The following is a 57,671-nucleotide window of genomic DNA, read 5'->3' as shown; positions in this document are numbered from 1 at the left end:
GCAGTTAGCTCTTTTTTCTTTCTCTCTATCGATGCCTTTGCATTGTTTTAGAATCAGAGTGTTACTATACTTGGAACTTGACTCTTTTCTTTTTTGTGGTATAATTAACCGGTAAAGTTTCAACCGGTTAAGAAAGGAAGCGAAGGATGGGGCATTTAGCAGAAAAAATTAATCATTTTTTGAATGAGGTCATATTGACAGCTGAGAATCAACATGAAATCTTGGTCGGCTCTTGTACGAGCGATGTGCGGCTAACGAACACGCAGGAACATATTTTAATGCTCTTGTCTCAGAAGTCTTTTACGAATTCTGATCTAGCTAAAAGACTGAATGTTAGCCAGGCTGCTGTAACTAAAGCTGTTAAGGCTTTGGTGGAGCAAAAGATGTTGGAAACATTCAAGGATAAGAAGGATGCTCGTGTGACTTTTTATCGATTGACTGATTTGGCACGACCGATTGCGGAAGAGCATCAACATCATCATGTTCATACTTTGGAGACTTACCAGAGATTGGCAGAGCAATTTTCTTCTGATGAGCAAGAAGTGATTGTGAGATTTTTGGATGGTTTGATTGGAGAAATTGGGAAATGAGATATATCACAGTGGAAAATCTGTCCTTTTACTATGACAAGGAACCTGTGTTGGAGCATATTCATTACTTTTTGGATAGTGGCGAGTTTGTAACCTTGACAGGGGAGAATGGGGCTGCTAAGACGACACTTGTCAAGGCTAGTCTGGGGATTCTGCAGCCTAAGCATGGCGAGGTCAAGATTTCCAAGACCAATGAGAGAGGCAAGAAATTGAGAATTGCTTATCTTCCTCAGCAGATTGCTAGTTTTAATGCAGGTTTTCCTAGTACGGTGTATGAGTTTGTTAAATCTGGCCGCTATCCGCGCAAGGGTTGGTTTCGTCGTTTGAATGAACACGATGAGGAACATATCAAGGCCAGTTTGGAGTCAGTTGGAATGTGGGAACATCGGGACAAGAGGATTGGTTCTCTCTCTGGTGGTCAAAAGCAGCGGGCTGTGATTGCTCGGATGTTTGCTTCGGATCCGGATATTTTTGTCCTAGATGAGCCGACAACAGGGATGGATTCAGGCAGTAAGGATGAATTTTACAAGCTCATGCACCATAGTGCTCATCAGCACGGGAAAGCGGTCTTGATGATTACGCACGATCCAGAGGAAGTTCGCAAATATGCTGACCGCAACATTCATTTAGTTCGGAATCAGGACTCACCTTGGCGCTGCTTCAATGTGCATGAAAGTGATAGCGGACAGGAGGTGAGTCATGCTTAATCTATTTTCCTATGATTTTATGCAGCGAGCCTTTTTAGCAGTTATTGCCATGAGCCTCTTCTCACCTATTTTAGGTACTTTCCTTATTTTACGTCGGCAGAGCCTCATGAGTGACACGCTCAGTCACGTTTCTCTGGCAGGCGTGGCCTTTGGTTTGGTTCTAGGTTTGTCACCGACCTTCACAACGGTAGTGGTGGTTATTATTGCAGCAGTATTTTTGGAGTACCTGCGGACTATCTATAAGAATTTCATGGAAATCGGTACAGCTATTCTCATGTCAACGGGATTAGCGGTTTCCTTGATTGTTATGAGTAAGGGGAAGAGTTCTAGCTCGATGAGTCTGGACCAGTATCTATTTGGCTCTATTGTGACTATCAGTAGGGAGCAGGTGGTTTCTCTTTTTGTCATTGCTGCTGTGGTGCTTGTCTTGACTTTCCTCTTCATTCGGCCTATGTACATCTTGACCTTTGATGAGGATACGGCCTTTGTGGATGGGCTGCCTGTGCGGACCATGTCTATTCTTTTCAATATCGTGACGGGTGTTGCGATTGCCCTCATGATTCCAGCTGCGGGAGCCTTGCTGGTCTCGACCATTATGGTCCTGCCGGCCAGTATTGCCCTGCGGATTGGGAAAAATTTCAAGTCGGTTATTTTGCTGGCAAATGTCATCGGCTTCTTTGGTATGATTGCCGGACTTTATATTTCTTACTATGCAGAAACGCCAGCAAGCGCCAGCATTACGATTATCTTCGTCAGCTTGTTCTTGCTGGTCAATCTGGTCAAAAAATTTATAAAATAGGAGCAGAAAATGAAAAAAATTAGTTTACTATTAGCAGGTTTACTGAGTATTTTCTTAGTAGCTTGTTCCAATCAAAAAAATGCAGATGGCAAACTCAATATTGTCACGACTTTTTATCCTGTTTATGAGTTTACCAAGCAGGTCGCTGGAGATGAGGCCAATGTTGAACTTCTAATCGGGGCTGGTACAGAGCCACATGATTATGAGCCTTCAGCTAAGGCAGTTGCGACGATTCAGGATGCAGATGCCTTTGTCTATGAAAATGAAAACATGGAGACTTGGGTTCCTGATTTGCTAAAAAACTTGAAAAATAAGGAAGAAAAAGTTATCAAGGCGACTGGAAATATGCTTCTATTGCCTGGTGGTGAAGAGGAAGAAGACCACGACCATGGTGAAGAGGGGCATCATCATGAATATGACCCCCATGTTTGGCTGTCTCCGAAGCGGGCTATTAAAATGGTGGAGCATATCCGAGATAGTCTGAGCAAGGCCTATCCTGACAAAAAAGCTGCTTTTGAGAAAAATGCAGCGGCTTATATCAAGAAGTTAGAAGCCTTGGACAAAGAATTTGAAGATGGTTTGGCAAATGCCAAGCAAAAGAGCTTCGTCACTCAGCACGCTGCCTTTAACTATCTGGCTTTGGACTATGGTTTGAAGCAGGTGCCAATTTCTGGACTTTCACCAGACAGTGAACCATCCGCTTCACGCTTGGCTGAATTGACCGAGTACATCAAGAAGAATAAAATCAAGTATATCTACTTTGAAGAAAATGCTTCTCAGGCTCTGGCTTCCACTTTGGCTAAGGAAACAGGAGTAGAGCTTGATGTATTGAATCCGCTGGAAAGCTTGACCGAAGAGCAGACCAAGGACGGAGCAGACTATATTTCTATCATGCAGTCCAATCTAAAGGCTCTCAAGAAAACGACTGACCAAGAGGGAGCGGAGATTGCAGCCGAGAAAGAAGAAGACGATAAGACAGTGCAAAACGGCTACTTTGAAGACAGTGCCGTCAAGGATCGGACCTTGTCTGATTATGCTGGCGAGTGGCAGTCTGTTTACCCTTATCTGAAGGACGGTACCCTGGATCAAGTCTTTGATTACAAGGCTAAGCTGACTGGAAAAATGACAGCTGCTGAATACAAGGACTACTATGACAAGGGCTATAAGACGGATGTTTCCAATATCAATATCACAGACAAGACCATGGAATTTGTGGTAGATGGAAAATCCAAGAAATATACGTATAAATACGTTGGTAAGCATACTCTGACTTACTCTAAGGGAAATCGTGGAGTACGCTTTATGTTTGAAGCGACAGATGCGGATGCTGGCCAGTACAAGTATGTTCAGTTTAGCGACCACAACATTGCACCGACCAAGGCAGCTCACTTCCATATCTTCTATGGCGGCGAAAGCCAGGAAGCACTCTTTGATAAGCTAGAAAACTGGCCAACCTACTATCCAAGTAAGTTGACCGGTCAAGAAATCGCCCAAGAGATGTTGGCACACTAATAGAATAAAGCAAGAAGACGGGATTATCCCGCCTTCTTTTTTGTATATCAGGAAATAACGATAAAAATACTTGACAAATTACGATTACAATTGTAAACTAATAAAGAATCGAATTACAAATGTAAATGTTAAGGAAGTGTTAAACAATGGAACAGCAAAATATGAGCCAAGCAGAATGGCAAGTGATGCGTGTGCTATGGGCGTATCCACACAGTCGCAGTACAGAGATTATAGCGCGGTTGGAAGCTGATTTTTCCTGGAAACCGGCAACCATCAAGACCCTTTTGAATCGTCTGAAGACCAAAGAATTTATCGCTATGGAAAAAATCGAGGGCAAGTTTTACTATGATGCTCGTATTTTAGAATCAGATCATCTGGAAAGTACATGGCAGGCTTTTTTTGACAATATCTGTAATACTAAACACGGAGATCTTTTGATTTCGATGATTGAGAGAAGTCAGTTCAGTCAAGGGGACTTGGAGCGGCTCAGCCAAGTCATTGATAAGAAGAGAGCTTCGGCTCCTTTGGAAATCAAATGCCACTGCCCACAAGGCCAATGTCGTTGCGGTCACGGAAAGGGGCGCATTGATGAGTGAGAAGAAAGAATACAAGCTCTCAGGAATGACCTGCGCTGCCTGTGCTATGACGGTAGAGATGGCGGTCAAGGACTTGGAAACGGTCGAGGATGTCAGTGTCAATCTGGCGACAGAACGTCTCAGTTTGCTGCCTAAGGCAGGATTTGACAGTCAGCAAGTGCTGGATGTTGTAGCCGAGGCTGGTTATCAGGCAGAAGAGAAAGGCAAAGACCGACCGTCTGATGTAAGCGAAGAAGCTATAGCTAGAGCGCAAATATTACGAAGAAAGAAACAAGAGTTACTGATTCTTTTGATTACGGCTCTGCCTTTACTTTATATCTCTATGGGAAGTATGGTCGGTCTTCCTCTGCCTAGCTTCTTGGACCATATGGCGCACCCTTTGGTCTTCGTTCTGTCACAACTGCTTTTAACTCTGCCTGCTGTGTGGATTGGGCGCGGCTTTTATCAGAGAGGATTTCGCAATCTTATCAAGCGACATCCCAATATGGATAGTTTGATTGCAGTGGGGACCAGCGCAGCATTTTTCTACAGCCTTTACTCGGTCAGTCAGGTTTTTCTAGGTCATCATCCCTTTGTCCATCAGCTCTATTTTGAGTCTGTTGCAGTGATTATTGTCTTGGTTCTTCTGGGTAAATATCTGGAAAGTTCAGCCAAGGGGAGAACGTCTCAGGCGATTCAGTCTCTACTTGAGCTAGTGCCTAGTCAGGCGACAGTGATTCGCTATGGAGAGCCTGTGACCATTGATACAGAGGATATCCGAGTTGGAGACATTATCCGTATCAAGCCAGGAGAGCGTATGCCTGTAGACGGCCTTGTGACGGAGGGGCAGACCTTTGTGGATGAGTCCATGATGACTGGAGAAAGTGTCCCAATTGAAAAGAAGGTCGGCGATACTATTACCAGTGCCACAATCAATCAAAATGGTAGTATTGACTACCAAGCAACCAGGGTGGGTTCAGATACGACCTTAGCTCAGATTGTCAGATTGGTGGAGGAAGCACAGGGTTCTAAGGCTCCGATAGCGGCTTTGGCCGATAAGATTTCGCTCTATTTTGTCCCAATCGTGCTGAGCTTGGCTACTTTGTCCGCGCTTGGCTGGTATTTTCTAGCAGATGAGAGTCTTAGCTTTTCCCTATCAATCTTTATCGCAGTTCTGGTCATTGCCTGCCCTTGTGCGCTGGGATTAGCCACTCCAACAGCTATTATGGTTGGGACTGGTAAAGGGGCTGAAAATGGCATTCTGATTAAGTCTGGACAAGCTTTGGAAGCGGCTTATCAGCTGGATACTATTGTTCTTGATAAGACTGGGACGATTACGGTTGGTAAGCCTAGTCTGACGGATCTGTTGCCATTGAGTGATTTTAATCGGTCTGACTTGTTGCGGCTAATAGCCAGTGCTGAGCAGCATTCTGAACATCCTTTGGCTCAGGCTATCTTAGAAGCAGCTGAAGAGGAGGGACTTGACTTGCTGCCTGTCAGTCATTTTGAGGCCATAGTTGGACGAGGATTGGCTGCTCAGGTTGAAGGTAAGCATCTTCTGGTCGGTAATGAGTCTCTGATGAAAGAAAAGCACATTGACAGCAGTGCCTTTCAAGGCCAGTTGTTGGAGCTATCCCAAGAAGGGAAGACAGCCATGTTTGTCGCAATAGATGGACAGTTGGCTGGTATTTTAGCGGTAGCAGATGAGATGAAATCCAGTAGCCTTTCGGCGGTGAGTGAACTCCAGTCTATGGGGCTGGAAGTTATCATGCTGACAGGAGATCGTGAAGAAACAGCGACAGCTATTGCCCAGAAAGCTGGAATCCAAAAAGTTATCGCAGGTGTATTGCCAGATGGTAAGGCTACTGCTATCAAGGACTTGCAGGAAGCTGGGAAAAAACTGGCTATGGTAGGAGACGGTATCAATGATGCTCCAGCTCTGGTCCAGGCAGATGTTGGAATTGCCATCGGATCAGGCGCTGATGTAGCTATTGAGTCAGCAGATGTAGTGCTCATGCATAGTGATTTGCAGGATGTAGTCAAGGCTATCAAGCTCAGCCAGGCGACCATCCGCAATATCAAGGAAAATCTTTTCTGGGCCTTTGCCTACAATACATTAGGTATCCCGATTGCTATGGGACTATTGCATCTTTTCGGCGGTCCCTTGCTCAATCCGATGTTGGCTGGTCTGGCCATGAGCTTAAGCTCAGTGTCAGTTGTGGCCAATGCTCTGCGCCTAGGACGCTTTAAACTTTAAAATGAAGGAATATACGGAGGAATAAATCTATGAAACAAACTGTCCAATTAGAAAACTTATCTTGTCAAAACTGTGTTAAACACGTTACCCAGCACTTCCTATCTATGGAGGGAGTGTCAGATGTGACAGTAGATCTGGACAAGCAGACAGCAGAGATTATTGCGGATAGATCCTTGAGTGCAGAGGATTATCAGGCGGCTTTGAGCAAAACCATCTATAAGGTCTTAGCGGTGCAGGATAGCTGAGCCAACTTGTAAAATAGGCTGAAAAAGTCTATAATATTAGTAATCATTTATTGGATAAGGAGAAAGCCATGAAGCAGAAAATAGTCTATCCTTTATTATGTTGCTTAGCTCTATCGACTTTGGCAGCCTGCTCTAGCAAGGAAGTTAATTCTACTCAAACAAGTTCGAGTACTACTCAGGAATCTTCTCAAGTAGCTTCTAGCCAGAGTGTTGCAGAATCGTCTTCTTCTGCCACAAGCAGTCAAAGCTCAGCAGAAGTTAGTCTAGAAAAGACGCAAGAGGAGAAAAAATCAATGGATATTTCGGCCTTGGCCAATGGAGACTACTCCAGTGTAAAAGGAACCTGGCAGAATGCTGCTGGTCACCAGCTGGTGTTCAATGATAAAGGGTTAGTTTCTGATAGCTATGAGCTGTATGGAGCATCGTTAACGGATTATGGAACAGCTTCTGGCGGTGTATACGGCGGTGAAACTGGTGGTTTCTTGCTAGAATTCATTCCAAAAGGTATCAAGCTTGTGAATAAAGAAAATTTCCAAGATAGCTCAGATGCCAGCCAAGATCGTCTATGGACGGGAGTTGGGATGAATAGCTTTGATGAACAAGGTCAATTTTATTATCGTGTTACTAACTAGTCGTGTCGGATAGAAATTTTCTATCCTATTTTTTGTTTTAAAAGAGTAGTTAGTTAAAATATGATAAAAAATTGTGCAAACGTTTGAATAAATGCTTGAAATAATAATTAAAAAAGGATATAATATTTTTATGAAAGCGCTTTGAAATTTTTAGGGGTTTCAAAGGCAACTATTTTCACATAAAGTAAAGGGGAACTTATGGTTGAATTAAATCTGAAAAATATTTATAAGAAGTATCCAAACAGTGAGCACTATTCTGTTGAAGACTTTAATTTGGACATTAAGGACAAGGAATTTATCGTTTTCGTTGGTCCGTCAGGATGTGGGAAATCCACAACGCTGCGTATGATTGCGGGTCTTGAGGATATTACAGAAGGAACAGCATCCATTGATGGTAAAGTGGTCAATGACGTGGCGCCAAAAGACCGCGATATTGCTATGGTCTTCCAGAACTATGCCCTCTATCCACACATGACAGTCTACGATAACATGGCTTTCGGGCTCAAACTTCGCAAGTACAGCAAGGAAGATATCGACAAGCGGGTGCAAGAAGCAGCTGAAATCCTTGGTTTGAAAGAATTCTTGGATCGCAAGCCAGCGGACTTGTCAGGTGGTCAACGTCAGCGTGTCGCCATGGGTCGCGCTATCGTGCGTGATGCAAAGGTTTTCCTAATGGACGAGCCTTTGTCAAACTTGGATGCGAAGCTGCGGGTGTCCATGCGTGCTGAGATTGCCAAAATCCATCGCCGTATCGGAGCAACAACCATTTATGTTACCCACGACCAGACAGAAGCGATGACGCTGGCTGACCGCATTGTTATCATGTCAGCAACCAAGAATCCTGCTGGAACTGGAACCATTGGTCGAGTAGAACAAATCGGTAGCCCACAAGAAGTCTACAGAAATCCAGTCAACAAGTTTGTGGCGGGCTTCATTGGTAGCCCAGCCATGAACTTTATCACTGTGACACTTGAGGGGAATGAAATTGTTGCCGATGGCTTGCGTTTGACAGTGCCAGAAGGAACACTGAAGGTTCTGCGTGAGAAGGGTTATGACGGCAAGAAGTTGATCTTTGGTATTCGTCCAGAAGACATTAATACAGAACCTGCTTTCTTAGAGACCTTCCCAGACTCTGTGGTCCATGCGACTATTTCTGTCTCTGAGCTTTTGGGTTCTGAGTCTCACCTTTACTGTCAAGTTGGTGACAGCGAGTTTATCGCGCGGGTAGATGCTCGTGACTATTCAGAAACAGGTGCTGGAATTGACCTTGGTTTTGACCTGAACAAGGCGCATTTCTTTGATTTCGAAACAGAGAAAACAGTTTATTAAAATATGAGTTATAAAAAAGATAGTCAGCAAGCCAAACGGAATGCATTTGGTCTGCGGACTATCTTTTCTTTATTTTGCTTTTCCGACAAGAATGGTAGCTGCAATGGTTACTTGGGTGAGGTCAGTCCAGTCGATCTGGTCTTGCTCAACGTGAAAGAGGAGTGGTGTCATTGCTAAAAGAGCTGTTCGGCTTTCGGCAGTCAAGGACTGGCTGGACTCGACAGTAATCTCGGAGATTATATCGAAGTGCTCTTGGAAATGCTGGATGACTTCTTGGTTAGAGTAATCCTTGTTGCTGAGCTGTCTAGCGGCTTTTTGGCGAATTTCTTGAAGATGGCGCTCGGTGGGGATGACCTTGATGAGGAGGGCATTGTCAGACATGACTCGCCGAAATTCCTGATAATTGGCTGGAGAAAAGATGTCTAAAATGATGTCCATGCTGGCATCTTGTAGCGGTAGCTTGGCCAAATCACCGACGAACCAATTGACTGCGAAACTGCTGTCGCTCTTGGCCGCCAACTGAATGGAATCTTTTGAAATATCGAAAGCATAGAAGGTTTTTTGGGGATGGGTTTCTTGGAGTTTACGAGAGTAGAAGCCCTCACCGCATCCAATATCTAAGACTGTTTTAGCAGATTCTGAGCTTGCAAGCAAGTTTGAGACAGCCTCTAAGATAGCTTGGTAGAATCCTGCTTCTAAGATCAACTGCCGATTTTGAAAACTGGCCTTATCGTAGTCTTTGGGCTGCTTGATTTGAGGTGCTAGATTTACATAGCCAAACTTAGCCAAGTCATAAGAATGCCGATGTTGGCATTTAAGGCTGCTATCCATCAGCTGCAGCTCTTCCTTGCAGATGGGACAGGCAAAAGCGGTCGCTGTGGCAAAACGCTGGAGTTTGGGTTTGAGGTTTGTATTCATAGTTTAAGTGTATCAAAAGAGACAAGTGAAAGCAACTTTAGGAGTAAGTAGATGGGAGATTCAGTAGAAATAAAACTAATTCTCCAATTTATAAAATGAAATTGCTTTTATATCTAAATTTCTATATAATAATGATAAGGAGGAAATAAGTATGTTAAAAGAAGTATTAACCGTTGCAAAAGTTGCGAAAAAATCTTCACTATTTTTGGGTGGTGTCGCATTTGGTACCCTTGGCTTGAAAATCTTAGCAAGTAAGGAAGCTAAAAAAGGTTATTCTAAAGCTTTGGCTAAGGCTTACAAGTTGAAAGACGGGCTAGATGCATCTGTTTCTGTTGTGAAACAACATGGAGACGATGTCTTGCAAGATGCCAAATATTTGTACGAGCAAGAGAAAAAAGAAGAGCAATTAGATAGCCTTATAGGGGAATAATATGTCTTTTAAAGTGCTACATAGAGGATACCAACATATCCGACTATCATCTTCTTTTTCACTCACCTTGGATATTCAAGACTATCTTCGTTCCTTGGCGAGAGATGAAAAGGGGATTGAGTCCATCCAGTTTTACATGGATCAACAGCACTTTACTCTACGTATAAAAGAAGGCTTCTCTGTATTAGACAATGCAGAAGCCTTTTTAAAAAGAATTGATAAAGGGAAAGTTTCTGAGTTGATGACTCTTCCCATTCGTAGAGAAGAGAGTGCTTATTCTATTGTTTCAGGTGCAGCGATTAAGCGTATACTTTTTCGTAGTTTTGTGCCGTATCCTATTCGCTATATATGGACTTGTTATCAGGCTTTTGGCTATATTAGAGAAGCTTATCAAACACTAGCGCGCAAGGAACTAACGATGGAGGTCCTGGACTGTTCGGCGATTTTATTGTCCTTGTTTATGAACCAATCTAAGACGGCTAGCAATATCATGTTTATGCTTGATTTGGGGAATCATTTAGATCAGTGGTCCTTGAAAAAAACTGCAACAGATTTAGAACAAAGCCTTCTTGCAAAAGAGAGCGATGTATTTCTAGTACAGGGGGATACGGTTGTTAGTATCAAGAGTTCCGATGTTCAAATAGGAGATGTCTTGGTCCTATCTCAAGGAAATGAAATTCTGTTTGATGGACAAGTAGTTTCAGGTTTAGGTATGGTCAACGAAAGCTCCTTGACAGGAGAGAGTTTTCCAGTTGAAAAAAGAGAGTCTGATTTGGTTTGTGCAAATACAGTATTAGAAACTGGAGAGTTACGCATTCGTGTAACCGATAATCAGATGAACAGCCGTATTTTACAGCTAATTGAGTTGATGAAGAAATCTGAAGAAAACAAGAAAACGAAACAACGCTATTTCATCAAGATGGCGGATAAGGTCGTCAAATATAATTTCTTGGGTGCTGGTCTGACTTACCTATTAACAGGTTCTTTTTCTAAGGCTATTTCTTTCTTATTGGTCGATTTCTCCTGCGCTTTGAAAATCTCTACTCCTGTAGCTTATTTAACGGCTATCAAGGAGGGTTTGAATCGTGAAATGGTGATTAAGGATGGGGATGTTCTGGAGAAATATCTGGAAGTCGATACCTTCTTATTTGATAAGACGGGGACAATCACAACTAGCTATCCTATAGTTGAAAAGGTGTTACCTTTTGGAGACTATAGTGAGGAAGATATTCTCAGAATCAGTGCCTGTCTTGAGGAGCACATCTATCATCCTATCGCTAATGCCATTGTCAAGCAAGCTGAGATAGAGGGAATTGAACATGAGGAAATGCATGGGAAACTCCAATATATTGCAAGCAAGGGAATTAAGTCCCATATTGATGGTGAATCGGTTGTCATCGGAAATTTTGTCCTGATGCAAGACGAGCAAATCAATATTAGTCCTGAACAAAATGCCCTGATCGAAGAATATAAGAATCACTACAATCTACTGTTCTTGGGCTATCGCAATGATCTTATTGGGATGTTCTGTATCCATACTCCTTTGAGAAAAGAAGCAAAAGTTGCCTTAGAAAAGCTCAAAGCTCAAGGAAAGAAACTGATTTTAGCAACAGGTGATACCTTGGTTAGAACGGAAGAACTTGTAAAAGATTTGCCGTTTGATCAAGTTTATACAGATTTGAAACCTGATGGAAAATTTGAATTGGTGCAGGAGTTACAGCAATCTGGTCATGCTGTCTTAATGGTCGGAGACGGCCTGAATGACTCGGCAGCTCTAACCCTTGCGGATATTGGTGTTGTGATGAATGAAAGTGCAGATATTTCTAAGCAAATGAGCGATATATTATTATTAGATAATCGCTTGGATTTTTTTGAAGAATTAGACTCTCTTTCATCGTCTTTGCAAAAACTGATTCAGAAGAATATCCAAGAAACTATCGTCGTAAACAGTAGTTTGATTGGCTTTGGTTTATTTAACTGGCTTAGTCCTTCCAATCTTTCTATCTTACATAACCTCACAACTTTGCGAATTGTACTTCGTAGTCTTTCTGTTAAGAATAGATATGTAAGAAGATTTTAATCAACCATAAGCAAAAGGAGTTATCTCAGGGAAGAGTAACTCCTTTTGTTTGTGTGGATAAGTTTTGAATGTTTTAGTATGTAAGGACGAAGTATTTCTTCTTACCACGGCGGATAACGGTGAGTTCGTTCTCTAACTTGTCTGCGTCACCCAAAACATAGTCCAGGTCTTGGATGCGGTCGCCATTGACATAGATGGCTCCATTTTGTACATCTTCTCGGGCTTGGCGTTTTGAGTTGACCACACCAGATGACACGAGGATTTCCACGATGTTAAGGTTTTCGTCGGCTTGTACCTGATAATTTGGCACGCCACGAAGTCCTTGTTTGAGTTCTTTGACAGAAAGGTTTTTGATGTTTCCAGCAAAAAGTTGCTCGGTAATGTTAAGGGCTTCTTTGTAGGCTTCTTCACCGTGGACAAGAGTTACTACTTCACGAGCGAGGACTTTTTGAGCCAAGCGTTCGTGTGGAGCAGCTTCAAACTGTTTGCGGATGTCTTCAATCTCATCGAGTGACAAGAAAGTAAAGATCTTCAAGAAGCGAACAGCGTCAGCGTCCATAACATTCATCCAGAATTGGTACATTTCGTATGGAGAAGTCTTGTCAGCATTGAGCCAGACCGCGTTTCCTTCTGATTTACCAAATTTCTTACCAGTCGCATCAGTGATAAGGGGAACAGTAATAACGTGACCTGTCTTGTCAGCCTTACGACGAAGCAATTCGGTACCAGCTGTCATATTTCCCCACTGGTCAGAACCACCGATTTGCAGAGTTACATTGTGGTCTTGGTTAAGGACAAAGAAGTCGTAACCTTGCATGATTTGGTAAGCAAACTCTGTGTAAGAAATCCCTGTCTCGATCCGTTTTTTTACGGATTCCTTGCTCATCATGTAGTTGACAGTGAAGTATTTACCAACATCACGGAGGAAGTCAATGAAGCTGATGCTACCAAACCAGTCGTAGTTGTTGACCATGATAGCCTTGTTTTCGCCATTTTCAAAGTCAAGAAAGCGTGACAGTTGGCCTTGGATAGACTGAACCCAGCCATCAACGGTTTCCTTGGTTTGAAGGCTACGCTCCGCATCTTTAAAGGATGGGTCACCAATCAAACCTGTTGCACCACCGACGAGGGCGTAAGGTTTGTGACCAGCTAACTGTAAGCGGCGACTGGTCAAAATAGCTACCAAGTGACCTAAGTGCAGACTGTCCGCTGTTGGATCGTATCCAGTATAATAAGAGACCTGCCCTTCTTCTAAGGCTTTACGCAAAGCTTCTTCATCAGTCGTTTGAAAAATCAAACCACGCTCTTGCAGCTCATCAAAAATGTGCATAGTTGTCTCTCCTTTTCTAAGATAGCAAAGGATTTTGCCCTTGCTCAAGTATTTTTTTGTTTTATCCCTCTATTGTATCACAAACGGGACAAATAGCAATGAGTAGCCAGAAAATAATTCCTGTAAAAGCGCTAGAATTAGCTCTTTCTTGATATAATCTGCTGATGTTTGCTATAATAGTCGATAAGGAGAATCTATGTTGAAACCATTTATAAAAAAGTTGAAACAGTTTGGTAAGGGGGAGCCCTCACCTGCTAAGACGTCTAAGCCAAAAGGAGAGACATGGTCGGTACTTGATATTGTTTCCGTTATTTTCCGGACAGTAAAACTACTCTTAAATGTCGCTTTTGTGTTTATCTTTTTTGGAATAGTATTGGGGGCTGGACTCGGATTGGGCTATGCCGCTAGCCTTTTTAGTGATGTCTCCGTGCCGAAGCAGGAGGAGCTGGTAAGTCAGGTCAATAAGATTTCTGGGATTTCGAAGCTGACCTATGCTAACGGAGAGTTGATTTCTGAAATCGATAATGATTTGTTGCGGATCCCAGTTGCCAGCGATGCGATTTCGGATAATGTCAAAAATGCTATCATTGCGACGGAAGATGAGAACTTTGAAACTCACAATGGTGTTGTGCCCAAGGCTGTTCTGCGGGCAACCTTGGGTTCAGTAGTTGGAGTTGGTTCATCCAGCGGGGGCTCGACCTTAACTCAGCAGTTGATCAAGCAGCAGGTCGTGGGAGATGCTCCGACTTTCAAGCGGAAGGCAGTAGAGATTGTTGATGCCTTGGCTTTGGAACGCTATATGTCTAAGGATGACATTCTGACTGCTTATTTGAATGTGGCACCTTTTGGTCGGAATAATAAGGGGCAAAATATTGCTGGAGTGGAAGAAGCAGCTCAAGGGATTTTTGGTGTATCAGCCAAGGATTTGAGTATTCCGCAGGCTGCTTTTATTGCTGGATTGCCTCAGAGTCCGATTGTTTATTCGCCCTATGCCTCTGATGGTAGCATGAAGAGTCCAGATGATATGGCTTTAGGTCTAGAGCGGGCTCGGAATGTTTTGTATAATATGTACCGTACAGGTCGACTGAGTGAGGCAGACTATCAGCAGTACAAAGACTATGATCTGACGCAAGATTTTAAATCGACTGAGAGCCTTCAAAAGAGCTCGCATAGTTACCTCTACCATACAGCTTTTTCAGAAGCGCAGACGGCCATGTATCAGTATTTGATTCAGCGGGACAATGTATCCCAGCAAGAATTAAAAAATAATGCAACGGTTGAAGCTTATCAAGAGTTGGCTCGAAAAGAGCTGAGCGAGGGTGGCTATACGGTCACAACAACCATCAATCATTCGATTCATCAGGCGATGCAGAATGCTGTTGCCAACTACGGTGGTCTCTTGGATGATGGGACAGGAATGGTCGAGGTTGGAAATGTTCTTCAGGACAATAAAACAGGAGCCATTATTGGTTTTGTCGGTGGTAGAGACTATAGTTCTAATCAAAACAACCATGCTTTTGATACGGAAAGATCTCCTGGTTCGACTATCAAGCCGATTTTAGCTTATGGGATTGCCATTGACCAAGGGCTGATGGGAAGTGCAAGTGTCCTTTCCAATTATCCGACGAACTTCTCTAGCGGTGAGCCAATTATGCACGTGGATAGTCGCGGGACAGGCATGATGGACCTGCAGGAAGCCCTCAATACTTCTTGGAATATTCCAGCTTATTGGACCTATCGTGCACTTCGTGAGAAGGGTGTGAATGTCCGAGGCTATATGGAAAAAATGGGCTACCATATTGACAACTACGATATTGAAAGTCTACCAATGGGTGGGGGAATCGAGGTTTCGGTTGCCCAGCACACCAACGGTTTCCAGACCTTGGCGAATAACGGTTCTTATCAAGAAAAGTATATGATTGAAAAGATCACAGCTCCTGACGGCAAGGTGGTTTATGAGCATAAGGCAAAACCAGTTCAGGTTTACTCGCCTGCTACTGCAACGATTATGCAAGGATTGATGCGAGGTGTGCTCAATTCTGGTGCAACTACGACCTTTAAATCAAGGATTAGTCAAGTCAATGGTACCTTGGCAGGTGCAGACTGGATTGGTAAGACAGGTACAACCAACAGCAATGGTGACATGTGGCTCATGCTTTCCACTCCTCGGATGACCCTTGGAGGCTGGATTGGTCATGATGACAACACCTCTATGGCTGCCTTAACAGGCTACAATAATAATGCGGCCTATATGGCTTATCTGGCCAATGCCATTTATGAAGCGGATCCAGAGGCCTGGGGAATCGGAGAGAAGTTCAATCTTGATTCGAGTGTTATCAAGTCTGATGTTCTCAAGTCTACTGGAGAAAGACCAGGAACCGTCACAATCAATGGTCGCTCCATCAATCTAAGCGGTCCGACCGTTCCTAGCTACTGGGCCAAGAATGGCGCGCCTACGACGAGCTACCGCTTTAGTATTGGGGCATCAGATGCGGATTATCAGAGAGCTTGGGGAGCAATCTTGGGTGGTACCACTGGCAACACCAATCGTAATAGCCAATGAGAAATTGCCTAACAATTAGAACGAAAGGTAGGGAATACTAGATGTCAGGGAAGATTTCTTCAGATACTATCGCAGCAAGTTCCGCAATTAGTGAATTAGTAGGAGTGGATACTTCAGCCTTCAGGAACAATCAAGTTGAATTTGGCTATACAAGTGATATTGCTGGAATGGAAGCTGGTCGTCAAGCCTGCAATCAAATGTTGCAGGCTGTCAGTGACTTCAGTTCGGCCGTCTTAACTCAGGCTAATAAATTTCCAGAAATTGCTGCAAAAATTGAGAAACGCGATATAGAGCAGGCACAACGTTGGAGCAACTGATGATAAAAGATAAAAATCAAGAAAAACGTGAACAATTATATAAGCAAATCATCCAGCTTGAGAATCAAGAAGAAGATCTTTTAGTTATCAAAAGACGTTACGAAGAGAAGGTAATGGATTTTCGTGCAGATATCTGGACGATAAATGCCCAAATAGAAAACTTGATAGATCCCGTATCAGAGACAAGTCATACCAATCGTAAAATATGGGAAGAAAACCAAGCCTTGCAACAAGCAATTGACAGCTACGTAGAGCAAGAGTTGGACAATGTTTCCAAACAAACAAGGAAAGTTCGGCAAAAATTAGATGAAAATCGAGAAAGATTGACGAAAGAAAGGAACTCTTTACCATGGGAGTAAAGTACAGTGCATCGGAGTCCTCACAGCTGATGGAGGCTATGGCTAATAATATTCAAGTGGCCAATGAGGTGACAGACCGATTGTCTCAGGGATGTGACCACCTGATAGCCACCCTAGACTCTGGAGAACTCATGGGAGCAGCCTATACAGCAGGTAAGGGCCTTTTTTCAGAAATTATCATTCCTGCCATTAAGAAGCTACAGGCTGCAGTGGACGACCTTCAAACGGAGTTAAATTCATATAGGATTGCCGATGCTCAGGTATCAGAGTATGGCAACCTCGATCTGGATCAGCTGAAGAAGACAAAAGAATTGAGAGAGAAACAGCTAGCCTCTATCAAAAAGGCTATTGAAGCAAAAGAATCATTCTTAGAGCGGATGAAGTCTATTGCTACATTTAATATCGTTTCTCACATGGAGTCTCTGGTGATTCTTTCTAGTGCAGAGTCGCAAATTGAATCACAAATTAAAGAATTGGAAGAGAAGATTGAAAAGCTGGAGTTCTTTGTCGCTCAAGTCTCCCAATATTTCAGCGATAGTCTAGAAGTTCTTCGTCTAGCTATTCAAGGAGCCACACAACTAAGTGAAATCATTGTCGATAGTGATGGAAACTACTATGCGGACGGTGTGGACATGAGTTGGGCCAAGAAGATGAAAGAGCAGAAGATTGAGTCACATAAGCTGGATAAGAATATCCCAGTGACTAAAGCTGAGAAGGAAAAGAAAGTTATTGTGGATGATTTTGTAAATATATATGGTTTTGATATTGAAACAGCAAATCTCTTATACCAGTTGCAGCAATCAATTCTTGAAAAAGCTGAAACAAAAGGATGGTCTAAAGAGAGAGTGATTTATGAATTTAACAGATTGGTTGCCTCGCCAGTCTATGCTGGGGATACAGGACGTGCAGCTTGGTCTGGTTTAGGAGGTGTATTAAAAATTGATAAGTTACGAAAAACATTAAAAGAAGATTATGGGTTCTCTGATTATGAAGCAGGTTTATTTATTGAGAGTATTGAAAACCAACAAGGCTCTTCTCCCAGTAAGAAAGATCTTGCTCATGAAGCCATTCAATTATCAACGTTTACAGAACAAGCTTGGGGAGATAGAGACTTATCTACGAAAGAAGGCATGAAAGAACTGTTGGCTCACGTACTAAGTACCCTCGGAAATTCTATGACAATAGGTGAACTTCCTATTAATACAGAACGATATGAAAGTTCCTTCAAAGGAGATGTAGATTCAACAAGATATGATGATAATGACTTCACTTCGGATCTAGATGCTATAAATGTTTATGATAGAATATCTAAAAATGGTCAGCCTGACAATGTTTTTAAAATACAAGCAAATTATAACAATGAGATTGCTGTAAATGAAACAAATCGAGTTGCCGAGTTTTATAAGACCTTGGGAAATGGTGATAAAGAAAACGGTAGGAACTTCCTAAATTACCTTATTGAAAATAATACAGCAGGTGGACAATTTATCAAGCACGGGAAAAGATGGGATTTCTTATGGAAACCAGATACGGATGAGCATAAAAAATCAAAAGAAGATTTTTATGATTATTTGAAGCGAGGAGAAGATAAAAATGTCGGTACGTAAAAAAATAATAAGCATCCTACTTTTGATAATAACTGCTTTTGCCATTTGGTTGCTCTTTGGCCCTGATGATAAACCTGAACCAGATTTTTCTTCTGCCAATAAAATTGAACTACTGGCAAGTATTCTCGCAGGTAATAACGAGGATATTATCCGAGATGCTGGCTATGGAATTCCGGATGACCCGGTGATTCGCCGATGGGGAATAAATGAACTTAAAATACCTGGTAAATTAAACTTGGATGTACGCCCACCGACTAGTTTGGAAGACAGTGAGCTTCTGATTCATTTTTCTACTACAATTGATGGTAAAGAAATAGATGCAGGTTTTTTCGTGGATAAAGAATTAAAATTGACTTATTCAAGATATACTTATATAGATAAGGATGCTATTAGGAAAAAAATTGAAATAGATAAGACTCAAGAAAAAGAGCTACTACATCAGGTTCAAACAGAATTGAATCAGTTCTTTGAAAAAATGGAACAGCAACTAGCTTCTAAATAGGAAATATAATAAAAGAATCATAAATAAAGATTCGGAAGGCTATTGATGAGCCACTCTGGGAAGAATTGGATAGGAAACATGAAGGATACATCAAAATCCAGGGTGAACATGTTCATGACGACGAGGAAGTGGATGAGAGCGACTTAAAATAAACATGCTTCTATTTCAAGATTAAAGTGAAAGTGTCCTGGAAATTAGATAAAACTACTTGAATTTTTACATAAATATGGTATAATAGTACCAATAATTTGTCGTGTGCTTTAATTGAAATATTGTCCGATTAAAGCTTGCAGCAGTTAAATCAAACTTTTTATAAGTCAGATTTAGCTGCTCTTTTTGTGTCTATTTTTCAGAATTCTAGGATTTGTAACGCAAATTTAAAGATTCTAAAAACTTAGCAAAAAGGACTGATTGTAGCTGTTTTGACGAGAGTCAATGGCGTAGAAGGGGTCTCCCCTTGGTAAGAGTGAAGAAGAGTACGATATGAGAGGCAAATGGTTAGTATTCCAATAATCAGAAAATCTCAATTCTCTCCGATTCCCTCCCTCTGTACTTTATAATAAAAAAGGAGTTAGAAACTTGGCAGGACATGACGTTCAATACGGGAAACATCGGACCCGTCGTAGTTTTTCAAGAATCAAAGAAGTTCTTGATTTACCAAACTTGATTGAAATTCAAACAGACTCGTTTAAAGATTTCTTGGACCATGGTTTGAAAGAAGTCTTCGAGGATGTGCTTCCTATTTCAAACTTTACCGACACCATGGAATTGGAATTTGTCGGCTATGAAATCCGTGAGCCTAAATATACGCTAGAAGAAGCACGCATTCACGATGCCAGCTACTCAGCGCCAATCTTTGTGACTTTCCGTCTGATTAACAAGGAAACCGGTGAAATCAAGACACAGGAAGTCTTCTTTGGTGATTTCCCAATCATGACTGAAATGGGAACCTTCATCATCAACGGTGGTGAGCGGATTATCGTGTCTCAGTTGGTGCGTTCGCCAGGGGTTTACTTCAACGATAAAGTTGATAAAAACGGTAAAGTTGGCTACGGTTCAACGGTCATTCCTAACCGCGGAGCTTGGTTAGAGTTGGAAACAGACTCAAAAGACATTGCCTACACTCGTATTGACCGGACTCGTAAAATTCCATTTACTACTTTGGTGCGTGCGCTTGGTTTCTCAGGTGATGATGAGATCTTGGACATCTTTGGTGACAGCGACTTGGTGCGCAACACCATCGAAAAAGATATTCACAAGAACCCAATGGACTCTCGTACGGATGAAGCTCTGAAAGAAATCTATGAGCGCCTTCGTCCAGGCGAGCCTAAGACGGCTGAAAGTTCTCGTTCTCTGCTTGTGGCTCGTTTCTTTGATCCACATCGCTATGACTTGGCTGCCGTTGGTCGTTACAAGATTAACAAGAAGCTCAACATCAAGAATCGCCTCCTCAATCAAACATTGGCAGAACATCTGGTAGATGCTGAAACAGGTGAAATTCTTGTCGAAGCTGGTACAGTCATGACTCGCAGTGTGATTGACAGCATTGCAGAGCGTCTGGACAATGGTTTGAACAAGATCACTTATATTCCAAACGACTCAGCTGTCTTGACAGAGCCTGTAGAATTGCAGAAGTTCAAGGTTGTCGCACCGAGCGATCCAGATCGTGTTGTGACCATCATTGGCAATGCGAACCCATCTGACAAGGTTCGGACTGTAACACCAGCTGATATCTTGGCTGAAATGAGCTATTTCCTCAACTTGGCAGAAGGTATCGGTCGTGTGGATGATATTGACCACTTGGGGAACCGTCGTATTCGTGCGGTTGGTGAGCTTTTGGCTAACCAGGTTCGTCTGGGACTTTCTCGGATGGAGCGTAACGTTCGCGAACGGATGAGCGTTCAGGACAATGAGGTTCTCACACCGCAACAAATCATTAACATTCGTCCTGTAACTGCTGCTATTAAAGAATTCTTTGGTTCTTCACAGTTGTCTCAGTTCATGGACCAACACAATCCACTGTCTGAGCTTTCTCACAAGCGTCGTCTGTCTGCCTTAGGACCTGGTGGTTTGACACGTGACCGCGCTGGTTATGAAGTGCGGGACGTGCACTATACTCACTATGGTCGTATGTGTCCGATTGAAACGCCTGAAGGACCAAACATCGGTTTGATCAATAACTTGTCTTCTTACGGACATCTTAACAAATACGGATTTATTCAAACACCTTACCGTAAGGTAGACCGTGAAGCTGGTGTGGTGACCAACGAAATTGTTTGGCTGACAGCTGATGAGGAAGATGAATTTATCGTAGCTCAGGCAAACTCTAAACTTAATGAGAAAGGTGGCTTTGCAGAGCCTATCGTTATGGGACGCCACCAAGGTAATAACCAAGAATTCCCTTCAGACCAAGTAGACTACATGGATGTATCACCTAAGCAGGTAGTTGCCGTTGCGACTGCATGTATTCCTTTCTTGGAAAATGACGACTCCAACCGTGCCCTCATGGGTGCCAACATGCAACGTCAGGCTGTGCCTTTGATTGATCCAAAAGCGCCTTATGTCGGTACTGGTATGGAATACCAAGCTGCCCACGATTCTGGTGCGGCGGTTATTGCTCAGTATGATGGTAAGGTTACCTATGCGGATGCGGATAAGGTAGAAGTTCGTCGCGAAGATGGTTCACTAGATGTGTACCACATCCAAAAATTCCGTCGTTCTAACTCAGGAACTGCCTACAACCAACGCACCCTTGTAAAAGTTGGCGATGTCGTTGAAAAAGGCGACTTTATCGCTGACGGACCTTCTATGGAAAATGGAGAAATGGCGCTTGGACAAAACCCAATCGTTGCCTACATGACATGGGAAGGTTACAACTTCGAGGATGCGGTTATCATGAGTGAGCGTCTGGTGAAAGACGATGTCTATACATCTGTCCACCTCGAAGAATACGAATCAGAAACACGTGATACAAAGCTTGGGCCTGAAGAAATCACTCGTGAAATTCCAAACGTTGGTGAAGATGCCCTTAAAGACCTTGACGAAATGGGGATTATCCGTATCGGTGCTGAGGTTAAAGAAGGCGATATCCTTGTCGGTAAAGTAACACCTAAGGGTGAGAAAGACCTTTCAGCTGAAGAACGCCTCTTGCACGCTATCTTTGGTGATAAGTCTCGTGAAGTACGTGACACTTCTCTTCGTGTACCACACGGTGCCGATGGTGTTGTTCGTGATGTCAAGATCTTTACCCGTGCTAACGGTGATGAGCTACAATCAGGTGTTAACATGTTGGTGCGTGTCTACATCGCTCAAAAACGTAAGATCAAGGTCGGAGATAAGATGGCCGGACGTCACGGAAACAAAGGGGTTGTATCCCGTATCGTTCCTGTGGAAGACATGCCATACTTGCCAGACGGAACTCCAGTCGATATCATGTTGAATCCACTTGGGGTGCCATCCCGTATGAATATCGGTCAAGTTATGGAACTCCACCTTGGTATGGCAGCTCGTAACTTGGGCATCCACATTGCGACACCGGTCTTTGACGGAGCTAGCTCAGAAGATCTCTGGTCTACAGTTCGTGAAGCTGGTATGGACAGCGATGCTAAGACAATTCTTTATGATGGACGTACTGGTGAGCCATTTGATAACCGCGTTTCTGTCGGTGTCATGTACATGATCAAGCTCCACCACATGGTTGACGATAAGCTCCATGCCCGCTCAGTTGGTCCATACTCAACCGTTACCCAACAGCCACTCGGAGGTAAAGCTCAGTTTGGTGGACAACGTTTCGGGGAAATGGAAGTTTGGGCTCTAGAGGCTTACGGTGCGTCAAACGTACTTCAAGAAATCTTGACTTACAAGTCTGACGATATCAACGGACGTTTGAAAGCTTATGAAGCGATTACCAAAGGGAAACCAATTCCAAAACCAGGTGTTCCAGAATCCTTCCGAGTTCTTGTGAAAGAATTGCAATCTCTTGGTCTTGACATGCGTGTCCTTGACGAAGATGACCAAGAAGTAGAACTTCGTGACTTGGATGAGGATATGGATGAAGATGTGATCCATGTGGATGATCTGGAAAAAGCACGTCAAAAACAGGCTCAAGAAGCTAAAGCAGCTTTTGATGCTGAAGGAAATGAAGAAAAATAATTCGTCGCTGATTAGATAAATAAGAAAGGTAAGAAATAGTGGTTGATGTAAATCGATTTAAAAGTATGCAAATCACCCTAGCTTCTCCAAGTAAGGTCCGTTCATGGTCTTACGGAGAAGTGAAGAAGCCTGAGACAATCAATTACCGGACCTTGAAGCCAGAACGTGAAGGCCTCTTTGACGAGGTGATCTTCGGGCCAACCAAGGATTGGGAGTGTGCCTGCGGTAAGTACAAACGGATTCGTTACAAAGGGATTATTTGTGACCGCTGTGGTGTCGAAGTAACACGGACCAAGGTTCGCCGTGAGCGTATGGGCCACATTGAGCTCAAAGCACCGGTTTCTCACATTTGGTATTTCAAGGGAATCCCAAGCCGTATGGGCTTGACTCTAGATATGAGTCCGCGCGCTCTGGAAGAAGTCATTTATTTTGCGGCTTATGTGGTGATTGATCCTAAGGAAACACCACTGGAGCACAAGTCAATCATGACTGAGCGCGAGTACCGTGAGCGCCTCCGTGAATATGGTGCAGGTTCATTCGTTGCCAAGATGGGAGCAGAAGCGATCCAAGACTTGCTGAAACAAGTGGATTTGGAAACAGAAATTGCAGCTCTCAAGGAAGAATTGAAAACAGCTTCTGGTCAAAAACGAATCAAGGCCATTCGTCGTTTGGACGTTTTGGATGCCTTCTACCGCTCTGGCAATAAGCCAGAATGGATGATTCTCAACATCCTGCCAGTCATTCCGCCAGATCTACGTCCAATGTTGCAGTTGGACGGTGGCCGCTTTGCCTCATCTGACTTGAATGACCTTTACCGCCGCGTTATCAACCGGAACAACCGTTTGGCTCGTTTGCTCGAGTTAAATGCACCAGGTATCATCGTTCAAAATGAGAAGCGGATGCTACAAGAAGCGGTTGATGCTTTGATTGACAATGGTCGTCGTGGTCGTCCGATCACAGGTCCAGGTAGCCGTCCACTTAAGTCTTTGAGTCACATGCTCAAAGGGAAACAAGGACGTTTCCGTCAAAACTTGCTGGGTAAACGGGTTGACTTCTCAGGTCGTTCCGTTATCGCTGTTGGTCCGACATTGAAAATGTATCAATGTGGTGTGCCACGTGAAATGGCGATCGAGCTCTTCAAGCCGTTTGTCATGCGGGAAATTGTTGCTCGTGATTATGCACAGAATGTGAAAGCTGCTAAGCGCATGGTAGAGCGTGGCGATGAGCGCATCTGGGATGTCCTGGAAGATGTTATCAAAGAACACCCAGTGCTCCTTAACCGCGCACCGACCCTTCACCGTTTGGGTATCCAAGCCTTTGAGCCAGTTTTGATTGACGGTAAAGCTCTTCGCTTGCACCCATTGGTCTGTGAAGCCTACAATGCCGACTTTGACGGTGACCAAATGGCCATCCACGTTCCATTGTCTGAAGAAGCACAGGCTGAAGCTCGTATCCTCATGCTGGCTGCTGAGCACATCTTGAATCCGAAAGATGGAAAACCAGTTGTCACACCATCTCAGGATATGGTCTTGGGTAACTACTACCTGACCATGGAAGAAGCAGGACGTGAAGGCGAAGGTATGGTCTTTAAAGACCGTGACGAAGCTGTGATGGCCTTGCGTAATGGCTATGTCCACTTGCACACTCGTGTAGGTATTGCGACAGATAGTCTCAACAAACCTTGGACAGAAGATCAAAAACACAAGATCCTCATGACCACAGTAGGTAAGATTCTCTTCAACGACATCATGCCAGAAGAGCTGCCTTACCTACAAGAGCCAACGAATGCTAACTTGACAGAAGGTGTACCAGCTAAATACTTCTTGGAGCCAGGTAAAGACATCAAGTCTGCTATTGAAGCCCTAGAGTTAAATATTCCGTTCAAGAAGAAAAATCTAGGAAATATCATCGCTGAAATCTTCAAACGCTTCCGCACGACAGAAACATCTGCCCTGCTGGACCGCTTGAAAGACTTAGGTTACCACCATTCTACTCTGGCTGGTTTGACAGTGGGTATCGCTGATATCCCAGTTGTTGAAGACAAGGCAGAGATCATTGAAGAGTCTCACAAGCGTGTAGACCAAATCACCAAGCAATTCCGTCGTGGTATGATTACTGATGACGAACGCTACAATGCTGTTACAGCTGAATGGCGTGCTGCCCGTGAAAAACTAGAAAAACGCTTGGTTGCCAACCAAGATCCGAAGAACCCAATCGTTATGATGATGGACTCTGGAGCCCGTGGTAACATCTCTAACTTCTCACAGCTTGCCGGTATGCGTGGTCTGATGGCTGCGCCAAACGGACGTATCATGGAGTTGCCAATCCTTTCAAACTTCCGCGAAGGTTTGTCTGTATTGGAAATGTTCTTCTCTACTCATGGTGCCCGTAAGGGTATGACCGATACGGCCCTCAAGACAGCCGACTCAGGTTACTTGACTCGCCGTCTGGTTGACGTTGCTCAAGATGTGATTATCCGTGAGGACGACTGTGGTACAGACCGCGGCTTGCTCATCACTTCTATCACAGAAGGCAAGGAAATGATCGAGTCTCTGGAAGAACGTCTCAATGGTCGTTACACTAAGAAGACGGTTAAACATCCAGAAACTGGCGCAGTTATCATCGGTCCAAATGAATTGATCACAGAAGACAAGGCGCGTGAGATTGTCAATGCTGGTGTGGAAGAAGTTACTATCCGTTCCGTATTTACATGTAACACTCGCCACGGTGTCTGCCGTCATTGTTATGGTATCAACTTGGCGACTGGCGATGCAGTTGAAGTCGGTGAAGCAGTCGGAACCATCGCTGCCCAATCTATCGGGGAACCTGGTACACAGCTGACTATGCGTACCTTCCACACGGGTGGGGTTGCCTCAAATACCGATATCACTCAAGGTCTTCCTCGTGTCCAAGAAATCTTTGAAGCCCGCAATCCGAAAGGGGAAGCGGTCATCACAGAAGTCAAGGGTGAAGTTACTGCTATCGAAGAAGATGCATCTACTCGTACTAAGAAAGTCTTTGTTACAGGTGCAACTGGTGAAGGTGAATATGTGGTGCCATTTACAGCACGCATGAAGGTGGAAGTGGGCGACCAAGTCTCTCGCGGTGCTGCCTTGACCGAAGGTTCTATCCAACCTAAGCACTTGCTGGCTGTCCGCGATGTCTTGTCTGTTGAAACTTACCTGCTTGCTGAAGTACAAAAAGTTTACCGCAGCCAAGGGGTAGAAATCGGCGACAAACACATTGAGGTAATGGTTCGTCAAATGATTCGCAAGGTGCGCGTCATGGATCCAGGTGACACAGATCTTCTCATGGGAACTCTCATGGATATCACTGACTTTACAGATGCTAACCGTGATGTGGTTATCTCAGGCGGTGTACCTGCGACAGCTCGTCCAGTCCTCATGGGAATCACCAAAGCTTCCCTTGAAACGAACAGCTTCCTGTCTGCAGCTTCCTTCCAGGAAACAACTCGTGTCCTGACAGATGCTGCTATCCGTGGTAAGAAAGACCATCTGCTCGGACTCAAGGAAAATGTTATCATCGGTAAGATTATCCCAGCTGGTACTGGTATGGCCCGTTACCGTAACTTGGAACCACAAGCAATCAATGAAGTTGAAATTATTGACGAAGTTGTGGAAACAGCAGAGACTGAAGAAGTTGAAACAAGCGTAGAATCATAAGAGCTTGCTTAAGTTTATAATATAAAAGTCTATCAGGAAGAGAATCTTGTATTCTCTTCTTTTTTGTTAGCTTGGACGGAGGGGGCACAGTTAGAATACAACTGGAGGTTTCAGATATCCATTTTGTTGCTATATTGAATCGAAAGCTTAGGAAAGGAGCTTCCTAGTGAGCATGATGGCACATTTTTTGATTTTATATGGCTCTTAGCTGTACAGGAAGGGAAAAATTCGATATACTAAGTAAAAGGAGGAAGAAATGAAAATTTTTTTGCAAAAAGTAGAATATAGTTTACTGGCTTTGTTTTTAGCCGTCCAGACTCAAGTTCCTTTTGTGCTGATCCAGTTTTACAAAGGTCGAGATCAAAGTTTTTCAATGGGATACACCTTGCTTGTCCTGATGGTTTATTTGCTGATTATTTTTTATGCCCTGCGAATGGCCAAAAAAGAAGGCTTATTGACCCTTGATTTTAGTTTTTTTAATTTAAAATCAGTGATCTGGCTAGTATTATCCTATCTGATAACTTTCGGAGTTAGTATTTTTGCTGCGATTATTATGGTTCTAGAGGGCCAACTTTCAGGAACGACAGCCAATCAAACTGCTTTGCAAAACTTGTTTCAGAGTACGCCCGTTGTTTTGCTTATTGTGGGAGCTGTTTTTTCAGCGCCAATTTTGGAAGAGATTATTTTCCGTGGTTTGATTCCCCAAAAGCTGTTTCCAAAGCATGAGTTGATTGGTCTGATAGTTGGTTCTATCCTTTTTGGTTTTTTCCACGGTCCGACCAACATCGGTAGTTTTGTCCTTTATGCTGGTATGGGGGGCGTTCTAGCTTTGGTAGTTCACCAGACTAAGCGTTTGGAAATGGGAATTTTAGCCCATATGTTACGGAATGCCATTGCTATTTTGGTGATGATCATCTCACAAAGTTAACGATATATCATTCATGGATGAAGAGGTCAGATTGACCTCTTTTTTGACATTTCAGGGATAAAAAGTGACTTTTGAGGACATGGAGCTAGCAAAGCGAATCTTTTGTTCTATAATGAGAATTGTATCTTAGCTTTAGGGAGTAAAAAATGAGGCTCACATTTCAAAAATCTATCCAAATATTATTAGTAGCTATGCTAATGCAATCGGTCTTGCTGCTTTTGGTTCATCCGATGACCAATCGTTTTGCTTTATCGAGGCCTAACTTGCTTTTTATCTCTCTGTTTTTGTTCATTCTTTTAGGGTATGCCTCTTATTTTTCTCGTGAGTGGCGGGATTTTNAGATAGAGCTGCGTGCTTCCAAGCGGTTTCAGCACTTACGTTACCTTTATTTTTTGATGATTGCAAGCAACGCAGCGAGTCTTGCTCTCCTTTGTGGGCAGTCGAGTTCGGAGCTAACGCCTTTGCAGCAGCTTATCTCAAACAGTTTTTCCGCCTCCTCCTTGCTATTGCTTGGCATGGATTTATTTGGTATGTCATCACAGGCTAAGCAAAACAGACAGATGAAATACAGAAAGAGTTGGTGTATTGCCTTGGGAATTGCTCTCTTTGCTTTCCTGAGAAATCCCGGAGAATCATCTTGTTTTCTAATTTATCTAAGCTTAGGCATGGCTTTTGTCCGGCTCTTAAAAGCTTGGGTTGGATCTCTGGAATTGTCCTTACTGGCTCATCTTCTTCGGAATTTACTTCTGATTCTCCTTTTGCCTTTCTGTTTGTAAAAAGTGTTTTCTTAAATAGGGGAATTGTGGTAAAATGGTAAATGAAACAAGGGGCAGATGAGGTCTTCTTGTGAAGTCGAGTGCAGTTCATAGGACTGGATGCTGCATCTGCTGTTAGCTTTGCGGTACACTAGATGGGTGTGCCTTTTTTGTTGAAAGGCAGTAGCAGCAAGGGGAAAGGAAATACGATGAATCTAAGACAGCTTGCACCAGAGGGCAAGACAGCTCTTTGTGGGATCCTTAATGTTACCCCAGATTCCTTTTCGGATGGGGGCAAATATAATACGGTGGAAAAGGCTCTGGAGCAAGCACGCAAGATGATAGCTCAGGGAGCTCATCTGCTGGATATCGGTGGTGAGTCGACTCGTCCGGGCAGCCATTTTGTGGACATCGAAGCGGAGATAGGTCGTGTGGTGCCAGTCATTGAGGCTCTTCGTCGGGAGACTGATATCCTCATTTCTGTAGATACTTGGAAGGCACCAGTTGCAGAAGCAGCTTTGGCCGCTGGAGCTAATATCATCAATGACATCACGGGACTCTTGGGTGATGAGAGAATGGCAGTTGTGGCTGCCAAGGCTGGAGCGCCAGTTATCGCCATGTTCAATCCAGTCATGGCTCGGCCCCAACATGCTAGCTCGAAAATCTTTCCGACTTTTGGCTTTGAGGCCGCTTTTACGGAGTCAGAATTAGCGGATTTTGAACAGCTGGGTATTCAGGCGCTCATGTGGGCATTTTTTGAAAAGACACTGGCAAGAGCTGAGAAAGCTGGTCTGGAGCGGGAGCAAATCATGCTGGATCCAGGGATTGGTTTTGGCCTGACCAAGCGGGAAAATCTCTTGCTCTTACAGGAGTTGGATAGCATTCATCAGGCTGGCTTTCCTATTTTTCTGGGTGTCTCTCGCAAGCGATTTTTGGTCAATATATTGGAGGAAAATGGTTTTGAGACTGACCCAGAGACGGCAGCTGGTTTTCAAAACAGAGACCTGGCCTCAGCTCATTTGACCAGCATTGCAGCTAGTCAAGGTGTTGAGGCTGTCCGAGTGCATGATGTGGGAGTTCACTGGATGGCAGCCGAGATTGGCGATGCTATTCGACTGGCTCAGAAAATGGAAGATCTAAATTTACGGCAGTATAAGTGACTATGATAAAAGAAGAATTGCCAGATTTAAGCTGGCTGGAAGCCTATCGGACGGATAGTCCTAATTTTGGCTTGGAGCGGATGGAGCGGATGCTGGCGCTGCGGGGAAATCCTCATTTGCAGCTGTCAGTGATTCATATAGGGGGGACCAACGGGAAAGGCTCGACCATTTCCCACCTGCGTCAACTCTTGGAAATGCAAGGCCTGCGTGTAGGAACCTTTACCTCCCCCTATTTGATCAGCTACAATGAACAAATCGCCATCAATGGTCGGCCTATTCCTAATCAAGATTTGTCGCGCCTTCTAGAGACTTATCACGCTCTCTTTGAGGAGCAAGCGAATGATGAGGTTTTGCAGGGAGTGACTGAGTTTGAAATCATGACGGCTTTGGCCTATGATTATTTGGCTCAGGAGCGGGTCGATGTGGCGATGATGGAGGTTGGCATGGGCGGCCTCTTAGACAGTACCAATGTCTGCCGACCTGATCTGACAGCCATTACGACTATTGGCTTAGATCATGTGGCTCTGCTGGGGCATTCGCTGGCAGCAATTGCCGAGCAGAAGGCGGGAATTATCAAGTTAAATGTGCCCTTGGTGACTGGACGGATTGAGCCAGAAGCTCTAGCGGTCATTGAGGACAAGGCTCATCAAAAGCAAGCGCCCTACTATGTTTATGGGCAGTCTTATCAAGTTCAGAGCTTGGGCGGGACTGACTCAGGAGAACATTTTAGCTTTTCCAATGCCTATCGGGAGGCGGAGCCTTACCTGACGCCTCTGTTGGGGCAGCATCAGGTAGATAATGCTGGTTTGGCGATTGAGCTCTGTGACCTCTATTGCCAGCTCCAGCAGTTGCCACTGTTAACAAAAGAGCAAGTTGGCGCAGCTTTATTGGCGACAAGCTGGCCGGGTCGGATGGAGCAGATCTCGCACCAGCCTCGTATTTTGCTTGATGGCGCCCACAATCCACATGCCATGGAGAGGTTGACGAGGACCTTGAGCCAACATTATCCAGACTTGGATAAGAAAATCCTTTTCAGCTGTATCCAGACCAAGTCTCTGGAGGAAATGGTGGGTCAGCTCAAGCAGGTGCCTAAGAGTCAGCTAATTTTGACCAATTTTGCAGATCCACGGAGCTTTTCCAAAGAAAAAATGGAGGAGCTGGCTTGCGAGCAGGGATTGAACTATGCTGATTGGCAGGGATTTTTAGAGGCTTATTTGAAAGCTGAGCATGGGACCGATGAGCTCTTGCTGATTACGGGCTCCCTTTATTTTTTGGCTCAGGTCAGGGCCTATATCATTGACAAAGAAAAAGAATCTAGGAGTGAATATGGACACGAAGAAAATTGAAGCAGCTGTTGCCCAGATTATTGAGGCGGTTGGAGAAGACGGAAGCCGCGAAGGCTTGCAGGAGACGCCACAGCGCATTGCTAAGATGTACCAAGAAATCTTTGCTGGGCTGGGCGAGACTGCTGAGGAGCATCTGGCCAAGTCTTTTGAAATCATTGACAATAATATGGTAGTGGAGAAGGATATTTTCTTTCATTCCATGTGTGAGCACCACTTCCTGCCATTTTACGGGAAGGTTCACATCGCCTATGTGCCTAATGGTCGGGTAGCAGGCCTGTCCAAGCTGGCCCGAACAGTAGAGGTCTATGCCAAGAAACCGCAGATTCAAGAGCGATTGACCGTAGAGATTGCTGAGGCCTTGATGGACTATCTGGGTGCTCAAGGGGCCTTGGTCTGGGTGGAAGCTGAGCATATGTGTATGAATATGCGTGGAGTCAGAAAGCCTGGCACTGCAACGGTTACTACAGCAGCGCGTGGCGTTTTAGCGACGGATAAGGACCTAAAAAATGAAGCTTACAAACTGATGGGACATTGATTTTATCAGTGGTGGAGCATGTCGGGAAAGGCTAGATAGTTTTATCAAGGATGAAATGCAGAAACTTGAATCAGAAAGGATAAGAGAATGGATCAGCTGCGCATAAAGGATTTGGAAGTGTATGCCTATCACGGTCTGTTTGGAGCGGAGAAGGAATTGGGCCAGCGTTTTGTGCTGGATTTGATTTTGGACTATGATATGACTCGGGCTGCTAAAACAGGCGACCTGACAGCTTCTATCCACTATGGAGAATTAGCTCAGGATTTGACCCACTGGTGTCAGGAAAGCAAGGAGGACTTGATTGAGACGCTGGCTTACAAGTTGATTGATCGGATTTTTCTGACTCATCCTTTGGTGCAGAAGGTCAGTTTGGAGGTCAAAAAACCTTGGGCACCGGTGCCGCTGCCTTTAGAGACTTGCTCAGTCAAGTTAGCACGTCGAAAGCGGAAAGCCTTTATCGCTCTGGGGAGCAATCAAGGCAACCCAGCTGCCAATCTGGATGCTGCTTTGGAAAAAATGGCAGAGCAAAATATAAGAATTTTGCAGGCATCAAGTCGTATCGAGACAGAACCTTGGGGTGGCATTGAGCAGGATCCGTTTCTCAATCAAGTTGTTGAAGTTGAAACCTGGCTCAATCCTGAGGAGTTAATACAGACGCTCTTGGCTATTGAGGCGGATCTAGGGCGCGTGCGGGAGATCAAATGGGGACCTCGTGTGATTGATCTGGATATTCTTTACATAGGGCAGGAGGAGCTATACAGTCCGGGCTTGATTGTTCCTCATCCTTATGTGGCTGAGCGAGCTTTTGTCTTGCAATCTCTTATAGAAATCGCCCCACACTTTGTCGATCCGGTACAGAAAAAAAGCATCCGCAAGCTATGGGATGCGGTTGAAAAATGAGAAAAGAAGCTTGTCGCAAGGCAAGTTTTTTTATTGTCTGAACTTTCTCTGAACTTGCCTCTGTATACTAAAGAAAAATCAAAAGGAGTTCAGTATGGAACATACAGTGAAAATAGAAGGAGTCTGCAAAAAGCATGGCAGCAAGCAGATTTTAGAAGATATTTCTTTTACAGCTAGAAGCGGGCGGATTACAGCTTTTTTGGGTCCAAATGGTGCAGGGAAAAGTTCGACCTTGAGGATTCTCTTGGGGTTAGATCGGGCGACAGCAGGAACTGCGACTTTTGATGGGCGAACTTATCAGTCAATGACTTATCCGCTCAGAACGGTAGGTGCAGCCTTTGACGGCATTGGCGGTCTGCCAAATCGAAAGGTCTATGACCACTTGAGAATTATTGCGGCGAGTAATGCTATTCCCAAGTCTCGGATTGATGAGGTTTTGGAGATGACTGGAATCGCTCATAAGAGGAAGGATCTCTTGTCAAGCCTGTCTCTGGGGGAGGGTCAGCGGTTGGGTTTAGCAGCAGCTTTGCTAGGTGATCCTCAGTTTCTTATATTAGATGAGCCGACCAATGGACTAGATCCAAGTGGGATTAAGTGGTTTAGAAAGTTCATCCGTCAGCAGGCTGATTTAGGGAAAACAGTACTTCTATCTTCCCATATCCTGTCAGAGGTGCAAATGGTGACAGATGATGTAGTCTTAATTCATCATGGGCGAATTATTGAGCAGGGACGATTGGAAGAGGTGCTGCAAGATTCAGACAGTCTAGAAGATCTCTTCTTTGATTTGACAGAGGAGGTTTAAGATGAAAGAAACGATGTCTTTATTGCATTCAGAATGGTTGAAAATTTGCTCAACCAAGGCTTTCAAAGTGAGTATGGCCTTCATGCTGCTATTGGTGCCTGCCGTATCTTGGCTGGAGGGTCGACAGTATTTATCTGTCGGCTTGGATGCCACGCCTGAGACGGTTCCCGGTCTGGCAGAAGCCATTGACCCGCTGGAATATCTAGGCCTCAATGGTGCCTCTATGGCAGGTATGGTTTTGGTCATCTTAGCTGGAATTTTGGGAGCTATGGAATTTCAGTCTCATAGCTTAAGAACCAGTCTCTTGACCTGTAATAACCGCCTGAAGTTGCTTGTGGGGAAGCTCGTGACCTTTACTTGCTTTTCTCTTGCCAGCAGCTTTTTATCAATTTACCTTAGTTATATGGTCATGCATCTGGCTTTAGGAAAGGAAGGGCTTGATCCGATTTTGCTCAATCAGGCAGCTTGGAGTCTGATTTTGTGGAAAACCTTATCTCTGACCTTATTGGGAATCCTTTCATTTTTGTTAGGTTTATTGGCTCGGACCATGCTGGTTCCTCTGCTTTTTCTCGTACCCCAGATTTATAATCTGGGAAACTACCTAGCTACTCACATGAGTTGGGGAGCTTATTTGCCACAGCCAGCAGGAGAGTTATTTGCTGCAACGCCAACTTCCCAATATGCCAACAATCCCTTGCAAGGGCTGTTGATACTTGGTGCATGGTTACTAGTCATCGGCGGTATGACCTCTCTGCGCTTTTTGAAGACGGATTTAGGAGGGCGATACTGATGATAAAAGCTCTACTTAGAAGCGAATGGATTAAGTTCCGTTCTTACTATCTCGCTCTTGGTGCAGCCTTGGTGGCTCTGGTAATCGTTCCATTTTTTCTGATGAATCTTGACTATAGTCAGACAGCAGTTGGCCAGACAAAGGCTCTGAGTGAGGCTTTGCATGCCCTCTATCTGGCACAGCCTGTCATCGTCATCTTTACTTCCCTCTATTTTGCCCAGGAGTTTGTCAAGTCTGGGATGCGAACGAATTTTCTAACCGTATCAAATAGAAAGGCTTGGTTGGCTGGGAAAATCCTTTTTCTTTTCTTGCTGCTCTTGGTTCTCTATAGTGTCATTATAAGTAGCTGTTTCTTTGTTATGCTGGCTCGTTTTGACCTGGACTTTAGCTGGTCCTTACTGGGGAACTTCCTTTATTACAGCTTTTTTTGTCTTCTCAGCAATCTTTTTCTGGCTTTTTTAACTGCCGGCCTCGCTTTGCTATTTCAATCTTGGGTTGTGCCGGTGTCAGTGCTCTTTCCTCTCTTGATTGGTCTCAGTCGTTTGTTGGCAACTTTCATCAAGGAAGCAAAATACCTGCCCGATCTGGCTACCCTAAATCTTTTTGAGTATGAAGGGCTTCAGCATTCAATAGATTTATCAGGGCTAGGAATACAGCTGTTATGGTTAGCTTTGGTTTGGGGCTCTGCTATATTCTTAACCTTGAAACGAGATGTTCGCTAGAGGTATGCTATAATGGAACTCATGAGACAGTATCGTATTTTGGTGGTTGATGACGACCAGAGCATTATGAAGCTGGTGAAAAACGTCCTAGAGCTCGATGCTTATGATGTAACGACGCTTGATCGGATAGAAGAGCTAGAGCTGACGCATTTTGTCGGATATGACTTGATTCTACTGGATGTGATGATGGAGCCTGTTAATGGTTTTGAGCTGTGTTCCTACATTCGTCCTCATCTTTCGTGTCCAATCATCTTTCTGACGGCCAAGGAGTTGGAGGCGGACAAGGTGGAAGGGCTCTTTCGCGGAGCAGATGACTATGTTGTCAAGCCTTTTGGAACCAAAGAATTGCTGGCGCGTGTCAGAGCTCATCTTCGGCGGGAGGAAAGACGGGAGGAGCGATATTCTGAGATTGCTTCTTGTCAATTTTATCCAGAGCGCTATGAAGTTGCCTGTTTTGGTAAAGTCTTGAAATTTTCAGAGCGAGAGTTTAAGTTGCTGCATTTACTAGCTAGCAATCCCAAGCAGACCTTTTCAGCTGAACGCCTGCATACCTTGCTTTACCCAGAAAGTTCAGAGACACAGCTTCGCTCCATCTCAGAATACGTGTATCAGATTCGTCAAAAATGCAAACAAGAAGGGCTGCAAGCAATCGCAACAGTGAGAGGAGTAGGCTATAGATGGCAATTAGAATCCGAAATTTCAAAAGCCTAGTCTGGACAACCAGTTTAAAAATCGTCTTTTTTCATGTTTTGATTTTTGTGCTTATAGGTTATGAATTTACACAAGGCAGCGATTATGCCCTTTTCACCTTGTTCTTCTGGGCAGGAAGCTTGCTGCTGATTACTTTTTATCATATTTTGAAATTGCTCCGAAAAATCGACAGGGAAATAAAAATGCTAAAGAGCGAGAAGCTTTTAGAAGAAAATCAAAGCAAGCTTTTTCGGATTGAGGAAATGCTAGAAGTCTATAGGGATTTACGGAGCAGCCACCAAGAAAATGCTCGTCTTCTAGAAAAAGAGCAGCAGCATAATCAGGAGTTGATTTTACAGCTATCAGCGACATCGCACGATTTGAAGACGCCCCTAACTGTAATTAAAGGGAACGCTGAGCTCTTGGAATTGGCGCAGTTGGGCCATCCACAGGCAGACTATGCTGCTGAGATTTTGCAGGCTAGTCACAAGATGGAAGAGTATTGTGGATCTTTGATTGATTACGCTAAGACTTTTCAGATTGATGCTAATCAGTTCAGTCAGCTTTCCTTAGGGGACTTTTTGGCTGATCTCCAGGACGATTGGGCACTGTTCAGCAAACAGGAAAGCTATCGTTTTTATCTCCAAGAAGATTGTGATCTTAGTCTGATTCTGTTGATCCATTTGGACTATCTCAAACGGGCTTTGCTCAATATTTTACTGAATGCACTTGAACATGCTAATCAGGACCAAAAGGAAGTGAAGCTGATGGTAACAGTCCAGCAGGACCAGTTGGTTTTTGCTATCTGGAACAACGGGCCTGTATTTTCAGAGGAGATGCTACTGGGAGCGGAACAGCTCTTTTACCAGAGTGACCAAAGCCGCAATTCAGCTAATCCCCATCATGGTATCGGCTTAGCCTTTTCTAAGCAGGTCGCTCTCTTGCACGGTGGTCGTCTGACCCTGCTCAATCCAGACCGAGGAGGAGCCTGTGTCGAGTTGACTGTGGCTTTAAAAAGCAAATAACAAAGGAAATCAAGCAAGATGATGAAAGAGAGTGGGACAGAAATCGGTAATTCGTTAGAATTCGATTTCGTCGTCCCACCTCCGCACAGTTGAGTAGGGCTGTAAAAGCTGATGAAATCAGCGTAATAGAGCCCACTCAACCACTGCGTCTTGCTCGACGATCCAAAGACAATTGAGAGGCTAGGACTTTTGTCCCAGCCCTTTTTTCGCTTTCTTCTTGACAAAATATGTAAAGGAGACTATACTATGTTTGAAAAGTAAAGCTTGTTTTACATTACGAAAAGGAGGCGGCCTTGGAAAATCGAATTCAAGAATTACGAAAAAGAAAAAAGCTCAGCCAGGAGGAGCTGGCTGAGAAGCTAGAAGTTACGAGACAAACGATTATTTCTTTGGAAAAAGGCCGCTACAATGCCTCGTTGCTTTTAGCTCATAAAATTGCATCCTTTTTCAATTTAAGGATTGAAGAAGTGTTTCTCTTTGAGGAGGATGAAGCATGAAATGGACTTATTTATGTAAATGGATATTGGCTATTTTGGTGGTGGTTGGCTTGTCTTACCTCCATTTGCAAGCTGATTTTATCCCTAAGGAAATCCTGCCTTTTGTGGGAATATTCCTGATTGTGGTGATGTTGAAAATTTTTCAAGCGTATGAAAAATAGGAGGCTGACATGGAAATAGTAACTAAACAAGAATTTCGGAAAAAACTACAAAAGAAAGTGATCATCGGTCGCATCCTAATCCTAGCCCTCTGGCTGGGACTTGGATGGAGCTACATTCATTCTCTGGATGATTTACAGGAAGGCATCATGGTGGGTCTGCTTCTAGGGATTTCTTTGATGGTTCTGCGTTATAACCTTGCCTTGAAACGAGAGGAAGCTTTTAATAGACTCTACATTCAGGTGACGGATGAGCGCAATCGGATGATTGACGAAAAGACTCGCACCCTGCTGTTTGATATCCTTTTGCTGCTGGCAGCAGGGCTGAGCCTTCTGTCTATGATTTTTCCTATCATTTTAAATCTCAATCAGTTTCTGACTTGGACCATTATCCTGGTTTTGGGACTTTACTATCTCTTGCGTTTTCTCCTATCTAAGCGTTATTAAGAAAAAAAGCTGGCAGAGCCAGCTTTCTCAACAAGCTTTTAACAGAGCTTGTTTTTATTTTCTATAAAGTCGATCATACTGATGAACAGGATCCATGGTTACATGGATGCCGAGTTTGCGTAGGACATTTTTGTCTTCATCTGTCAGCATTACGGTTGAATGAGCTTCGCTGCCCTTGAGATTTCCAAGCTCTTGCATGGCTTGTGCAGCGTCTTGATTTTCCATGGCTGTGATCGCCAGAGCCATTAAGATTTCATTTGAGTGGAGGCGCGGATTACGGCTGCCCAAATGATTGATTTTCAGGCCTTGGATTGGTTTAACGTACTCGGGTTCAATCAGCTTGGTTTCTTTGGCAATGTTGGCTAATTTTTTAATGGCATTAATCAATACAGCTGCCGTAGGGCCAAAGAGCTCAGAGGTCTTACCGGTTACGATTTCGCTATTTGGCAATTCCAGAGCTAGGGCTGGTTCGCCAGTGCTTTCAGCCTTGGCACGCGCAGCAACGGTTACTTTACGATCCAGCGGTGTGATGCCCAAGTCGTTCATCAAGAGTTCGATTTTCTTGATAGCAGATTCTGAAACGCGCTCTGCCTTGAAGTCTAGAATCGTCTGGTAGTAGCGGCGGATGATTTCTTGCTGGGAAGCCTCGATAGCTGCATCATTATCTACAATGGCAAATCCGACCATGTTGACGCCCATGTCTGTTGGAGAAGCATAAGGTGATTTGCCTAGGATGCGTTCCAGCATACGCTTGAGGACTGGGAAAATTTCGATATCACGGTTGTAGTTGACAGTGGTTTCGCCATAGGTTTGCAGGTGGAAAGGGTCAATCATGTTGACATCGTCTAGGTCTGCCGTCGCTGCCTCATAAGCTAAATTGACCGGATGGTGCAGGGGCAGATTCCAAACTGGGAAGGTCTCAAACTTGGCATAGCCTGACTTGATGCCATTGATTTGGTCGTGGTACATATTGGACAAGCAAGTAGCTAACTTACCAGAACCAGGACCAGGCGCGGTCACTACGACCAGATTTCGACTGGTCTTGATGTAGTCGTTTTTCCCCATTCCCTCAGGTGAGATGATATGGTCCATATCAGTAGGATAGCCCTTGATTGGATAGTGGATATAGGAGTCAATTCCATTCTTTTCTAGCTGAGCGCGGAAGAGATCAGCTGCTGGCTGGCCAGAATACTGGGTAATGACCACTGAGCCTACATAAATATCCAGCTCATTAAAGGTATCAATTAGGCGCAGCACTTCTTGGTCATAGGAAATGCCCAAGTCCCCACGTGCTTTAGAGTGCTCAATATTATTGGCATTGATGGCAATGACAATCTCCACTTGGTCCTTGAGCTCTTTGAGCAGTCTGATTTTATTGTCCGGCTCATATCCTGGTAGGACGCGGGCAGCATGGAAGTCTTCCAGCATTTTTCCGCCGAATTCCATGTACAATTTGCCTTCAAATTGATTAATGCGCTCCAAGATATGGTCGCGCTGCAGGTTTAAGTATTTTTCTGAATCAAAAGCAATTTTTTTCATGTATAGTTTCACCTCTGCTAAGCATTATAACAAAATTTTCTTCAAATTGGAAAATTAAAAGAGATTATATTAGATAAAATAGATAGCAGCCCGAATGAAGAACGGGCTGCTTCTCGAAATTAGTAGTTGGTAATCGTGTCCACGGTTGAGCGATCCAGCTTTTTGACCAGCGCTTGTAGGAAGGCTTGGGCTTGTAGGAAATCGTCCATGGCATAGAGAGTTTGGTGGGAATGAATGTAGCGGGCGCAGACACCGATTGTGGTAGATGGTACGCCACCGCTTTGGAGATGGGCAGCGCCAGCATCGGTTCCCCCTTTTCCGCAGTAGTATTGATATTTGATGCCAGCTTCTTCAGCAGTTGTCAAGAGGAAGTCCTTCATGGCTGGCAGCATGAGATGACCAGGGTCAAAGAAACGAATCAACGTTCCGTCGCCGATGGCTCCTTGACCGCCGTAGATGTCACCAGCTGGGGAGCAGTCCACAGCTAGGAAGACCTCAGGGGCAAATTTTGTCGTTGAAGCATGGGCACCACGCAGGCCAACTTCTTCTTGAACATTGGCGCCGACATAGAGTTGGCTGTCTAGTGGTTGACCAGACAAGGCTTGAGCCAATTCGCTGACCATAAGGACGCCGTAGCGGTTGTCCCAGGCTTTAGAGATGACATTTTTACCGTTAGCTGTGAGAATGGCAGAACTGTCTGGAACGATTGTGTCTCCTGGACGGATGCCGTAGCTTTCAGCTTCTGCCTTATCTGCAAAGCCGCCGTCAAAGACAATGTCCGCAACCTGTGGCATAACTGGTCCGCCAGAACCACGTGTCAGATGAGGAGGGACAGAGCCTGAGATGACAGGGATTTCTCGGCCTTCGCGGGTAAAGAGTTTGAAGCGTTGGCTGCTCACGACCAGCGGATTCCAGCCACCGATTTCTACTACACGGAAAGTTCCGTCGGGCTTGATCTCGCTGACCATGAAGCCAACCTCGTCCATGTGAGCCGCAACCAGAATTCGGGGAGCATTTTCAGCTTGAGAATGCCGAACCCCGAAGATGCCGCCTAAACCGTCGGTAACAACCTCATCAACGTGAGGAGTGATTTTTTCTCGCAGATAGCTGCGGACGGGTGCCTCGTGACCGGAGATTGCTGAGAGCTCAGTCACTTCCTTGATTTTTGAAAATAAATCGGACATAAGTTTACCTTCTTTCTGATTCTATTTTATCACTTTTTTAGAGGGAAGAACAGGATGAACTAAAAGAAGCTGAGAAATCTGTAATATTGTTTGTCGCCTCTGCGCTTTTGTGTTAAAATATTCTACATGAAAGCTAAAAAAATCATTTTAACGACAACCGCTCTTTTGGGAGCGGGAGCCGTGGCCTTTGGAGCTGCCAAGCTTGTGCAGGAGCAGAAAAGACTGCGTAATAGAGAAGAAATTGTTCAGGTCGTGCGGGAATTTTTTGCCAGCCGAGGACCGATTGCAACGGTCTATGTAACACTTTATGAATCAAGCGACAGCCGTACAGTTGGAGGGGTTGTCCTAGAAGACGACCGCCATTTCACCTTCGTCTATGAAAATGGTCAGTTGACCTACGAGGAAGAGTGATGATTCGGCCGCAAAGTATGGAAGAGCTAGCTTCTTATGTGGATCATAAGGGGAAGACTGTCTTCTTTTTTACAGCAGATTGGTGCGGAGACTGTCGCTTCATCAAGCCTTTTCTGCCAGAGATAGAAGCTGAAAACTCTGACTTTACCTTTGTCGAGGTGGATCGGGATCGGTGTATGGCTGTGGCCCAAAAATGGGATGTTTACGGAATTCCTAGTCTGATTGTCGTGGAAGATGGCCGAGAGATTGGTCGCTATGTCAATCGCGACCGCAAGACCAAGAGTCAAATCAATGATTTTTTAGCGAGTTTATAAGAAGTTTTAAAAGTATTTTTGGAGGAAGAAATGATTTTTACATATAACAAAGAGCATATTGGAGATGTTCTGATGGTCATCGCTGCCGATGATCAGGGAGCTAAGTTGGCTGCTGAGCGCAAGGGAAATGTTGCGCGTGTTTACCGCGAAGATAATGGACAGACAGTGGCTTGGAACATTTTTGAACTGTCAGACCTTTTTGAAATTGCAGAGCGCGGACAAGTTCAGCTGACGGATGAGCAAGTTGCGATTCTCAATCAAGAATTGACCAAAGAAGGCTTCCAAGCTGAGCTGGTTAACGACCGTGATCCTAAGTTTGTTGTGGGGGAAATCCTTGAGATGGTAGCCCACCCTGACAGTGACCACCTGAATATCTGCCAAGTGCAGGTGGCAGCTGATCAGATGGTTCAAATCGTGGCTGGCGCTCCGAATGCTCGTGTTGGTCTCAAGACGATCGTGGCTTTGCCTGGTGCTATGATGCCGAAGGGCAATCTCATCTTTCCAGGAGAACTCCGTGGCGAAAAGAGTTTTGGTATGATGTGCAGCCCACGGGAGCTCCAGTTGCCAAATGCGCCGCAAAAACGTGGGGTTATTGAATTATCAGAAGACCAAGTTGTCGGAACTCCATTTGACCCAGCCAAACACTGGACTGCCTAGGAAATTGTCAGTATTTGATAGACCAGATAGAGGGGGATAAGATGGCAAAAAATGTAGTGATTACAGGAGCGACATCTGGAATCGGTGAAGCCATTGCGCGAGCTTATCTGGAGCAGGGGGAGAATGTCGTTCTAACAGGGCGACGGACAGACAGACTGGAGGCCCTCAAATCAGAGTTTGCAGTAACCTATCCAAATCAAACAGTTTGGACTTTTCCACTGGATGTCACGGATATGGCTATGGTCAAGACTGTCTGCTCCGATATTTTGGAAACGATAAGGCAGATTGATATTTTGGTCAATAACGCTGGACTAGCTCTTGGCTTGGCTCCCTATCAAGACTATGAAGAATTGGATATGCTTACCATGTTGGATACCAATGTCAAAGGTTTGATGGCAGTCACTCGCTGTTTCTTGCCTTCTATGGTAGTAGCCAATCAAGGTCATATTATCAACATGGGATCAACCGCAGGAATCTATGCCTATGCAGGTGCAGCTGTCTATTCAGCCACCAAGGCAGCAGTTAAGACTTTTTCAGATGGACTGCGAATTGATATCATCGCAACGGACATCAAGGTGACAACTATTCAGCCTGGAATTGTCGAAACAGATTTTTCTAGAGTACGTTTCCACGGTGATAAAGAGAGGGCGGCGACGGTCTATCAGGGAATTGAGGCCTTGCAAGCTCAGGATATCGCAGACACGGTTGTTTATGTGACCAGTCAGCCCCGTCGTGTTCAGATTACAGATATGACCATTATGGCCAATCAACAGGCGACAGGTTTCATGGTTCATAAAAAGTAAAAAATTTCTGAGAAAAGTTACAAATTTCTGTAACTTTTTTTTGATTCCCTGCGAATAGATAAGTAGGAGGAAGAAAATATGTATAATAAAGTCATCATCATTGGCCGGTTGACGGCTACACCAGAGCTACACAAGACAGCAAATGACAAGTCGGTCGCGCGTGCGACAGTGGCGGTGAATCGCCGTTACAAGAGCCAAAATGGAGAGCGTGAAGCGGATTTTATCAACCTTGTTGTCTGGGGGCGTTTGGCTGAGACCTTGGCAAGTTACGCTAGCAAGGGGAGTTTGATTTCTCTGGATGGAGAATTGCGGAGTCGCCGCTATGAAAAGGATGGAACCACTCATTATGTGACAGAAGTTCTTTGCAGTGGTTTTCAGCTTTTAGAAAGCCGAGCCCAGAGAGCGCTCCGTGAGAATAATACTGGAGCAGATCTAGCAGATTTGGTACTGGAAGAAGAGGAACTTCCTTTTTAAAAGTGATTTTTCTGGTCTCGAGTGTTCATGATAAAAGAGAAGAAAGTTAGGAAAGTGTTCCTAACTTTTTTGGTTAAAGGGTAGGTGGAAAAATAGACAACTGACGCAAGTCATTTGCTTCATCAGGCCTGAAAAAGTATTTTTATAAAGGAATTTTTATTGTTTTCCTATCTTAAATTTGGTATAATAAAGGTGAGTCCAGAGGCAGGCTAGAAAGGAAAAAATCGGAAACGAAATAGCCGCTGATGGTCGCTTTGCACATTGCAGTTTGAAATAAGGAGAGGAGGTTTATCATGTCTTTGTCTACCTTATTTGAAGTATCAATAGCTATTTTGGGTGTGGCCTCTGCTGGTTACCTCATCTATGCCTATTATGAGTTTCTAAAAGATATAGCTCATATGGAGAAAGTACATCATTTTCATCACGGAGGTTGAGACAAAAATGTCTCGGCCTCGCTTTTTATTAGAAAGAGATCCTTGAGGTTGCAGCTGCTTGCTCAATAGCCATGGATTATCGAGCAACCTCGTGGGGCTGGAACTGTTTATAACTCTAGGAAAGTTTTTAAACCTTAGCTCGGAAACAAGGTTGACAAGCTAAAACTTTGAAAACGTAGTTCTATTCTGCCACCTTACTTTTATTCTAGTCCTCTTGGTTTTCATATTGATTTAAAAATGTTAAAATAGTAGGCAAGAAAGCGGAGAGAATGCATGCCAAAAGAAGAAAATTTAACGGGGAATCAGGTTGTAGCCCTAACAAAAAAATATTTAGCTGCAGAGGATGTAGCTTTTGTTCAAAAAGCACTGATTTATGCGATGGAATGCCATAGCGGGCAAACTCGTAAGTCGGGAGAGCCCTATATCGTCCATCCGATTCAAGTGGCGGGAATTTTAGCCAAGCTCAAGCTGGATGCTGTTTCAGTAGCCTGTGGTTTTTTGCATGATGTCGTAGAGGATACGGCGGCGACCTTGGATGATCTGGAGCGGGAATTCGGCCATGATGTGCGCGTGATTGTGGATGGTGTAACCAAGCTTGGGAAAGTCAAATACAAGTCTCACGAAGAACAGTTGGCGGAAAATCATCGCAAGATGCTCATGGCCATGTCTGAAGACCTTCGAGTGATCTTGGTCAAGCTGGCTGACCGCCTGCATAATATGCGTACTCTGAATCATTTACGGCCAGACAAGCAGGAGCGAATCTCGCAGGAAACGATGGAAATCTATGCTCCTCTGGCCCATCGTTTGGGGATTTCCAGTGTCAAATGGGAATTGGAAGACTTATCTTTCCGCTATCTCAATCCGACGGAGTTTTATAAAATCTCCCACATGATGAAGGAGAAGCGTCGAGAGCGGGAAGCTCTGGTAGAGGAAGTTGTCCACAAGATTGAAACCTACGCGGGAGAGCGCAATCTACATGGGAAGATTTACGGCCGTCCCAAGCATATTTACTCCATCTACCGCAAAATGCAGGACAAGAAGAAGCGGTTTGATGAGATCTATGATCTGATTGCCATTCGCTGCATTTTGAGCACTCACAGTGATGTCTATGCCATGCTGGGCTACATCCATGAGCTTTGGAAACCCATGCCGGGGCGTTTCAAGGATTATATTGCCAACCGCAAGGCCAATGGCTACCAGTCCATCCATACGACCGTTTATGGACCTAAAGGTCCGATTGAGTTCCAGATTCGAACCAAGGAAATGCACGAAGTGGCAGAATACGGGGTCGCTGCTCACTGGGCCTATAAAAAAGGAATGAAGGGTCAGGTTGATAGCAAGGAATCTGCCATCGGGATGAATTGGATCAAGGAATTGATGGAATTGCAGAATCAGTCTGGTGATGCAAAGGAATTTGTTGATTCGGTTAAGGAAAGCTACCTAGCTGAGGAAATCTATGTCTTCACACCGGATGGAGCAGTGCGTTCTTTGCCTAAGGACTCAGGCCCCATTGATTTTGCCTATGAGATCCATACTAAGGTTGGGGAGAAGGCGACAGGAGCTAAGGTCAATGGCCGCATGGTGCCGCTCAATACTAAGCTGAAGACTGGGGATCAGGTGGAAATCATCACCAATGCCAATTCCTTTGGGCCGAGTCGTGACTGGCTTAATCTTGTCAAGACCAGCAAGGCTAGAAATAAAATCCGTCAGTTCTTTAAAAATCAAGACAAGGAGCTGTCTATTTCTAAAGGGCGAGAGCTCTTGCAGGCTCAATTTCAGGAGAATGGTTATGTAGCCAATAAGTACATGGACAAGAAGCACATGGAAGATGTGCTCCAAAAGACCAGCTATAAGACTGAAGAAGCGCTTTTTGCGGCAATTGGTTTCGGTGAGATCGGTGCCATTAGTATTTTCAATCGTTTGACAGAAAAAGAGCGCCGTGAGGAAGAGCGGGCCAAGGCCAAAGCAGAGGCAGAGGAATTGGTCAAGGGTGGTGAAGTCAAGGTCGAGAACAAAAAAGACACCCTTAAGGTTAAGCACGAAGGCGGTGTGGTCATTCAGGGGGCGTCTGGTCTCCTCATTCGGATTGCCAAGTGCTGTAATCCTGTGCCTGGTGACGATATTGTTGGTTACATTACCAAAGGACGCGGCGTAGCCATCCATCGGCAAGACTGTATGAATCTCAAGGCTCAGGAAAATTATGAACAGCGCTTGCTTGATGTGGAATGGGAAGAAAATAATTCGACTAAAGAGTACACGGCTCACATTGACATTTATGGTCTCAATCGGTCTGGCCTCCTTAACGATGTGTTGCAGGTGCTGTCTAATACCACCAAAAACATCTCAACGGTTAATGCCCAGCCAACTAAGGATATGAAATTTGCTAATATCCATGTCTCTTTTGGCATTGCCAACCTGTCCATGCTGACGACGGTGGTGGATAAGATTAAGAGTGTACCAGAGGTGTATTCGGTTAAACGAACCAATGGCTAAGTGCGATCCTGTCAGAGTAGATAGTAGTCAGAAATAAAGGAAAAGATATGAAAATTGTCATTCAGCGTGTCAAACGTGCTCAGGTTAGTATTGACCAGCAGCTGCATAGCAGCATTGAACAAGGTCTCCTGCTCTTGGTAGGTGTCGGGCCTGATGATAGTCAGGAAGATATGGACTACGCGGTCAGGAAGATTGTCAATATGCGGATTTTTTCCGATGCGGAAGATAAGATGAATCTTTCTGTTCAAGATATTGGAGGGGAGATTCTTTCCATTTCCCAATTTACGCTCCATGCAGATACCAAAAAGGGAAATCGGCCAGCCTTTACAGGTGCAGCCAAGCCGGACATGGCTAGTCCCTTTTATGACAAGTTTAACCAGCTGTTAGCTGAGCAAGTGCCAGTCAAGACGGGCGTGTTCGGAGCAGATATGCAGGTGGAATTGGTAAATGATGGCCCAGTGACTATTTTGCTAGACACTAAAAATCGGTGAAGGAATTGTGTTTTCTTAACTCTAGTGGTTCGAGGTAAAGCTTTTGCAGGCTTTTTGTCAACTATGGTGAGGCCGGATTATCTACTATCTGGAGAGGACCAGCTGGGTTCTCTCCTTTTTGTTATGGAGAGCGACGTGAATTCCAGTTTTAAAATTGATAAAGCTTCAAGGAAAAAAAACGTTTGCTTGATGTCCTCGATGGAGTTGTTGCTTGCTTCAATTTTGAATTGGAATGTAGGAATTTTCTCTCCCTGTCGACAGCTGAAAGAAAAGTATTTTATCAGGCTAAGGGATTGCAATTTTGAGTAAAATTCAGTAAAATTTTTATTAGTTTATTATATGAAGAAAAGGGAATTTTATGAAAAAAAGAGTCACTGGTGACATATACCAGCGCTATTCTTTTAGAAAGCTGTCTGTAGGTCTAGTTTCCGCTACTATCGGAAGCTTCTTTTTGTGTACGACAATGGGAGGAGCTGTCAACTCTGTCGAGGCAGCGGAAGTATCTGCCAATCAGTCTACCGTCGTTCAGTACCACTATGTGGTGGAGAGCGATCTGACTGAGGCTGAAAAAGCTGCTATTGTGAAGGAACTACCCAAATTTGCGGAAGAAAATTCGGACGCTTATTATTTGGTTTACCGTCCGACAAGTCAGGAAAGCTTGTCAGGGAAGCTCCCTAAGACAGGCGAGTCAGGCCTTTTGGGAGCAGCTTTTGCAGCTACAGGACTGGCCTTAGTTGTTTTAGTGCTGGCACGAGGGAAACATGGCAAGAGATACCTGTCTTCTATTTTGCTTGTGACAGGCTTGGGTTCTGTGCTTCTGCCAGCTTCTGTTTTGGCAGTCAGCAGTATGGATCTAGCTGCTTATAATCAAAGTCTGACTTTGACCGTTGGCGATCAGTTGCCAGAACCTTTGAAAATTGCTGGCTACCAGTATATTGGTTACCTTAAAAAAGAAGCGCAACATCAACTGCCTCAAACTGGAAATTCTCAGCTTCCAGCTCTGCAAAAGGAAGCCTCAGCTAGTCAGCCTGATCAACAGTTGAAAGACCTAGCAAGTAGCCCTAAAAATACTGAAGCTCCGAAAGAGCCCCTGCTAGCTGAAGGAGCCTATCTTTCCGAGAAGGAGAGGGAGGAGATTGCTGCTAAAGAAGGGCAGTTTGCTCGTCAAACGCCAGTTCATGAGCGACCAGAACTGCAATTTACAAGTCAAGCAAGGACCCAGACCCAAGAAATCCCCTATAAAACAGAGTATCAGTATTCAGATGACTTAGCCGAAGGACAATCTCGAGTGATCCGCGCGGGCATTCCAGGAACTCGCAAGATCGTAACACGCCATTATAGTGTTGAGGGAAAAATCGTAGAGAGCAAGCAGATTTCTGATCAAGTAACCACTGAGCCTGTTTCAGAAGTTGTTTTAGTCGGGACTGCAGCAAATAAGGCTGTACCTAAAGAAGCTCCAATACATAAAGTTCCTGAGCTCACTGATTATGGCACCGTTCCCGATACTGCTCCCGTGCACGAGAAACCCGAGTTGTCTGGATATGGTACAGTTCCGGATAGCGCTCCCGTGCACGAGAAACCCGAGTTAACTGGCTATGGCACCGTTCCTGATAATGCTCCTGTGCATGAGGTCCCTGAGTTAACTGATTATGGTACAGTTCCCGCCAGTGCCCCCGTGCACGAGAAGCCTGAGTTAGCTGATTATGACACCGTTCCAGATACAGCCCCTGTACACGAAGTTCCCGAGTTAACTGTCTATGGCACCGTTCCCGACACTGCTCCCGTGCACGAGAAACCAGAATTAACTGATTATGGTACAGTTCCCGCTAGTGCCCCTGTGCACGAAGTTACCGAGTTAACTGATTATGGTATAGTTCCCGCTAGCGCTCCCGTACAAGAGAAACCGGAGTTAACTAGCTATGGCACGGTTCTAGATACCGCTCCTGTGCACGAGGTTCCTGAGTTGACTGGTTATGGTACGGTTCCAGATAGCGCTCCCGTGCACGAGGTTCCTGAGTTGCCTAATTATGGCACGGTTCCCGCTAGTGCCCCCGTGCACGAGGTTCCCGAGTTAACTGGTTATGGCACGGTTCCCGCTAGCGCTCCCGTGCACGAGAAGCCTGAGTTAACTGATTATGGTACAGTCCCTGCTACCGCTCCCGTGCACGAAGTTCCCGAGTTAACTGACTATGGTACAGCACCTGCTAGCGCTCCCGTGCACGAAGTTCCAGAGTTGCCTGGATATGGCACCGTTCCCGCTAGCGCTCCCGTGCACGAGGTTCCCGAGTTAACTGATTATGGTACGGTTCCAGATACCGCTCCCGTGCATGAGAAGTCTGAGTTAACTAGCTATGGCGTTGTTCCAGCTAGCGCTCCCGTGCACGAGCAACCCGAGTTGCCTGGTTATGGAAAAGTCCCAGATACTGCTCCCGTGCACGAGCAACCCGAGTTGCCTGGCTATGGCACGGTTCCGGATAGCGCTCCTGTACACGAAGTTCCAGAGCTCACTAATTATGGCGCCGTTCCTGCTAATGCTCCTGTGCACGAGAAACCTGAGTTAACTGACTATGGCACCGTTCCAGATAGTGCTCTTGTGCACGAGAAGCCTGAGTTAACTAGCTATGGCGTTGTTCCAGATAGCGCTCCCGTGCACGAAGTTCCTGAGTTAACTGATTATGGTACAGTTCCCGCTAGTGCCCCCGTGCACGAAGTCCCTGAGTTAACTGGCTATGGCACAGTCCCCGATACCGCTCCTGTGCACGAGGTTCCCGAGCTTACTAGTTATGGCACAGTCCCGGATACTGCTCCAGTCCATGAACTTCCTGAGTTAGAGTTGGTTGCAAAGGATGAAACTCGTGTGGAGAAGATTGCTTTTAACATCGAGGAACAATATACTGATGAGTTACCTCAGGACGCTCGTCAAATCGTCACTCCAGGTGTTCAGGGTGAACGTACGATCAAGACTCGTATCTATAGTTCCAACGGACAAGAGATTGCCCGTCAAGAGCTGTCCAACGAGGAAACTCTAGCTCCAGTCACACAAGTTGTCAAAATTGGCACGGCCAAGCCACATATGGTACCGAGTATTGCGCCGCAAGAGCCCGCTTTACCAGCATATCCACTTACTTATAAGGATGAAACGCGAGTAGAGAAAATCGACTTCACCACTCGAGAGGAAGAGACGGATGAGCTTGTCCAAGGTGCCCGCCAAATCGCTATTCTAGGTGTGCAGGGCGAACGTACCATCAAGACTAGAGTTTATACCTCCAACGGCCAAGAACTTGCCCGTCAAGAGTTGTCTAACGAGGAAACTTTAGCCCCTGTCACGCAGGTTGTCAAAGTCGGCACCGCTAAGCCACATATGGTACCGAGCACCGCTCCGCAAGAGCCCGCTTTACCAGAGTATCCACTTACTTATAAGGATGAAACGCGAGTAGAGAAAATCGATTTCACTACGCGAGAGGAAGAGACGGATGAGCTTGTCCAAGGTGCCCGCCACATCGTCACTCCAGGTGTTCAGGGTGAACGTACGATCAAGACTCGTATCTATACTTCCAACGGACAAGAGATTGCCCGTCAAGAGCTGTCCAATGAGGAAACTTTAGCTCCAGTCATGCAGGTTGTCAAAGTCGGCACAGCCAAGCCACATATGATACCGAGCACTGCGCCGCAAGAGCCCGCTTTACCAGAGTACCCACTGACCTATAAGGATGAAACGCGAGTAGAGAAAATCGATTTCACCACACGTGAAGAAGAGACGGATGAGCTTGTACAAGGTGCCCGCCAAATCGTCACTCCAGGAGTGCAAGGCGAACGGACCATCAAGACTCGTATCTATACTTCCAACGGTCAGGAAATTGACCGTCAAGAGTTGTCCAATGAGGAAACGCGGGCAGCAGTTGCTCAGCTTGTCAAAGTCGGCACAATAAAACCGCACATGGTACCAAGTGATGCCCCGCAAGTGGAAGACTTGAAAGAGTTCGATTTGATTTCGCTTCACAATCTACTGACAGAAGCAGAGAAAATCAAGGCTCAGGCTCGTTACTTCAACGATAGTCAAAGTCGCCAAGCAGCTTATGATACTGCTTTGGCGGCAGGTCATACGCTTCTCAATCAGTCACAAGCCAGCCAAGCGGAAGTCAATCAGCTGGTGGATCAAATCAATCAAGCCAAGGCTCAGTTACAGGGTCTTGAAGTGGACAAAATACGCTTGCGGAATGAACATGATTTGGGCAGAACTGTACAGACGACCGTCCAATACAAGAATGCTGATGCAGATAAGAAAGCAGCTTATACGAACGAATTGACCAAGGCAGAAGGAGTTCTGAATAATCAAACCGCCACACAAGTGCAGGTCAATCAAGCTTTTGCCAGCCTGACAGCAAGCAAGACAGCTCTAAATGGTGTGCCTAAGGTCAAGCCGACAGTTTCGATCTTAAGTCTGACAGAAAATCCAGAGGACAAGTCGGTCACGGTTCAATACAGCTTGGAAGACAAGACAAAATCCTTGCGCTCAGCGACAGCTGAATTGTACAAGGGAGATCAGCTTGTTCGCTCGCTTCCGATTGCCAATGTGGCAGGAAGTCTGAAGATTGACGATTTAGACTACTATACAGGCTATACTTTGAAAACCAAGCTGACTTATGAGCTTGATGCTGGCAGCCTGACTGACCTTGAAAAAGATAGCCGCAACTTTGAGTTGCAATACAAGAAGATTTCCTTCCGTGATATTGATTCGGCAGAGTTTTACAGAAAAGAAAAGGACCAGTTCAAGCGTGTCGTTTCCATGAGCGCTATACCTACGGACCTGTCTACCTACTTTGTCAAAGTCAAATCAAGTGAATCTAAGGACATGCTCCTGCCGGTTCACAGCATGGCAGAAGGCCAGAAGGATGGCAAGGCTGTCTACAAGGTAAGGGTCTCTCTGCCTGAACTGGTACAAGAGGGCGAAACAGGCTACAAGTCTGGCTATGACTTCTATATCAGCAGGGCAGTGCCTAGTCAGCAAAATGTCTACACAAGCTTTGCTGGTTTGGTAGACGCCATGAAGAAAAATATGGCCGGTAACTTTGTTCTAGGAGCCGATTTGGATGCCAGTGAGGTCAGTCTGGCACCTGCGGATTATGTCTATCTCCGAGGTAACTTCACAGGCAGTCTGACAGGTAACAACAATGGCAAGCAGTATGCGATTTATAATCTAGCCAAACCTTTGTTTGAAAACCTCAAGAGCGGTTCCTCTATTTCTAATCTGGACCTGAAAGAGGTCAATATTGTCGGGACCTATGACTCTGCTGCCTTGGCTCGTAGTGCAGATAATGCGCAAATCACGGATGTTTCTGTCCAAGGTAGAGTGTCGGTAGTGGGCAATGCGTCCCAGGTGGCTGGTTTGGTCGTTGTTGCAAGCAATAGCCAAATCACCAACAGCTCCTTTACTGGAACTATCCAGACCAATGACAAGCAGTACAAGGCTTATAATGTCGGCGGTTTGATTGCTAACCTCAAGGGAGGAAATTCCTTGCTGAGTCAGAGCAGGGCGGATGTGACCATTCTGGCGGGAGCTCGAACAAACGAACAGCGCTTCGGCGGTCTGGTCGGTCGCTTGGAAGACAATGCCCGCATCAGCCGTTCTTATGTGACTGGAAAGATCCAAAATTCTACGAAGAACGGTCAAATCGGGGGAGTGGTTGGTTCCAATTATTTCAATGGCTTGATTGACAATGTTATCAGCAATGTCAGCGGTACAAATGTTTACAGCATTTCTGGCGACCAAGATTACAAGAATGATCGCATAAAAGAAGCCTATGCCATTGAAGGAAACGAAACTTTAGGAAATGATCAGTTTGTCACGTCTACTCTGACTTTGGACGAGGCTGAAGAGAAGCTGGCTAGCCTAGACATTACAACCACGCTAGAGGACAGCAATCTCAATCTCCATACTGTTGACTACAGCAAGGAAAAGAATGCTCGAGAAGACCGTCTGATAGCCTATGCCAATATGGAAAAACTCCTGCCATTCTATAATAAGGAAACCATCGTTGCCTACGGCAATAAACTTCCAGATCATCACAAGCTTACTAGAGAGTATTTGCTGGATGTGGTTCCGATGAAGGGTGACCAGATGATCACTGATATAAATAGCAACAAGACTGTGATTAACCGCCTGATGCTGCACTTTGAGGATAAGACGGTTGACTATCTAAATCTGACCTATAAGGGAGACTTCAAACATCAAGCTATCGCAGAGTATGCTGTGAATGGTTTAGACCTCCTTTATACTCCAGAAGCCTTCCTATCAGACTATAGCAGAATTCTCAATCAAGTGCTGCCAGAGTTGAACAAGGTTGTCCTTGACTCACCAGCCATGCGAACTGTTTTAGGCGTGAATGCGGATGCTTCTCTGGATGAGCTCTATCTGGATACAGCCTTTGAGCAAGTCAAGACCAAGTTGGCAGAAGAGTTACGCAAGGTTCTGGCTATGGACAAGTCCATCAATACTGAAGGCGATGTTGTAGCGGACTATGTGGCTCAGAAGATTACAGCCAATAAGGAAGCCTTCCTGCTGGGTCTGACCTATCTCAACCGTTGGTATAATATCAACTATGACAAGACCAATGTCAAGGATTTGTCGGCCTATAAGTTTGACTTCTTTGGGAATCATAATGCTTCAACGCTAGACACCATCATTGCACTCGGTCAGTCTGGTTTTGAAAATCTCAAGGCCAAGAACAACCATCTGGCCTATGATACCTCGCTCTCTGAAGCTACTGGCAAGCGCGGCCTCTTTAACTATCTGGAAAGCTATCGCCAGCTCTTCCTGCCAGACAAGACCAATAACGAATGGCTCAAGACCAATACAAAAGCCTACATCGTTGAGGCTGAGTCGGATGTGGCAGAAGCCAGACAGCTTCAGGATGCAGCCGAGGGCAAGAGCAAGTATTCTGTCGGCGTTTACGACAAGATTACTGCGGATAATTGGGAACACAAGGGTATGCTCCTGCCACTCTTGACCATGACTGAGAAGGGTGTCTATGTCATCTCCAATATGTCCACCGTCTCCATGGGAGCTTATGATCGCTACCGCCTTGATGCCAATAACAGGGTGCGAACAGATGCAGAATTGGTTGAGTATGTCGAAGACCGAGTTAGAAAGTCAGCTGAATGGCAGCGTGACCACTATGATTTCTGGTATAAGATCCTAAGCCCTGAAAGCAAGGACAAGCTCTTCCGTTCTGTTCTGGTTTACGATGGATTCTCATTGGTTGACAAGGATGGTAAAAGATATTGGGCTCCAGCTAATGACAAGAAATCACTAGCTATGCAGGAATTCTTTGGACCAGCCGGCAAGTGGTATCCAAGCAAGGGATACAATGCCTATGCTACGGGAAGTGTCACCCACTTTGATGCTGCTCGCTTGTTAGAAGACTATGGGAACTCCGTCTACACCCATGAGATGACCCATAATTCCGATGGTTCTATCTACTTTGAAGGTTATGGTCGCCGCGAAGGACTGGGTGCTGAGCTCTATGCGCGTGGTCTCTTGCAGTCTACACCAAGTCCAAATGAACCTACTATTACCCTCAATACCCTCTTCAAGACAGACAAGGACTCTAAGACACGGATGCATACCTATAACTTTAAGGAACGTGTCCAAAATGCGGCAGATTTGCAGCACTATGTTCATGGCATGTTTGACATGATTTACACGTTGGATTACCTAGAGGGGACATCGATGGTCAAGCAGAGCGATGCAGCCAAGCTCCAGTGGTTCAGAAAGATGGAAAATTACTATATCACTGATAAATATGGCAAGCAGACCCATGCTGGTAACCAGACGCGCACTTTCACTGCTGAGGAAATCAAGCAGCTAACCAGCTTTGAATCTCTGATTGACAATGATGTCATCACCCGTCGGGAGAATAAGGATAGCGGACAGTATCCACGCAATGGCTATCTCAGTCTCAGCCTCTTCTCGCCAATCTACTCAGCCTTGAGCAATCCAAATGGGGCGCCGGGTGACGTCATGTTCCGTCGCACAGCCTATGAATTGCTGGCAGCCAAGGGCTACCATGAAGGATTCGTCCCTTATGTTTCAGGGAAATTCTCCGAAGAGGCTGCTGCAGAAGGCAAGACGACCTGGGATGGCTGGCTCAGGAGAGACGTTGGTCTGGTAACAGATCAGAAGGTCTTGGAAAATGTATTCAAGGGAGAATATGCTTCATGGGTGGCCTTCAAGAAGGCCATGTACCAAGAGCGGATTGACCAGCTAACCAAGCTCAAACCAATCACCATTGAGTACGAACTCAGAAATCCAAACAGTACCAAGCAAGTAACCATTCGCTCGTATGCAGAGATGCAGAAGCTGATGGATGAAGCAGTCGCAGAGGATGTGCGCAACATTACCAATGCGACAAATCGTGTTGAAGCTAGCTGGGTCAACCTGCTCAAGAAGAAGATTTACAACGCCTATCTTCGTGAGACAGACGACTTCAGACAGTCAATCTTTAACAAATAAGCCTTAGGTTGCTTGTCGAAAATAGCAAAAAGCTCATGAACCAGCTGAAAAACTGGTTTCATGAGCTTTTTATTTGTTGAAATTCTAGATGGCTGCTTCAATCAATTGTTTAAGATTGTCTAGAAGGCTATCCAAGGCTAGGACGGCTTCCTGCTGATGGTCTGGCTGGTAGAGATGTTGGAAGTAGTCTTGGATATTGGCTTCAAAATCCTGAGGCAGGCGGGAGCAATTTTCTTTGGCATACTGGAGCATGCGCTTTTCGCCTGGATGGAGCTGCTCATTGAGGGCAAAGAGTGCATCAAAGTAAGAGGCGAAAAACTCGCTGCTGCGGTGATTGATGCTGAGCAGGTCTTGGCGTTTGAGAGCTTTTTTGATCTGTCTTGAAAAAGCTGGCATAGCCTGGTCGAGGAGCAGGAGCTGCTTGCTGATGATATTCTTTTTCAGCTCAGCTGGATAGGGCAGACTGTACTTGCTCTGGAGGGCAGCATAGCGGCCGTCTCGATCGTAGAGAATCTTGCTGTGGATCAGATTGTACCACATACAGGTAGTGTAAGAGTTCTGAGCTTGGTGCTCTAAAACGACGGTCTGCAGGTCTTGGTCAAAGTCGTCCATCGAGCGGTAAATCAGCTCAATCTCGATACCATTATTGAGGACGCAGTCGTCTTCCAGTTCCCAAAATTGATTGCCGATTTCCATATAGGAGCAGTACTTGCTGAGGATTTCTTGGCGGATGGCTGGCGCGAGAGGAGCGCTCAGGTAGACATAGACATCATAGTCTGAGTCTTGGTCAAAATGCTGGCCGGCCCGTGAACCTCCGAGAGCCAGAGCTTCAACTTGCTCTAGCCGAGCTAATTCTTTAAAGAGATTTTGTGGCATAATTTGTCCTTCTTAATTTTTTGACATCATTCTAGCAAAAAGTGAAAAGGTTTGCAAGGGGGTAAATGGGATCTTTTCTTTCTTTTAAAAAACGTGATGAAGTGGAAGTGTCTAGAGTATTATTTTGATCAGAAAAGTCTTGGTCTTTCTAGGCGGTTTGTGATATGATTTGATTTATACTTTTCAGTAAGGTAGATAGGATTTTTCCTAAAAACTCCATAATTCCTGCTAAAACAATTATAGAGCATATGATATCGGATACGAAAAAATAGGAGGTCAGGATGTCCCAGCCTCCTATTCTCCCTTCATCTGTTCAAAGACATAGAGAAAAAATTCTTTCGAAATTTCAAAATGTCCATAACGTAGTTGAGAAGCATATTGACGCCATTCGGGATGTGGCCGTACTTTCTCAATGGGGCAGTCTTTGACAGGTTGGTAGTAGCTGACGTCACGTCGAAAAGGGAAGAAATCTTCAAACATTTCTACTTGATAGGCTGTGTCATCTAGAATTTTGCCAACTGCTGTAAAGGCCTGCAGCTTTTCCTGACCATTCAGTTGATACTTGGGGCTGTAGTACAAAAGGTAATCTCCTTTTTTCATTCTGTTCAGTGGTGCTTTCTTTCCATGGCAGACTTGGCAAAAGCCTCCCTCTACACCTCTTAGGACGTGTTCTTTTGATACGACACCCACCCAAAATCTAGTCATTTTCTGCCTCCAGTTCCATTAAGAGTTGGTTTAATGTTTCTGTATTATTTTCTAATTTTCCAAAGAACGCCTGATCAATGCCTTCTACCAGAGGAAGGGCTTGGTTGACCTTTTGCAGCCCCGTATCCGTTAGAAGTATGATGTTGGCACGGCTGTCCTTGGGATGGACTTCCCGCATGATCAATTCTTTCTTGACCAAGAGGCGGATGATTTGGGATACGGTCATAACATCCATGTCAGAAAATCGGGCAATATCGGTTTGACTCACCCATTCTTGCTGACGCAGGAGTGCGGCAAGAGTGGTCAGAATGACAAACTGGGGATGGGTTAAATCAATGGTTTTCAGCTCATTTTTAATCAGCCCATGCCACTTGTGGTAGGTGCGGATAAAGAGCAGACCGGTTGATTTTCTATATTCATCCTTGTAGATGGAGTTAAACTGTGATGTTTCCATTAGCTTTCCCTCTGGATATTTATAAGCATACTTATTATATTCTAACATCTTATTTTTGTCAATAAAAACCCAGTTTAGACTAAAAAGCCTGAACTGGGTTCTGTTTATAGTTTTTCCACATAAATCTGCTGGGCAATCATAGGGCTAACTTGGATTGCTCGGCCGTCCACTTCTAGTTGATAGAGCTGGCTGTAGTCGTCATACTGGAGAAAATTGATTTCTTGGTCTATGTTTAGATTGTGCTTTTCCAGATAAGCCAAAAGCTCAAAGTCGTCGTGGACACGGCGGATGAGGTAGTTACCGGGCTCTTGAGCGGAGGCCAGAGTTTGATGGTATTTTTCTTTCAGCAGCTGGTGTTTGGCTGGGATTGTGCCACCATGAGGGCAGGTCTCTGGGAAATCTAGCATTTTTTCCAAGCCTGCGACAAAGCGTTCAGAAACGGTATGTTCCAGAATTTCGGCTTCCTGATGGATTTCGTCCGTGGTGTAGCCCAGCTTTTGGACCAAGAACACCTCAATCAATCGGTGCTTGCGGTAGAGGTCAGAGACCAGTTGCAGGCCTAGGTCGGTCAGCAGGTAGCCCGCTTTTTTGTCCTTGATTAGGAGTTCTTCAGCCAGCATTTTCTTCATCATCTCCGTCACGGCCGGCGGAGAAACCTGCATGTGCTGGGCGATTTCTTTATTGGTGATTTTTCCTTGGCGCGTGCCAATCTCGTAAATACATTTTAAATAGTCTTCTTTATTTGGCGTCATCTTTTGTCCTCGTTGTTTTCCTAAGACTAGTATAGCAAAAAATGCTGAAAGAATACAATTTGAGGACGAAAGTCCCTTTGCACATTGACTTTTAGCTGAAATTTTGGCATATTTAGAGGTAAATAGGAGAGGTATCGAAGGTGGCATGAGCCTGCTAGCGAAGCCCAAAACGGTGCTGAAGAAATTTCATATGATGGATGTGGATGGTGATGAAAGTAGAAATCAAGCAA

At 44.8% G+C, this 57,671-nt stretch carries 49 protein-coding genes (1 of these 49 running past the window's edge); 41 read left to right on the top strand and 8 right to left on the bottom strand.

What is annotated here, in order from left to right:
• Nucleotides 1-146 precede the first annotated feature (146 nt).
• From D8790_RS06620 to D8790_RS06580, 9 genes are all read left to right on the top strand, one after another.
• On the top strand, nucleotides 147-590 hold the full coding sequence (locus D8790_RS06620) for a zinc-dependent MarR family transcriptional regulator (protein ID WP_125388034.1): 444 nt from the start codon (nucleotides 147-149) through the stop codon (nucleotides 588-590).
• Nucleotides 587-1,297 (top strand): metal ABC transporter ATP-binding protein, encoded by a 711-nt coding sequence (locus D8790_RS06615; RefSeq protein WP_061910368.1) that lies wholly within the window; start codon nucleotides 587-589, stop codon nucleotides 1,295-1,297. Before D8790_RS06620 ends, D8790_RS06615 begins: the two co-directional genes overlap by 4 nt.
• A complete protein-coding gene (locus tag D8790_RS06610; protein WP_125388033.1) occupies nucleotides 1,290-2,096 on the top strand; it encodes a metal ABC transporter permease in 807 nt (268 codons plus the stop codon). Before D8790_RS06615 ends, D8790_RS06610 begins: the two co-directional genes overlap by 8 nt.
• A gap of 9 nt (nucleotides 2,097-2,105) precedes the next feature.
• Nucleotides 2,106-3,608 carry a zinc ABC transporter substrate-binding protein AdcA gene (locus D8790_RS06605; RefSeq protein WP_125388032.1) on the top strand — a complete coding sequence of 501 codons (1,503 nt, stop codon included), beginning with the start codon at nucleotides 2,106-2,108 and terminating at the stop codon, nucleotides 3,606-3,608.
• 146 nt (nucleotides 3,609-3,754) lie between these two features.
• Complete coding sequence (locus tag D8790_RS06600) at nucleotides 3,755-4,204, top strand: CopY/TcrY family copper transport repressor (protein WP_125388031.1); 450 nt, start codon at nucleotides 3,755-3,757, stop codon at nucleotides 4,202-4,204.
• Nucleotides 4,197-6,440 (top strand): heavy metal translocating P-type ATPase, encoded by a 2,244-nt coding sequence (locus D8790_RS06595; RefSeq protein ID WP_125388030.1) that lies wholly within the window; start codon nucleotides 4,197-4,199, stop codon nucleotides 6,438-6,440. Before D8790_RS06600 ends, D8790_RS06595 begins: the two co-directional genes overlap by 8 nt.
• A 29-nt stretch (nucleotides 6,441-6,469) precedes the next feature.
• Nucleotides 6,470-6,685: a heavy-metal-associated domain-containing protein gene (locus D8790_RS06590; RefSeq protein ID WP_125383737.1), complete on the top strand. Its 216-nt coding sequence runs from the start codon at nucleotides 6,470-6,472 to the stop codon at nucleotides 6,683-6,685.
• A 68-nt stretch (nucleotides 6,686-6,753) separates the two neighbouring features.
• Complete coding sequence (locus D8790_RS06585; RefSeq protein WP_125388029.1) at nucleotides 6,754-7,317, top strand: DUF6287 domain-containing protein; 564 nt, start codon at nucleotides 6,754-6,756, stop codon at nucleotides 7,315-7,317.
• Between the two features lie 198 nt (nucleotides 7,318-7,515).
• A complete protein-coding gene (locus tag D8790_RS06580) occupies nucleotides 7,516-8,646 on the top strand; it encodes an ABC transporter ATP-binding protein (RefSeq protein WP_005591277.1) in 1,131 nt (376 codons plus the stop codon).
• 69 nt (nucleotides 8,647-8,715) lie between these two features.
• Here the strand turns inward: D8790_RS06580 and D8790_RS06575 are convergent, their stop codons facing one another.
• A complete protein-coding gene (locus D8790_RS06575) occupies nucleotides 8,716-9,564 on the bottom strand; it encodes a methyltransferase domain-containing protein (protein WP_125388028.1) in 849 nt (282 codons plus the stop codon).
• 151 nt (nucleotides 9,565-9,715) lie between these two features.
• Between D8790_RS06575 and D8790_RS06570 the strand changes: the two genes are divergently transcribed.
• Together D8790_RS06570 and D8790_RS06565 are read left to right on the top strand one after the other, a co-directional pair.
• Complete coding sequence (locus tag D8790_RS06570; RefSeq protein ID WP_000910910.1) at nucleotides 9,716-9,994, top strand: DUF6110 family protein; 279 nt, start codon at nucleotides 9,716-9,718, stop codon at nucleotides 9,992-9,994.
• Nucleotide 9,995: 1 nt separating this feature from the next.
• Nucleotides 9,996-12,074 (top strand): heavy metal translocating P-type ATPase, encoded by a 2,079-nt coding sequence (locus tag D8790_RS06565; RefSeq protein ID WP_045498148.1) that lies wholly within the window; start codon nucleotides 9,996-9,998, stop codon nucleotides 12,072-12,074.
• 73 nt (nucleotides 12,075-12,147) lie between these two features.
• Here the strand turns inward: D8790_RS06565 and tyrS are convergent, their stop codons facing one another.
• Nucleotides 12,148-13,404, bottom strand: coding sequence for a tyrosine--tRNA ligase (gene tyrS / locus D8790_RS06560; RefSeq protein WP_125388027.1), 1,257 nt, complete (start codon nucleotides 13,402-13,404; stop codon nucleotides 12,148-12,150).
• A gap of 196 nt (nucleotides 13,405-13,600) precedes the next feature.
• On the opposite strand from tyrS, the gene pbp1b reads away from it, so the two are divergent.
• The 20 genes from pbp1b to D8790_RS06455 all read left to right on the top strand — a co-directional run bounded on the left by pbp1b (nucleotide 13,601) and on the right by D8790_RS06455 (nucleotide 37,342).
• On the top strand, nucleotides 13,601-15,967 hold the full coding sequence (pbp1b, locus tag D8790_RS06555; protein WP_376739452.1) for a penicillin-binding protein PBP1B: 2,367 nt from the start codon (nucleotides 13,601-13,603) through the stop codon (nucleotides 15,965-15,967).
• A 41-nt stretch (nucleotides 15,968-16,008) separates the two neighbouring features.
• Nucleotides 16,009-16,284, top strand: coding sequence for a TIGR04197 family type VII secretion effector (locus D8790_RS06550; RefSeq protein WP_125388026.1), 276 nt, complete (start codon nucleotides 16,009-16,011; stop codon nucleotides 16,282-16,284).
• Nucleotides 16,284-16,643 (top strand): hypothetical protein, encoded by a 360-nt coding sequence (locus tag D8790_RS06545; RefSeq protein WP_125388025.1) that lies wholly within the window; start codon nucleotides 16,284-16,286, stop codon nucleotides 16,641-16,643. The genes D8790_RS06550 and D8790_RS06545 overlap by 1 nt, the downstream gene beginning before the upstream one ends.
• A complete protein-coding gene (locus D8790_RS06540) occupies nucleotides 16,634-18,250 on the top strand; it encodes an ATP-binding protein (RefSeq protein WP_125388024.1) in 1,617 nt (538 codons plus the stop codon). The genes D8790_RS06545 and D8790_RS06540 overlap by 10 nt, the downstream gene beginning before the upstream one ends.
• Entirely contained in the window at nucleotides 18,237-18,752 is a 516-nt protein-coding gene (locus D8790_RS06535) for a hypothetical protein (RefSeq protein ID WP_125388023.1), read from the top strand. The genes D8790_RS06540 and D8790_RS06535 overlap by 14 nt, the downstream gene beginning before the upstream one ends.
• Before the next feature lie 579 nt (nucleotides 18,753-19,331).
• Complete coding sequence (gene rpoB, locus D8790_RS06530) at nucleotides 19,332-22,904, top strand: DNA-directed RNA polymerase subunit beta (protein ID WP_125388022.1); 3,573 nt, start codon at nucleotides 19,332-19,334, stop codon at nucleotides 22,902-22,904.
• Nucleotides 22,905-22,942: 38 nt separating this feature from the next.
• The gene (gene rpoC / locus D8790_RS06525) at nucleotides 22,943-26,587 is read left to right on the top strand and encodes a DNA-directed RNA polymerase subunit beta' (RefSeq protein WP_125373452.1); all 3,645 of its coding nucleotides are present in this window, start codon (nucleotides 22,943-22,945) and stop codon (nucleotides 26,585-26,587) included.
• A 256-nt stretch (nucleotides 26,588-26,843) separates the two neighbouring features.
• The gene (locus D8790_RS06520; protein ID WP_125388021.1) at nucleotides 26,844-27,515 is read left to right on the top strand and encodes a CPBP family intramembrane glutamic endopeptidase; all 672 of its coding nucleotides are present in this window, start codon (nucleotides 26,844-26,846) and stop codon (nucleotides 27,513-27,515) included.
• Nucleotides 27,516-28,479: 964 nt separating this feature from the next.
• Nucleotides 28,480-29,430 (top strand): dihydropteroate synthase, encoded by a 951-nt coding sequence (gene folP, locus D8790_RS06510; RefSeq protein WP_185761922.1) that lies wholly within the window; start codon nucleotides 28,480-28,482, stop codon nucleotides 29,428-29,430.
• A 2-nt stretch (nucleotides 29,431-29,432) separates the two neighbouring features.
• Nucleotides 29,433-30,776, top strand: coding sequence for a bifunctional folylpolyglutamate synthase/dihydrofolate synthase (locus D8790_RS06505; RefSeq protein WP_125388018.1), 1,344 nt, complete (start codon nucleotides 29,433-29,435; stop codon nucleotides 30,774-30,776).
• Nucleotides 30,757-31,311, top strand: a complete 555-nt coding sequence (gene folE / locus D8790_RS06500) for a GTP cyclohydrolase I FolE (RefSeq protein ID WP_002896758.1) — start codon at nucleotides 30,757-30,759, stop codon at nucleotides 31,309-31,311. Before D8790_RS06505 ends, folE begins: the two co-directional genes overlap by 20 nt.
• A gap of 87 nt (nucleotides 31,312-31,398) precedes the next feature.
• Nucleotides 31,399-32,211: a 2-amino-4-hydroxy-6-hydroxymethyldihydropteridine diphosphokinase gene (gene folK / locus D8790_RS06495; protein ID WP_125388017.1), complete on the top strand. Its 813-nt coding sequence runs from the start codon at nucleotides 31,399-31,401 to the stop codon at nucleotides 32,209-32,211.
• Nucleotides 32,212-32,305: 94 nt separating this feature from the next.
• On the top strand, nucleotides 32,306-33,013 hold the full coding sequence (locus D8790_RS06490) for an ABC transporter ATP-binding protein (protein ID WP_125388016.1): 708 nt from the start codon (nucleotides 32,306-32,308) through the stop codon (nucleotides 33,011-33,013).
• A 1-nt stretch (nucleotide 33,014) separates the two neighbouring features.
• Nucleotides 33,015-33,803, top strand: coding sequence for a lantibiotic ABC transporter permease (locus D8790_RS06485; RefSeq protein WP_125388015.1), 789 nt, complete (start codon nucleotides 33,015-33,017; stop codon nucleotides 33,801-33,803).
• The gene (locus tag D8790_RS06480) at nucleotides 33,803-34,525 is read left to right on the top strand and encodes a lantibiotic ABC transporter permease (RefSeq protein ID WP_125388014.1); all 723 of its coding nucleotides are present in this window, start codon (nucleotides 33,803-33,805) and stop codon (nucleotides 34,523-34,525) included. The genes D8790_RS06485 and D8790_RS06480 overlap by 1 nt, the downstream gene beginning before the upstream one ends.
• A 12-nt stretch (nucleotides 34,526-34,537) precedes the next feature.
• On the top strand, nucleotides 34,538-35,236 hold the full coding sequence (locus D8790_RS06475) for a response regulator transcription factor (RefSeq protein ID WP_125388013.1): 699 nt from the start codon (nucleotides 34,538-34,540) through the stop codon (nucleotides 35,234-35,236).
• Nucleotides 35,203-36,240: a sensor histidine kinase gene (locus D8790_RS06470; RefSeq protein WP_125388012.1), complete on the top strand. Its 1,038-nt coding sequence runs from the start codon at nucleotides 35,203-35,205 to the stop codon at nucleotides 36,238-36,240. Before D8790_RS06475 ends, D8790_RS06470 begins: the two co-directional genes overlap by 34 nt.
• 293 nt (nucleotides 36,241-36,533) lie before the next feature.
• Nucleotides 36,534-36,737: a type II toxin-antitoxin system RelB family anti-toxin gene (relB, locus tag D8790_RS06465; protein WP_125388011.1), complete on the top strand. Its 204-nt coding sequence runs from the start codon at nucleotides 36,534-36,536 to the stop codon at nucleotides 36,735-36,737.
• On the top strand, nucleotides 36,734-36,898 hold the full coding sequence (locus tag D8790_RS06460; RefSeq protein ID WP_125388010.1) for a hypothetical protein: 165 nt from the start codon (nucleotides 36,734-36,736) through the stop codon (nucleotides 36,896-36,898). Before relB ends, D8790_RS06460 begins: the two co-directional genes overlap by 4 nt.
• A gap of 9 nt (nucleotides 36,899-36,907) precedes the next feature.
• Complete coding sequence (locus tag D8790_RS06455; protein WP_125388009.1) at nucleotides 36,908-37,342, top strand: DUF2178 domain-containing protein; 435 nt, start codon at nucleotides 36,908-36,910, stop codon at nucleotides 37,340-37,342.
• A gap of 54 nt (nucleotides 37,343-37,396) precedes the next feature.
• On the opposite strand, the gene D8790_RS06450 is transcribed toward D8790_RS06455, so the two are convergent.
• Both D8790_RS06450 and pepA read right to left on the bottom strand, forming a co-directional pair.
• A complete protein-coding gene (locus D8790_RS06450) occupies nucleotides 37,397-38,881 on the bottom strand; it encodes a DUF1846 domain-containing protein (protein WP_125388008.1) in 1,485 nt (494 codons plus the stop codon).
• A gap of 119 nt (nucleotides 38,882-39,000) precedes the next feature.
• Nucleotides 39,001-40,065: a glutamyl aminopeptidase gene (pepA, locus tag D8790_RS06445; protein ID WP_125388007.1), complete on the bottom strand. Its 1,065-nt coding sequence runs from the start codon at nucleotides 40,063-40,065 to the stop codon at nucleotides 39,001-39,003.
• Nucleotides 40,066-40,191: 126 nt separating this feature from the next.
• Between pepA and D8790_RS06440 the strand changes: the two genes are divergently transcribed.
• The 9 genes from D8790_RS06440 (at nucleotide 40,192) to D8790_RS06405 (ending at nucleotide 54,654) form a co-directional block, all read left to right on the top strand.
• A complete protein-coding gene (locus D8790_RS06440) occupies nucleotides 40,192-40,476 on the top strand; it encodes a DUF4651 domain-containing protein (protein ID WP_125388006.1) in 285 nt (94 codons plus the stop codon).
• Nucleotides 40,476-40,790, top strand: a complete 315-nt coding sequence (locus D8790_RS06435; RefSeq protein ID WP_125388005.1) for a thioredoxin family protein — start codon at nucleotides 40,476-40,478, stop codon at nucleotides 40,788-40,790. Before D8790_RS06440 ends, D8790_RS06435 begins: the two co-directional genes overlap by 1 nt.
• A 30-nt stretch (nucleotides 40,791-40,820) precedes the next feature.
• On the top strand, nucleotides 40,821-41,447 hold the full coding sequence (gene ytpR, locus D8790_RS06430) for a YtpR family tRNA-binding protein (protein ID WP_125388004.1): 627 nt from the start codon (nucleotides 40,821-40,823) through the stop codon (nucleotides 41,445-41,447).
• Nucleotides 41,448-41,488: 41 nt separating this feature from the next.
• Nucleotides 41,489-42,250: an SDR family NAD(P)-dependent oxidoreductase gene (locus D8790_RS06425; RefSeq protein WP_125388003.1), complete on the top strand. Its 762-nt coding sequence runs from the start codon at nucleotides 41,489-41,491 to the stop codon at nucleotides 42,248-42,250.
• A 78-nt stretch (nucleotides 42,251-42,328) separates the two neighbouring features.
• Nucleotides 42,329-42,724, top strand: a complete 396-nt coding sequence (locus D8790_RS06420; RefSeq protein ID WP_015604291.1) for a single-stranded DNA-binding protein — start codon at nucleotides 42,329-42,331, stop codon at nucleotides 42,722-42,724.
• A gap of 293 nt (nucleotides 42,725-43,017) precedes the next feature.
• Entirely contained in the window at nucleotides 43,018-43,158 is a 141-nt protein-coding gene (locus D8790_RS10525) for a hypothetical protein (protein ID WP_167320505.1), read from the top strand.
• Between the two features lie 273 nt (nucleotides 43,159-43,431).
• Entirely contained in the window at nucleotides 43,432-45,651 is a 2,220-nt protein-coding gene (locus tag D8790_RS06415) for a RelA/SpoT family protein (RefSeq protein WP_125388002.1), read from the top strand.
• A gap of 47 nt (nucleotides 45,652-45,698) precedes the next feature.
• Nucleotides 45,699-46,142: a D-aminoacyl-tRNA deacylase gene (dtd, locus tag D8790_RS06410; RefSeq protein WP_048765439.1), complete on the top strand. Its 444-nt coding sequence runs from the start codon at nucleotides 45,699-45,701 to the stop codon at nucleotides 46,140-46,142.
• Between the two features lie 358 nt (nucleotides 46,143-46,500).
• Nucleotides 46,501-54,654 carry an SIALI-17 repeat-containing surface protein gene (locus tag D8790_RS06405; protein ID WP_125388001.1) on the top strand — a complete coding sequence of 2,718 codons (8,154 nt, stop codon included), beginning with the start codon at nucleotides 46,501-46,503 and terminating at the stop codon, nucleotides 54,652-54,654.
• A gap of 84 nt (nucleotides 54,655-54,738) precedes the next feature.
• Here D8790_RS06405 and D8790_RS06400 read toward each other — a convergent pair whose 3' ends face one another.
• From D8790_RS06400 to D8790_RS06385, 4 genes are all read right to left on the bottom strand, one after another.
• Nucleotides 54,739-55,530 (bottom strand): nucleotidyltransferase domain-containing protein, encoded by a 792-nt coding sequence (locus D8790_RS06400; RefSeq protein WP_125388000.1) that lies wholly within the window; start codon nucleotides 55,528-55,530, stop codon nucleotides 54,739-54,741.
• 294 nt (nucleotides 55,531-55,824) lie between these two features.
• A complete protein-coding gene (locus tag D8790_RS06395; RefSeq protein WP_125380240.1) occupies nucleotides 55,825-56,235 on the bottom strand; it encodes an EVE domain-containing protein in 411 nt (136 codons plus the stop codon).
• Complete coding sequence (locus D8790_RS06390; protein WP_125388037.1) at nucleotides 56,228-56,689, bottom strand: MarR family winged helix-turn-helix transcriptional regulator; 462 nt, start codon at nucleotides 56,687-56,689, stop codon at nucleotides 56,228-56,230. Before D8790_RS06390 ends, D8790_RS06395 begins: the two co-directional genes overlap by 8 nt.
• Nucleotides 56,690-56,793: 104 nt before the next feature.
• The gene (locus tag D8790_RS06385; RefSeq protein ID WP_185761921.1) at nucleotides 56,794-57,441 is read right to left on the bottom strand and encodes a metal-dependent transcriptional regulator; all 648 of its coding nucleotides are present in this window, start codon (nucleotides 57,439-57,441) and stop codon (nucleotides 56,794-56,796) included.
• Nucleotides 57,442-57,644: 203 nt separating this feature from the next.
• On the opposite strand from D8790_RS06385, the gene D8790_RS06380 reads away from it, so the two are divergent.
• Nucleotides 57,645-57,671: the beginning of a DUF3114 domain-containing protein gene (locus D8790_RS06380; protein ID WP_260470275.1), read on the top strand. 1,056 nt of this gene lie beyond the right edge of the window; 27 of the gene's 1,083 nt are visible here — the first part of the coding sequence; it begins with the start codon at nucleotides 57,645-57,647; its stop codon lies off the right edge, out of view.

Origin of the sequence: Streptococcus cristatus (genome assembly GCF_003943535.1) — a bacterium.
Classification (GTDB): Bacteria; Bacillota; Bacilli; order Lactobacillales; family Streptococcaceae; genus Streptococcus; species Streptococcus cristatus_L.
Note: the sequence above shows the minus strand (reverse complement) of the source record. Positions and strands in the feature narration are given on the sequence as shown.

Bases quoted from the DNA above. Each gene is read 5' to 3' on its own strand.
- D8790_RS06620 (WP_125388034.1), top strand. From the start codon at position 147: ATGGGGCATTTAGCAGAAAAAATTAATCATTTTTTGAATGAGGTCATA.
- D8790_RS06615 (WP_061910368.1), top strand. From the start codon at position 587: ATGAGATATATCACAGTGGAAAATCTGTCCTTTTACTATGACAAGGAA.
- D8790_RS06610 (WP_125388033.1), top strand. From the start codon at position 1,290: ATGCTTAATCTATTTTCCTATGATTTTATGCAGCGAGCCTTTTTAGCA.
- D8790_RS06605 (WP_125388032.1), top strand. From the start codon at position 2,106: ATGAAAAAAATTAGTTTACTATTAGCAGGTTTACTGAGTATTTTCTTA.
- D8790_RS06600 (WP_125388031.1), top strand. From the start codon at position 3,755: ATGGAACAGCAAAATATGAGCCAAGCAGAATGGCAAGTGATGCGTGTG.
- D8790_RS06595 (WP_125388030.1), top strand. From the start codon at position 4,197: ATGAGTGAGAAGAAAGAATACAAGCTCTCAGGAATGACCTGCGCTGCC.
- D8790_RS06590 (WP_125383737.1), top strand. From the start codon at position 6,470: ATGAAACAAACTGTCCAATTAGAAAACTTATCTTGTCAAAACTGTGTT.
- D8790_RS06585 (WP_125388029.1), top strand. From the start codon at position 6,754: ATGAAGCAGAAAATAGTCTATCCTTTATTATGTTGCTTAGCTCTATCG.
- D8790_RS06580 (WP_005591277.1), top strand. From the start codon at position 7,516: ATGGTTGAATTAAATCTGAAAAATATTTATAAGAAGTATCCAAACAGT.
- D8790_RS06575 (WP_125388028.1), bottom strand. From the start codon at position 9,564: ATGAATACAAACCTCAAACCCAAACTCCAGCGTTTTGCCACAGCGACC.
- D8790_RS06570 (WP_000910910.1), top strand. From the start codon at position 9,716: ATGTTAAAAGAAGTATTAACCGTTGCAAAAGTTGCGAAAAAATCTTCA.
- D8790_RS06565 (WP_045498148.1), top strand. From the start codon at position 9,996: ATGTCTTTTAAAGTGCTACATAGAGGATACCAACATATCCGACTATCA.
- tyrS (WP_125388027.1), bottom strand. From the start codon at position 13,404: ATGCACATTTTTGATGAGCTGCAAGAGCGTGGTTTGATTTTTCAAACG.
- pbp1b (WP_376739452.1), top strand. From the start codon at position 13,601: ATGTTGAAACCATTTATAAAAAAGTTGAAACAGTTTGGTAAGGGGGAG.
- D8790_RS06550 (WP_125388026.1), top strand. From the start codon at position 16,009: ATGTCAGGGAAGATTTCTTCAGATACTATCGCAGCAAGTTCCGCAATT.
- D8790_RS06545 (WP_125388025.1), top strand. From the start codon at position 16,284: ATGATAAAAGATAAAAATCAAGAAAAACGTGAACAATTATATAAGCAA.
- D8790_RS06540 (WP_125388024.1), top strand. From the start codon at position 16,634: ATGGGAGTAAAGTACAGTGCATCGGAGTCCTCACAGCTGATGGAGGCT.
- D8790_RS06535 (WP_125388023.1), top strand. From the start codon at position 18,237: ATGTCGGTACGTAAAAAAATAATAAGCATCCTACTTTTGATAATAACT.
- D8790_RS06520 (WP_125388021.1), top strand. From the start codon at position 26,844: ATGAAAATTTTTTTGCAAAAAGTAGAATATAGTTTACTGGCTTTGTTT.
- folP (WP_185761922.1), top strand. From the start codon at position 28,480: ATGAATCTAAGACAGCTTGCACCAGAGGGCAAGACAGCTCTTTGTGGG.
- D8790_RS06505 (WP_125388018.1), top strand. From the start codon at position 29,433: ATGATAAAAGAAGAATTGCCAGATTTAAGCTGGCTGGAAGCCTATCGG.
- folE (WP_002896758.1), top strand. From the start codon at position 30,757: ATGGACACGAAGAAAATTGAAGCAGCTGTTGCCCAGATTATTGAGGCG.
- folK (WP_125388017.1), top strand. From the start codon at position 31,399: ATGGATCAGCTGCGCATAAAGGATTTGGAAGTGTATGCCTATCACGGT.
- D8790_RS06490 (WP_125388016.1), top strand. From the start codon at position 32,306: ATGGAACATACAGTGAAAATAGAAGGAGTCTGCAAAAAGCATGGCAGC.
- D8790_RS06485 (WP_125388015.1), top strand. From the start codon at position 33,015: ATGAAAGAAACGATGTCTTTATTGCATTCAGAATGGTTGAAAATTTGC.
- D8790_RS06480 (WP_125388014.1), top strand. From the start codon at position 33,803: ATGATAAAAGCTCTACTTAGAAGCGAATGGATTAAGTTCCGTTCTTAC.
- D8790_RS06475 (WP_125388013.1), top strand. From the start codon at position 34,538: ATGGAACTCATGAGACAGTATCGTATTTTGGTGGTTGATGACGACCAG.
- D8790_RS06470 (WP_125388012.1), top strand. From the start codon at position 35,203: ATGGCAATTAGAATCCGAAATTTCAAAAGCCTAGTCTGGACAACCAGT.
- D8790_RS06460 (WP_125388010.1), top strand. From the start codon at position 36,734: ATGAAATGGACTTATTTATGTAAATGGATATTGGCTATTTTGGTGGTG.
- D8790_RS06455 (WP_125388009.1), top strand. From the start codon at position 36,908: ATGGAAATAGTAACTAAACAAGAATTTCGGAAAAAACTACAAAAGAAA.
- D8790_RS06450 (WP_125388008.1), bottom strand. From the start codon at position 38,881: ATGAAAAAAATTGCTTTTGATTCAGAAAAATACTTAAACCTGCAGCGC.
- pepA (WP_125388007.1), bottom strand. From the start codon at position 40,065: ATGTCCGATTTATTTTCAAAAATCAAGGAAGTGACTGAGCTCTCAGCA.
- D8790_RS06440 (WP_125388006.1), top strand. From the start codon at position 40,192: ATGAAAGCTAAAAAAATCATTTTAACGACAACCGCTCTTTTGGGAGCG.
- D8790_RS06435 (WP_125388005.1), top strand. From the start codon at position 40,476: ATGATTCGGCCGCAAAGTATGGAAGAGCTAGCTTCTTATGTGGATCAT.
- ytpR (WP_125388004.1), top strand. From the start codon at position 40,821: ATGATTTTTACATATAACAAAGAGCATATTGGAGATGTTCTGATGGTC.
- D8790_RS06425 (WP_125388003.1), top strand. From the start codon at position 41,489: ATGGCAAAAAATGTAGTGATTACAGGAGCGACATCTGGAATCGGTGAA.
- D8790_RS06420 (WP_015604291.1), top strand. From the start codon at position 42,329: ATGTATAATAAAGTCATCATCATTGGCCGGTTGACGGCTACACCAGAG.
- D8790_RS10525 (WP_167320505.1), top strand. From the start codon at position 43,018: ATGTCTTTGTCTACCTTATTTGAAGTATCAATAGCTATTTTGGGTGTG.
- D8790_RS06415 (WP_125388002.1), top strand. From the start codon at position 43,432: ATGCCAAAAGAAGAAAATTTAACGGGGAATCAGGTTGTAGCCCTAACA.
- dtd (WP_048765439.1), top strand. From the start codon at position 45,699: ATGAAAATTGTCATTCAGCGTGTCAAACGTGCTCAGGTTAGTATTGAC.
- D8790_RS06405 (WP_125388001.1), top strand. From the start codon at position 46,501: ATGAAAAAAAGAGTCACTGGTGACATATACCAGCGCTATTCTTTTAGA.
- D8790_RS06400 (WP_125388000.1), bottom strand. From the start codon at position 55,530: ATGCCACAAAATCTCTTTAAAGAATTAGCTCGGCTAGAGCAAGTTGAA.
- D8790_RS06395 (WP_125380240.1), bottom strand. From the start codon at position 56,235: ATGACTAGATTTTGGGTGGGTGTCGTATCAAAAGAACACGTCCTAAGA.
- D8790_RS06390 (WP_125388037.1), bottom strand. From the start codon at position 56,689: ATGGAAACATCACAGTTTAACTCCATCTACAAGGATGAATATAGAAAA.
- D8790_RS06385 (WP_185761921.1), bottom strand. From the start codon at position 57,441: ATGACGCCAAATAAAGAAGACTATTTAAAATGTATTTACGAGATTGGC.